At 62.0% G+C, this 57,671-nt stretch carries 47 protein-coding genes and 1 pseudogene (2 of these 48 running past the window's edge); 17 read left to right on the top strand and 31 right to left on the bottom strand.

Translation table 11 applies throughout. The annotated features are described in order from the left end of the window. The 15 genes from urtA to cbiE form a co-directional block, all read right to left on the bottom strand. A protein-coding gene (gene urtA / locus CKW25_RS05630) for an urea ABC transporter substrate-binding protein (protein ID WP_095078205.1) crosses the window boundary here: on the bottom strand, nt 1-872 show its 5' portion. Its footprint begins 394 nt before the window's first position; 872 of the gene's 1,266 nt are visible here — the first part of the coding sequence; its start codon is at nt 870-872; its stop codon lies beyond the left edge, outside the window. A gap of 231 nt (nt 873-1,103) precedes the next feature. After that, entirely contained in the window at nt 1,104-1,526 is a 423-nt protein-coding gene (locus CKW25_RS05635) for a hypothetical protein (RefSeq protein WP_095078206.1), read from the bottom strand. Nucleotides 1,527-1,859: 333 nt separating this feature from the next. Continuing rightward, nucleotides 1,860-2,870: an iron ABC transporter permease gene (locus CKW25_RS05640; RefSeq protein WP_095078207.1), complete on the bottom strand. Its 1,011-nt coding sequence runs from the start codon at nt 2,868-2,870 to the stop codon at nt 1,860-1,862. Next, nucleotides 2,867-3,826 (bottom strand): ABC transporter substrate-binding protein, encoded by a 960-nt coding sequence (locus CKW25_RS05645; protein ID WP_095078208.1) that lies wholly within the window; start codon nt 3,824-3,826, stop codon nt 2,867-2,869. The genes CKW25_RS05640 and CKW25_RS05645 overlap by 4 nt, the downstream gene beginning before the upstream one ends. After that, nucleotides 3,823-4,611: an ABC transporter ATP-binding protein gene (locus CKW25_RS05650; protein ID WP_095078209.1), complete on the bottom strand. Its 789-nt coding sequence runs from the start codon at nt 4,609-4,611 to the stop codon at nt 3,823-3,825. Before CKW25_RS05650 ends, CKW25_RS05645 begins: the two co-directional genes overlap by 4 nt. 210 nt (nt 4,612-4,821) lie before the next feature. Next, nucleotides 4,822-6,204 carry a PepSY domain-containing protein gene (locus CKW25_RS05655; RefSeq protein WP_095078210.1) on the bottom strand — a complete coding sequence of 461 codons (1,383 nt, stop codon included), beginning with the start codon at nt 6,202-6,204 and terminating at the stop codon, nt 4,822-4,824. A gap of 118 nt (nt 6,205-6,322) precedes the next feature. After that, a complete protein-coding gene (locus CKW25_RS05660) occupies nt 6,323-8,452 on the bottom strand; it encodes a TonB-dependent copper receptor (RefSeq protein WP_095078211.1) in 2,130 nt (709 codons plus the stop codon). A gap of 90 nt (nt 8,453-8,542) precedes the next feature. Continuing rightward, entirely contained in the window at nt 8,543-8,989 is a 447-nt protein-coding gene (locus tag CKW25_RS05665) for a DUF2946 domain-containing protein (RefSeq protein WP_371854720.1), read from the bottom strand. A gap of 12 nt (nt 8,990-9,001) precedes the next feature. After that, a complete protein-coding gene (locus tag CKW25_RS05670; RefSeq protein WP_172736423.1) occupies nt 9,002-9,481 on the bottom strand; it encodes a copper chaperone PCu(A)C in 480 nt (159 codons plus the stop codon). Nucleotides 9,482-9,543: 62 nt separating this feature from the next. Continuing rightward, nucleotides 9,544-9,945, bottom strand: coding sequence for a DUF2946 domain-containing protein (locus tag CKW25_RS05675; RefSeq protein WP_095078214.1), 402 nt, complete (start codon nt 9,943-9,945; stop codon nt 9,544-9,546). A 113-nt stretch (nt 9,946-10,058) separates the two neighbouring features. Then, nucleotides 10,059-10,382 (bottom strand): DNA-binding protein, encoded by a 324-nt coding sequence (locus CKW25_RS05680; protein ID WP_095078215.1) that lies wholly within the window; start codon nt 10,380-10,382, stop codon nt 10,059-10,061. Nucleotides 10,383-10,386: 4 nt separating this feature from the next. Next, complete coding sequence (locus CKW25_RS05685) at nt 10,387-10,722, bottom strand: type II toxin-antitoxin system RelE/ParE family toxin (RefSeq protein WP_095078216.1); 336 nt, start codon at nt 10,720-10,722, stop codon at nt 10,387-10,389. 56 nt (nt 10,723-10,778) lie between these two features. Continuing rightward, nucleotides 10,779-11,504, bottom strand: coding sequence for a cobalt-precorrin-6A reductase (locus CKW25_RS05690; protein ID WP_095078217.1), 726 nt, complete (start codon nt 11,502-11,504; stop codon nt 10,779-10,781). After that, the gene (locus tag CKW25_RS05695) at nt 11,501-12,598 is read right to left on the bottom strand and encodes a cobalt-precorrin-5B (C(1))-methyltransferase (protein ID WP_095078218.1); all 1,098 of its coding nucleotides are present in this window, start codon (nt 12,596-12,598) and stop codon (nt 11,501-11,503) included. Before CKW25_RS05695 ends, CKW25_RS05690 begins: the two co-directional genes overlap by 4 nt. Then, nucleotides 12,591-13,802, bottom strand: coding sequence for a precorrin-6y C5,15-methyltransferase (decarboxylating) subunit CbiE (gene cbiE, locus CKW25_RS05700; protein ID WP_095078219.1), 1,212 nt, complete (start codon nt 13,800-13,802; stop codon nt 12,591-12,593). The genes CKW25_RS05695 and cbiE overlap by 8 nt, the downstream gene beginning before the upstream one ends. A 133-nt stretch (nt 13,803-13,935) precedes the next feature. On the opposite strand from cbiE, the gene cobG reads away from it, so the two are divergent. Genes cobG through cobJ form a run of 4 tightly spaced genes read left to right on the top strand, consistent with a single transcriptional unit; the run spans nt 13,936 to nt 18,296 of the window. Beyond that, nucleotides 13,936-15,243 (top strand): precorrin-3B synthase, encoded by a 1,308-nt coding sequence (gene cobG, locus CKW25_RS05705; protein WP_256577933.1) that lies wholly within the window; start codon nt 13,936-13,938, stop codon nt 15,241-15,243. Further along, complete coding sequence (locus CKW25_RS05710) at nt 15,236-15,862, top strand: precorrin-8X methylmutase (RefSeq protein WP_095078221.1); 627 nt, start codon at nt 15,236-15,238, stop codon at nt 15,860-15,862. Before cobG ends, CKW25_RS05710 begins: the two co-directional genes overlap by 8 nt. Continuing rightward, nucleotides 15,862-16,593, top strand: a complete 732-nt coding sequence (locus tag CKW25_RS05715) for a precorrin-2 C(20)-methyltransferase (RefSeq protein ID WP_095078222.1) — start codon at nt 15,862-15,864, stop codon at nt 16,591-16,593. The genes CKW25_RS05710 and CKW25_RS05715 overlap by 1 nt, the downstream gene beginning before the upstream one ends. Then, nucleotides 16,593-18,296: a precorrin-3B C(17)-methyltransferase gene (gene cobJ / locus CKW25_RS05720; protein ID WP_095078223.1), complete on the top strand. Its 1,704-nt coding sequence runs from the start codon at nt 16,593-16,595 to the stop codon at nt 18,294-18,296. Before CKW25_RS05715 ends, cobJ begins: the two co-directional genes overlap by 1 nt. 205 nt (nt 18,297-18,501) lie before the next feature. Here cobJ and CKW25_RS05725 read toward each other — a convergent pair whose 3' ends face one another. Continuing rightward, a complete protein-coding gene (locus CKW25_RS05725; RefSeq protein ID WP_095078224.1) occupies nt 18,502-19,098 on the bottom strand; it encodes a MarC family protein in 597 nt (198 codons plus the stop codon). Nucleotides 19,099-19,348: 250 nt separating this feature from the next. On the opposite strand from CKW25_RS05725, the gene CKW25_RS05730 reads away from it, so the two are divergent. The 3 genes from CKW25_RS05730 (at nt 19,349) to CKW25_RS05740 (ending at nt 21,553) form a co-directional block, all read left to right on the top strand. Continuing rightward, entirely contained in the window at nt 19,349-20,140 is a 792-nt protein-coding gene (locus CKW25_RS05730) for a hypothetical protein (RefSeq protein WP_095078225.1), read from the top strand. 61 nt (nt 20,141-20,201) lie between these two features. Continuing rightward, nucleotides 20,202-20,918: a hypothetical protein gene (locus CKW25_RS05735; protein ID WP_095078226.1), complete on the top strand. Its 717-nt coding sequence runs from the start codon at nt 20,202-20,204 to the stop codon at nt 20,916-20,918. Continuing rightward, nucleotides 20,915-21,553: a hypothetical protein gene (locus CKW25_RS05740; protein WP_095078227.1), complete on the top strand. Its 639-nt coding sequence runs from the start codon at nt 20,915-20,917 to the stop codon at nt 21,551-21,553. Before CKW25_RS05735 ends, CKW25_RS05740 begins: the two co-directional genes overlap by 4 nt. Nucleotides 21,554-21,580: 27 nt before the next feature. Here CKW25_RS05740 and CKW25_RS05745 read toward each other — a convergent pair whose 3' ends face one another. The 13 genes from CKW25_RS05745 to CKW25_RS05805 all read right to left on the bottom strand — a co-directional run bounded on the left by CKW25_RS05745 (nt 21,581) and on the right by CKW25_RS05805 (nt 39,787). Further along, nucleotides 21,581-24,358 carry a hybrid sensor histidine kinase/response regulator gene (locus CKW25_RS05745; RefSeq protein ID WP_095078228.1) on the bottom strand — a complete coding sequence of 926 codons (2,778 nt, stop codon included), beginning with the start codon at nt 24,356-24,358 and terminating at the stop codon, nt 21,581-21,583. A gap of 99 nt (nt 24,359-24,457) precedes the next feature. Next, on the bottom strand, nt 24,458-25,753 hold the full coding sequence (gene purD, locus CKW25_RS05750; protein ID WP_095078229.1) for a phosphoribosylamine--glycine ligase: 1,296 nt from the start codon (nt 25,751-25,753) through the stop codon (nt 24,458-24,460). A 188-nt stretch (nt 25,754-25,941) separates the two neighbouring features. Continuing rightward, nucleotides 25,942-27,549: a bifunctional phosphoribosylaminoimidazolecarboxamide formyltransferase/IMP cyclohydrolase gene (gene purH, locus CKW25_RS05755; RefSeq protein ID WP_095078230.1), complete on the bottom strand. Its 1,608-nt coding sequence runs from the start codon at nt 27,547-27,549 to the stop codon at nt 25,942-25,944. Nucleotides 27,550-27,631: 82 nt separating this feature from the next. After that, nucleotides 27,632-27,952, bottom strand: coding sequence for a DNA-binding transcriptional regulator Fis (gene fis, locus CKW25_RS05760; protein ID WP_095078231.1), 321 nt, complete (start codon nt 27,950-27,952; stop codon nt 27,632-27,634). After that, complete coding sequence (gene dusB, locus CKW25_RS05765; protein ID WP_095078232.1) at nt 27,949-28,959, bottom strand: tRNA dihydrouridine synthase DusB; 1,011 nt, start codon at nt 28,957-28,959, stop codon at nt 27,949-27,951. Before dusB ends, fis begins: the two co-directional genes overlap by 4 nt. Before the next feature lie 186 nt (nt 28,960-29,145). Then, on the bottom strand, nt 29,146-30,402 hold the full coding sequence (locus tag CKW25_RS05770) for a DUF3426 domain-containing protein (protein WP_095078233.1): 1,257 nt from the start codon (nt 30,400-30,402) through the stop codon (nt 29,146-29,148). 30 nt (nt 30,403-30,432) lie between these two features. Then, nucleotides 30,433-31,311, bottom strand: coding sequence for a 50S ribosomal protein L11 methyltransferase (prmA, locus tag CKW25_RS05775; RefSeq protein WP_095078234.1), 879 nt, complete (start codon nt 31,309-31,311; stop codon nt 30,433-30,435). A gap of 328 nt (nt 31,312-31,639) precedes the next feature. After that, nucleotides 31,640-32,998, bottom strand: a complete 1,359-nt coding sequence (accC, locus tag CKW25_RS05780) for an acetyl-CoA carboxylase biotin carboxylase subunit (protein WP_095078235.1) — start codon at nt 32,996-32,998, stop codon at nt 31,640-31,642. 17 nt (nt 32,999-33,015) lie between these two features. Further along, on the bottom strand, nt 33,016-33,471 hold the full coding sequence (accB, locus tag CKW25_RS05785) for an acetyl-CoA carboxylase biotin carboxyl carrier protein (protein ID WP_095078236.1): 456 nt from the start codon (nt 33,469-33,471) through the stop codon (nt 33,016-33,018). A 48-nt stretch (nt 33,472-33,519) separates the two neighbouring features. Then, nucleotides 33,520-33,972 carry a type II 3-dehydroquinate dehydratase gene (gene aroQ / locus CKW25_RS05790; RefSeq protein ID WP_095078237.1) on the bottom strand — a complete coding sequence of 151 codons (453 nt, stop codon included), beginning with the start codon at nt 33,970-33,972 and terminating at the stop codon, nt 33,520-33,522. 131 nt (nt 33,973-34,103) lie between these two features. After that, a complete protein-coding gene (locus tag CKW25_RS05795; RefSeq protein WP_095078238.1) occupies nt 34,104-35,864 on the bottom strand; it encodes a protein-disulfide reductase DsbD in 1,761 nt (586 codons plus the stop codon). A 240-nt stretch (nt 35,865-36,104) separates the two neighbouring features. Then, on the bottom strand, nt 36,105-38,066 hold the full coding sequence (locus CKW25_RS05800) for a methyl-accepting chemotaxis protein (protein ID WP_095078239.1): 1,962 nt from the start codon (nt 38,064-38,066) through the stop codon (nt 36,105-36,107). A 50-nt stretch (nt 38,067-38,116) separates the two neighbouring features. Further along, on the bottom strand, nt 38,117-39,787 hold the full coding sequence (locus CKW25_RS05805) for a PleD family two-component system response regulator (RefSeq protein ID WP_095078240.1): 1,671 nt from the start codon (nt 39,785-39,787) through the stop codon (nt 38,117-38,119). Nucleotides 39,788-40,072: 285 nt separating this feature from the next. On the opposite strand from CKW25_RS05805, the gene CKW25_RS05810 reads away from it, so the two are divergent. The 6 genes and pseudogenes from CKW25_RS05810 to CKW25_RS05835 all read left to right on the top strand — a co-directional run bounded on the left by CKW25_RS05810 (nt 40,073) and on the right by CKW25_RS05835 (nt 47,109). Next, nucleotides 40,073-41,140 (top strand): DUF2333 family protein, encoded by a 1,068-nt coding sequence (locus CKW25_RS05810; protein ID WP_095078241.1) that lies wholly within the window; start codon nt 40,073-40,075, stop codon nt 41,138-41,140. A gap of 3 nt (nt 41,141-41,143) precedes the next feature. Continuing rightward, on the top strand, nt 41,144-41,701 hold the full coding sequence (locus CKW25_RS05815; RefSeq protein ID WP_095078242.1) for an NUDIX hydrolase: 558 nt from the start codon (nt 41,144-41,146) through the stop codon (nt 41,699-41,701). A gap of 289 nt (nt 41,702-41,990) precedes the next feature. Then, a complete protein-coding gene (locus tag CKW25_RS05820; protein ID WP_095078243.1) occupies nt 41,991-42,362 on the top strand; it encodes a translation initiation factor Sui1 in 372 nt (123 codons plus the stop codon). A 221-nt stretch (nt 42,363-42,583) separates the two neighbouring features. Continuing rightward, nucleotides 42,584-44,497: an arginine decarboxylase gene (gene speA, locus CKW25_RS05825; RefSeq protein WP_095078244.1), complete on the top strand. Its 1,914-nt coding sequence runs from the start codon at nt 42,584-42,586 to the stop codon at nt 44,495-44,497. Nucleotides 44,498-44,730: 233 nt separating this feature from the next. Continuing rightward, nucleotides 44,731-45,360: pseudogene (locus tag CKW25_RS27320) on the top strand (contractile injection system protein, VgrG/Pvc8 family); the annotation flags it as partial. 963 nt (nt 45,361-46,323) lie between these two features. Further along, on the top strand, nt 46,324-47,109 hold the full coding sequence (locus CKW25_RS05835; protein WP_095078286.1) for a DUF4123 domain-containing protein: 786 nt from the start codon (nt 46,324-46,326) through the stop codon (nt 47,107-47,109). A 259-nt stretch (nt 47,110-47,368) separates the two neighbouring features. Here CKW25_RS05835 and CKW25_RS05840 read toward each other — a convergent pair whose 3' ends face one another. Beyond that, complete coding sequence (locus CKW25_RS05840; protein WP_095078245.1) at nt 47,369-48,718, bottom strand: MATE family efflux transporter; 1,350 nt, start codon at nt 48,716-48,718, stop codon at nt 47,369-47,371. Nucleotides 48,719-48,902: 184 nt separating this feature from the next. On the opposite strand from CKW25_RS05840, the gene CKW25_RS05845 reads away from it, so the two are divergent. Further along, the gene (locus tag CKW25_RS05845; RefSeq protein WP_095078246.1) at nt 48,903-53,798 is read left to right on the top strand and encodes an alpha-2-macroglobulin; all 4,896 of its coding nucleotides are present in this window, start codon (nt 48,903-48,905) and stop codon (nt 53,796-53,798) included. 69 nt (nt 53,799-53,867) lie between these two features. Here CKW25_RS05845 and CKW25_RS05850 read toward each other — a convergent pair whose 3' ends face one another. Then, on the bottom strand, nt 53,868-54,161 hold the full coding sequence (locus tag CKW25_RS05850; RefSeq protein WP_095078247.1) for a hypothetical protein: 294 nt from the start codon (nt 54,159-54,161) through the stop codon (nt 53,868-53,870). 175 nt (nt 54,162-54,336) lie between these two features. Here CKW25_RS05850 and pbpC point away from each other — a divergent pair, with 175 nt between their 5' ends. The 3 genes from pbpC to CKW25_RS05865 form a co-directional block, all read left to right on the top strand. Next, entirely contained in the window at nt 54,337-56,694 is a 2,358-nt protein-coding gene (pbpC, locus tag CKW25_RS05855; protein WP_256577934.1) for a peptidoglycan glycosyltransferase PbpC, read from the top strand. A gap of 68 nt (nt 56,695-56,762) precedes the next feature. Then, on the top strand, nt 56,763-57,065 hold the full coding sequence (locus tag CKW25_RS05860; RefSeq protein WP_095078248.1) for a MazG-like family protein: 303 nt from the start codon (nt 56,763-56,765) through the stop codon (nt 57,063-57,065). Beyond that, nucleotides 57,065-57,671, top strand: partial view of a methyltransferase gene (locus CKW25_RS05865; RefSeq protein WP_095078249.1) — the 5' portion only. 143 nt of this gene lie beyond the right edge of the window; 607 of the gene's 750 nt are visible here — the first part of the coding sequence; its start codon is at nt 57,065-57,067; the stop codon falls past the right edge of the window. Before CKW25_RS05860 ends, CKW25_RS05865 begins: the two co-directional genes overlap by 1 nt.

The raw sequence follows: 57,671 nt of genomic DNA on the forward strand, positions 1-57,671 counted from the left end.
TTCTCCACCGACTCGAAGTAGTTCCACGCCGCGAGGTTGCCCACCAGCGGTTTGGTGTCGATGCCGCGCAGTTCTTCTTCGCCGACGGAGAAGGCCACGACCGGGACGTCGGTGGCTTTCAGGCCCTGGTTGGCCAGTTCTTTATAGAACGGCACGTTGGAGTCGCCGTTGACGGTGGAGATGACCGCCGTCTTGCCACCGGCCGAGAACTTCTTGATGTTGGCGACGATGGTCTGGTAGTCGCTGTGACCGAAGGGGGTGTAGACCTCTTCGATGTCCTTGTCGGCAACACCCTTGGCGTGCAGGAACGAGCGCAGGATCTTGTTGGTGGTACGCGGGTAGACGTAGTCGGTACCCAGCAGGAAGTAGCGCTTGGCACTGCCGCCTTCTTCGCTCATCAGGTATTCAACGGCCGGGATCGCTTGCTGGTTTGGCGCGGCGCCGGTGTAGAAGACATTCGGCGACATCTCTTCACCTTCGTACTGTACCGGGTAGAACAGCAGGCCATTGAGCTCTTCGAACACCGGCAACACGGACTTGCGCGACACCGAGGTCCAGCAGCCGAACACCACTGCGACCTTGTCCTGGGTCAGCAACTGGCGGCCCTTTTCGGCGAACAACGGCCAGTTCGATGCGGGGTCCACCACCACCGCTTCCAACATCTTGCCATTGACCCCGCCCTTGGCGTTGATCTCGTCGATGGTCATCAGCGCCATGTCCTTGAGCGACGTTTCGGAGATCGCCATGGTCCCTGACAGCGAGTGCAGGATCCCGACCTTGATGGTCTCGGCGGCCTGGAGGCTCCAGGTCATACCCATCGCGGCAATGCTTGCCGATAGTGTGAAAGCCTTGATCAAGCTACGACGCTTCATTGTGCGATCTCCATGAACTCATGAGTTTTCTTGGTGAGCAGATGCGGACGACTGAAGGGTCTATAGCAAGGGCTGTGCCCGGTCGGGCAAAGGCAGGTAAATGTCGGGTTAGAGCGGCTATGCGTTAAATGGGCGCACCATGAGAGGACGTGTCGGGTGTGCGGGTGCAGCGAGGTGCGCCAGATTGGTGCTGCTCATGGCACTCCATACTGGCGCGAGAGCTATAAGTGATTAACCTTTGACGCAGGTTTCCACGCCGTAACCGCCGCCTTGGTACTCGGGGGCGTAGTAGTGTTTGGTGAAAGAGACTTTTCCGTCAGGAGTTGTCGTGATTTTGGCGATACCCACGCCATAATCTTTTGGCTCTGGGTCGGTATACGCAAAGTACGCCGCCAGTGAGTTCATATCGGCGATAGCAAAGCCGTCGTATCTGGAGTTGTCGGCCAAGGTCAATGTAAAGTCATAGGCACCGTGCTCGCCGGTACTCTGTTTCGGATCGAGTGTCATCTTGACAATACCTTTATATTCGCCGATATGACTGTCCATGCCGGTGCATTCATATCGACCACTGTAATCAGTACCGGTGAAGGGCGGCTGTGCTGCCCAGGCAGGCACCGAAAGGAATGCGATGGATGCGATGATTTTCTTGAACATATTGGCCTCGCGTTATTTTTGTAGGGAATATGATGGTTAAGTTGTAGGAAGTTATTTTGTGTGTATACAGATGTAACTAAGTACTCGTTTGAAGTTGTCGGATTATGAGTTTTATCGTTTGAGTTGTTTAGTGTTGACTTAAAACAAGATTTTTCGTGGTTGCGAGGTGATTGTTTGTCTCATCGCTGAACTGCAGGTATTGAGCGCTGGAACCTGACCGTGTGACAGGGGAGCACGGGGGATGGCATGGCAGCAGGTACGCTTGGATCGATCACGGTTCAGCGGGATGAGGTGTAATCCGGTCGTGCGATCGGGCAGGGGTGATGCGCGGCGTTAGCGCCTGCGCATCAACCCGATAAAGAACAGTCCGCCAATCGCCGCCGTGGCCACGCCGATAGGCAAGTCCTCGGGGGCGATCAAGGTGCGCGCCGCTACGTCGACCCACACCAGAAATACACTGCCCAGTAACACGCATACCGGCAGCAAACGCCGGTGTTCGGCGCCGACCAGGCGCCGGGCGATGTGCGGCACCATCAGTCCGACAAAACCGATGGAGCCGCTGATGGACACCAGTACCCCGGTCATCAGCGAGGCAATCAAGAACACCTGCAAGCGCACCGTGCGAGCGTTCAGGCCCAGGGTCACGGCAGTCTGTTCGCCGGCCATCAAGGCGTTCAGTGGCCGGGCCATGCCCACCAGCAGCGTCAGCCCGAGCGCTACGCAGGCGGCGGGCAAGGCGAGCAGTTCCCAGCGTGCCAGGCCCAGGCCGCCGAGCATCCAGAACATCACGGCCGAGCTTGCGCGGTGATCGCCGAGAAACAGCAGCAGGTTGGCGACGGCCATCATCACGAACGACACCGCCACCCCGCACAGCAGCAAGCGGTCACTGTCGAGCCGGCCGTTGCGATTGGCGATGGCCAGAACCATCAGCATGCTCAGCAGTGCGCCGACGAATGCGGCGATGGGCAAGGTCAGCAGGCCGACGATCTCACCCACATGCAGGATCACGATCACGGCACCCAGAGTGGCGCCGGAGGTCACTCCCAGCAAGTGCGGGTCGGCCAGCGGATTGCGCGTGACCGCCTGCAGCACCGCGCCGATCAGCGCCAGGCCGCCGCCCACCAGGGCGCCGAGCAGCATGCGCGGTACGCGGATCAGCCAGACGATGTGTTCCTGACCGGCGCTCCAGTCCACCTCGCCGATACCGAACGCCTTGTGCAGCACAATCCCCCAGACCACGTCCACCGGCACCCGTGCCGAGCCAAAACCCAGCGACACCACGCACGAGACCAGCAACAGTGCGCCCAGCGCGGTGAGCAGCCCGGCATAACGATGGTTGATCATGTGCCCTGGAAACCCTTGGCCAGGGTTTCCACCGCCAGTACGTTGTCGATCCCCGGCGTGGCTTGCACATAAGGGATGACGATGAAGCGCTTGTGCTTGATCGCGTCCACCGATTGCAGGGCCTTATTGTTGAGCAGGAACTGCTGTTTTTGCTCGGCGGTGACTTCGCCATAGTCGACGATCACGATGACCTGGGGGTTGCGTTCCACCACGTTTTCCCAATTGACCCGGGTCCAGCTCGCGTCGACGTCGTCGAGAATGTTTTGCCCGCCGGCCGCGTCGATCAGCGCTTGCGGCATGCCCAGGCGACCCGAGGTCATGGCGCGGTCTTCACCGCTGTCGTAGAGGAACACCCGAGGCTTTTCGGCAGGCAGGTGGTTGCGCGCCGCAGCCACTTGCGCCTGCATGTCGGCGATCAACTGGTTGGCGCGATCCTGCACGTCGAAGATTTTGCCGAGGTTGCGCAGGTCGTTGTAGGTGTCGTCGAGGCTGGCCGCCGGGCGCTTCATCACAAAGGCACAGGACTCGGTCAGTTCATAGACGTTGATGCCCAGCGGGCCGAGGGTGTGTGGCGTCAGGTCGCCGCCGATGCGCATGCCGTAGTCCCAGCCGGCGAAGAGAAAATCGACATTGGCGTTGAGCAGGGTTTCCACGGACGGGTACTTGGCCGCCAACTCCGGCAGGCCGTCGAGGATGCTTTGCATCTGGGGCGTGACGGCTTTCCAGCCACTGATACCGCTGTAGCCGACCATGCGCGGCTTGAGACCCAGGGCGAGCATCATCTGGGTCATGTTGATGTCGTGGCTGAGGGCGTGCCTGGGGGCTTGCTCGAAGATCACTTCGCGGTTGCAGCTCTGAATCGTCAACGGATAGTGCGTCGCTTCGGCGAACGCCTGGGCGCAGCCCAGCAGCAGGGCGACGGACAGGCTGGAGCGGAGCAGGGTTCGCAGGGTCATGGTTGGGTTATCCAGGTAATTCGTGGGTAGCCGGACAGCGGATGTTCATCGATCAGCGCCTCGACCCCGAACACCTCGCGCAGCAGGGTGGCAGTCAGTACGTCCTTGGGCGTACCGCTGGCGACGATGCGTCCGTGGTTGATCACGTACAACCGATCGCAGAATGCGGCGGCCAGGTTCAGGTCATGGATGCTGGCCAGGACGCCGATGCGCAAGCGCTTGACCCGTTGCAGCAACTCCAGCTGATAGCGTGGATCAAGGTGGTTGGTCGGCTCATCGAGGATCAGCAGTTGCGGTTGCTGGGCCAGGGCGCGGGCGAGAATCACCCGCTGTTTTTCACCCCCGGACAGTGTGGCGAAGGCGTGGTCTTCAAAGCCCTTGAGGCCGACCGACGCCAATGCCTGTTCGGCGATGCGCCGGTCTTCCAGGGTATCGCCGTCGAACAGGCCCTTATGCGGGGTACGGCCCATGGCGACCACGTCATCGACCGTCAGGCCGAAGGTATCGGGAAACTCCTGCAGCACCACGGCGATGCGTTGCGCACACCAGCGTGACGACTGCTTCCACACGTTGTGATGGGCCAGCTCGACCTCGCCGGACTCCGGTTTCGTGAAACGGTAGGCGCAACGCAACAGGCTGGTCTTGCCGCTGCCGTTGGGGCCGATCAGGCCGACGAACTCCCCGGCGCCTACGTGCAGGCTGGCTTCTCGCAGCTGGAACTGGTGATGGCAGTGGCCATGGCCCAGGGGTGTCCAGGCCAGTCGGGTGAGGTTCAGCGAGGTCATGCCATTTCCTGTGAGCGTTCTTTGTGGCGAGGGAGCTTGCTCCCGCTCGATTGCAAAGCAATCGCTCTGTGTTGCATTGCCATCGTAGCGTTGGGCCAATGACTGATTTTTGGGGCCGCTGCGCGACCCAGCGGGAGCAAGCTCCCTCGCCACAACAGGGCGGCAGCCGCGCATTCTACAGCTCCGGCCGCCGCACGCATCTCGCGGTGTTCAGGATGAAGATGAAGCCGATTCAGCCTGGCGACCCGCACGCACCAGCAGCACGCGGTCCAGAAGCCACACCACCACCAGCGACGCCCCCACCAACGGGAACATCACGGCCAGGGCCAACATGATCAGCACCCCGGTTTTCCAGGTCGGCAGGTCATGGCGCAGCGGCGGCACCCCGAACTTGCCCTGGGGACGACGCTTCCACCAGATCACCACACCGCTGACGGCGCTGAGCAGGATCATCAGGCAGATCAGCAGGATGACGATCTGGTTGAACAGGCCGAACATCTTGCCCTCGTGCAGCACCACCCCCAGTTCGGTGGCACGGGCGACGTTGCCGTAGTGCTCCCAACGCACATCGGCGAGGACTTCGCCGCTGTACTGGTCGACATGCAGGGTGGCGTCGTTGCGCGGGTCGTCGGCAAACACCGCGATGGTAAACACGCCGCTGGCGGTGCTCGGAAAGGTGATGCTGTAACCGGGCTCGACCTGGCGTTGCCCGGCAATGTCCTGCACATCCTGCAGGCTGATGGTTGGCGCGGCCGGTGCAGTGCTGGCACCGCCGTGGGCCATGTGTTCGGCATGGTCGCCGGACATAGGCATCGGCGTGTTTTCCATGGCCCAGGGCACGGTCTGGCGGGTGGCGGTGTTGAGGCTGCGCGCCTGCTCGTCGGACTTGGGCACGTTGTCCCACATCGCGGCCGGGAAGCGATTCCAGACTTCAGCGTATTTCGCGCCCCAGAAACCGGTCCAGGTCATGCCGCTGAGCAGCATCACCAGCAACAGGGCGGCGCCCCAGAATCCGGTGACCGCGTGCAGGTCACGCCAAAGCACACGGCCTTTGCTGCTCAACCGTGGCCACAGAATCCCGGCGCCACCCTTGCCTCGTGGCCACCACAGGAAGACGCCGGACACGACCAGCACGATGCCCCAGCCCGCGGCCATCTCGATCAATCGATCGCCGACGGTGCCGATCATCAGCTCGCCATGAATGGCCCGGGCGATCGCCTGCAGGTTGTTCTTCGCGTCCTGCTCGCCCAGGACGTCGCCCTGATACGGGTCGACGAACACGTTCAGTTCGCTGCCCGCGTTCTTCACGACGAATTGCGCGCTGCGTTCGGCGTTGATCGGCGGCAGGTACTGGGTGACCTGGCCTTGTGGATAAGCCGATTGCACACGGTTGAGCAGCGTGTCGGCGCTGAGGCTGTGATGGCCGGCCGGCACATTCATCAGGCTGCCGTACATCAGCGGGTCGAGTTGCGGCTTGAACAGGTAAATGATGCCGGTCAGGGCCAGCATCACCATGAACGGCGCGACGAATAGCCCGGCATAAAAATGCCAGCGCCAGGCCAGGTTGTAGAAGTTCGGTGTGGGTTGCTTCATTACATGTGCTCCGCTGGGCTTGGATCTTTTCGTTGTTCTCGAACTGCACACCTGTGGCGAGGGAGCAGGCGCCCTCGCCACAAGGGCAGTGTTCATGTGCGGGCTTGCCCGCGATGCGTTAGAAGCTCATGTCCACCTTGGTCCAGAGCGTGCGCCCCGGTTCGTTGATCGCTTGCGGGTCATTGGCCGGATAGCCGAACCCGGCATTGCCGGCCAGGTTCAGGTGCTCGGCGTAGTTTTTGCCGAACAGGTTGTCGACGCCGCTGCTGACCTTCCAGTGCTGATTGATCCGGTAGCTGCCGTTGAGCGAGAACACCCCGAAGCCTGAGCTCTTGCCGTAGTCCTTGCCCACCACGTTGCCCTTGTTCAGGTCGATGCGATTCTGTGCCGCCACCACGCGCCACAAGGCCCCGGTGCTCCACTTGTCTTCGCTGTAGGTCAGGCCGAAGCGTGCATCCAGTGGTGGCATCTGCGGCAAAGCGGTGTCGTGGGTGGTGTCTTTGCCCCAGGCGTAGGCCAGGGTCGCATCGGCTTTCCAGTTGGACGTCAGGTTGTACGCCGCACCGAGTTCGCCGCCCATGATCCGGGCGTTGACGTTCTCGGCCCGTGAGGTCGTGCCCATCGGGGTCGGGGTGTAGTCGAACAGGATGTAGTCGTGTACTTCACCGATGTAGGCCGACGCCCAGGCTTCGAGGTCCTGGGTCTTGTATTGCAGGCCGACGTCGAGCTGAGTGGTTTTTTCCGGCTGGATCGAATCGAAGGCATTGAGCGAGCCGATCGGGCCGGACTTGGGCGAGAACAGCTCCCAGTAATCCGGGAAGCGCTCGACATGACCCAGCCCGGCGTACAGGGTGGTCGGGCTGTCTGCCAGGTCGTGTTCATAGCGCACGAAGCCGCTGGGCAGGGTATCGGCACGCGTGTCGTCAGCGGTCGGGTTGGGCCGGGTGGTCATTCCCGAGCCGAGGGTCTGGCGATAATCCTTGGCCGAAGCGCGGTCCAGTCGTGCGCCGGTGATCAGGCGATCTCGGTCGGCGGCGTACCAGGTCAGCTCGCCGAACGCGCCATAGTTGTGAAAGTCCGCATCCTTGTTGCGTGGCACGTCCTTGTAGGTGTCGATACCCATCGCCTTACGCTGGCGATGTTCGTTGGTCTGGGCGTCGATGCCGCTGATCAGTTGCAGGTCGGCCCAGCGCCAGGTGGCCTTGATACGCGCGCCGAGGGTACGACGGTCGACGTTCGAGGCCATGGGCCCCGCCATCATCCCGGTGCCGGACGGTGAGCGCAGTGTGTAGTTGTCCATCACGTGGTCGGCGTAGTTGTAGTAGACCTGTGCCTCGAGCTTTTCCAGCACGTCGCTGAGGTTCGACTGCTCGAAGCGCAGGCCGAGGCTTTCGCGCTTGAACTGCGAGCCATCCATGCCGCGTCCGGCGTAACGCGCCTCACCGTCACCCTTGCCGGCGGTCAGCTCCAGCAGTGTGTCGGCGCTCGGGGTCCAGCCCACGGCCACATCGCCGTTCCACTTGTCGTAGCGCGACGGCACGGTGTCGTTGTCGCCGTCGCGGTAATCGTCGGAATGGGCGGTGTTGCCGATCACTCGCACGTAGCCCTGCGGGCCACCGGCGGCGGCATCCACCACTTTGTCGAAGCGTCCGTTGGAGCCACCCAGCACGCTGGCGTTCACCCGGCTGCCGAGCTCGCCGAAGCTTTCCGGCTCGCGGTCAAACAGGATGGTGCCCGCCGAAGCACCGGGGCCCCAGAGCACGGTTTGCGGGCCCTTGATGACCGTCAGCTTGTCGTAGGTCTCTGGCGAGATGTACGAGGTCGGTGCGTCCATTCGACCTGGGCAGGCACCCAGCAGTGTGCTGCCGTTGGTGAGGATGTTCAGCCGCGAGCCGAACATGCCGCGCAATACCGGATCGCCATTGGTGCCGCCGTTGCGTACCAGGGCAAAGCCGGGAATGGTTTTCAGGTAGTCAGCGCCGTCACTGGCCGGCACCGGTTGGCGCGGGTCCTTGGGGTTGGTGACGATGGTCAGCGGCGAACTGGGGGCGATGGCGGTGATCACCGTCGGACTCAGCTCTTCGGTGTGCTGGCTGTGATCGGTCGGTGACTCGGCGGCACCGGCCATTGGCGCGAGGAGGGCACCGCAGAGCACGGTGACGGCCTGTTTGATACGAACCCGGCAAGGGTTCGGGGTGAAGGATGCCTGAGCAGCGCTCAAGCGTGTGTCAGCAGAAAACCTGGACATAAAGGTTCCATCAATCAGTCGTAAACACACGGCCAGCCGCCTTTGGCTGTCGGACTGGACAGTTGGCCGTGTCGGTTGTGGTGAAGGGGTTTACGTGACGATGGGCGGGGCGCGGGTACGGGCGCCGGGGAAGACGGTTTGCCGGGCATGGCCCAGGCGTGGGGAGGGGCTGATGAAGTGAGGGTCGGGCGGTGTGTCGAAGAGCGCCAGCGACAGGCTGCCGGGCAGGGCGGGGCAGTTGAAGAGCAGGCTGCAATAGCCGCACTTTTCCCAGATGGCGTGATGGTCGGATTGCGGCGGGCAGTGTTCGGCGGCCGGTTGTACGTCATGCCCGGCATGGGCGGTGGACGACATGTCCATGCTCATGTCCATCGACATGCTCATGGACATTGGCGCGCGTTGATCCATCGGCATCGACTGAGAGATCAGTGGACCGATAAAGATCATCAGCATGGCGAACAGGCTGATCCAGCTGCCGCGCGCGACCGTCAACGAGGCCTTGCGTGGCACGGATCGCCTGCGGTCGCGTGAGCGCAATGCGGGCGGCAACTACTGGGCGTGCTGGTGCACTTGGCTGCCGGCAGGCGGTTGCTTCTGCACCGCGACCTCAACGGTCACGTCGCCGGATTTTTCGAACTGCAGGGTCAGCGCGAAACGCTTGCCGTCGGTGAGCAGGCTACGGTCCTTTAGCTCCAGCAACATGACGTGGTACGCCATTGGCGCGAAGGTGACGGTGCCGCCAGCCGGGATTTCGACACTCGGGACCTGCTGCATTTTCATCAGGTCGTTTTGCATCACGTGCTCGTGCAGCTCGGCCTTGCCGGCAATCGGCGACGCGACGCTGAGCAGGCGATCGGCGGTTTTACCGTGGTTCTGAATCACGAAGTAGGCCGCCACGGTCGGTGCATTGGGCGGCAACTCTTGCGACCAGGGGTGGGCGATCTGCAGGTCGCCGACGGTGTATTCGTGGGCATTGGCAAAGCAGGCAGGCAACAGCAACGCGGCCAGCAGCAGCGACTGCTTGACCAGGGATAGTTTCAACATGGCAGTTCTCCGGAACGATTTAAAACGCAGGTCAATTGCGAATCGAATCAGGCCAGGGGGGAGGCGCGCGGGTTGAGACTGGGCCATTGCTGGCGAGGCGTGGGAGCGTCGAGGGTCGGCGGCGGCAGGCTTCGATTGCTCTCGAAGTGCGCGAAGTACAGGTGTGGCGCATGGCCTGGCAGCGCCATCAAGGGCGCCGAGCCGGAGCAACACCAGCAATGCTGCATGTTGGAGTGGTCGTCGTTTTGCGGGGCTTTTTGCTCGAGATCACCGAGGGATATCGCCACCAGCCTGGTGCCGCTGGACGAACAGAAACTGCCCCACAACAATTGCTCGGCTGGCGACTGGCCGGACGCTTTGCTCATCGCACCGGACATTGGCATGGCAAGCATGTTGAACAGCACTGCGAAGCAGGCGATCCAGGCAAATGCGAGCCGTTGTCGGGACATGGTCATATCCGGTCGAGTGGGAGATCAGGTGGCGTATTTAGCCTGATCGGGATTGATAAGTAAAAATCCGTTGTGCGGTGTGGTGTCGCAGACAAGCGTGGAGCCTTTCCTTTTCAGTGCACCGGTACCGCATGCACCTGCATATCTACGCCGAGCGTCGTGCGTATCACGGCAAATATGGCTGCCAGGTTATCCATGCTGGGATTCCCCTTGGCGGACAGCATTCTGTGCAGGCTCTTGCTGGGCTTCGACGTCTCTATTGCCAACGCTTCGAAACCGACTGTGGCGTTGACGAGATCGCGAAGAATGATACGAGCCATTTCCGGTTCGCCATTGAGGAATAGAGTAGCAGCCTCATCGAGTAATGCTTGGGCGAACTCAGGGTCACGCTGGGCGCGCTCGGCAATCGTATGTTTGTAACTTCGTGTGAGTGCCATTGAGTTACCTCATGTTCCTTTCAGTCTTTTTCCGGGTGCGAAATTCGGCCACGAGTGTTTTTGCCTGTTTGATATCCATCTTCTGGGTGGACTTGTCGCCGCCTCCAAACAGAATGATCAGGCGCTTGCCTTCCTGTACCAGATAGATTCTGTATCCCGGGCCCCAATTGATACGGTATTCACCGAGACCATCAAACCATTTGATGTTGGATGTATTACCCATTTCCAATCGCACTAGCGCGTTGGACACCTTGAGTGCTGCCTGTGCATTCAAGGTGCTGAACCATCGTCCGAACGGGCTAGCATCGTTGTCCTGAAGGTATTCTTCGAGTGTGATCACAGGCGGCCTTGAAGGTAACAAATAGGTTACTGTTCATGCAAGCGAGTGATCCTGCCTCAAGAAGTGAATGCTGCCAACGCCTCAAGTGTTTCGTTGAGCGTCAGGAACTCCCGCTCAACCTCCTGCAGCACCGGTCGCTTGAGAATCAACACCGGTACCCCACGCTCGCGCGCCACTTCAAGCTTGGGTTCGGTGGCACTGCTGCCGCTGTTCTTGCTGATCAGCACGTCGATCTGTCGGCGCTCGAACAGTGCGCGTTCGTCTTCAATGTGGAACGGCCCGCGCGCTCCGATCACTTCGCAGCGTTCATTGCCGGGGTAAACCTCCAGCGCGCGCAGGGTCCAGAACTGTTCGGGCGGGATTTCATCCAGGTGCTGCAGCGGCTCGCGACCCAGGGTGAACAACGGGCGCTTGAAGGGTTCCAGCGCCTTGACCAGTTCGGCCCAGTCGCTGACTTCCCGCCAATCGTCCCCGGCTTGCGCTTGCCACGCAGGACGGCGCAAGGCCCAGCACGGGATGCCACTGTGTTGCGCGGCAGTCGCGGCGTTCTGGCTGATTTGCGCGGCGTAGGGGTGAGTGGCGTCGAGCAGCAAGTCGATGCCTTGCTCCTGGATGAAACGCGCCAGGCCTTCAGCGCCGCCATAGCCACCCACCCGCACCTGACAGTTCAGGTCGGTGGGCACTCGACCGACACCGGCCAGGCTGTAGAGGTGGCTCGGGCCCAGGGTGCGGGCAATCGCCAGGGCTTCGGTGACGCCACCGAGCAACAGCAGGCGCTTCATTGCCATGCTCCCGCATGGCCGACGATGCCGCCCTGGCGGTCGATGGCAAACACCTCGACCTGTACCTGTCGGGGCACCACGCTGCGGGCGAAATCCAGCGCGTGCTGGCAGACCGCATCACCCAGGGCGATACCGGCGGCGCTGGCCATCGCCAGGGCCTGCTGGCTGGTATTGGCCTCGCGAATGTTCTGCTGCAACGCTTCGTCGGCCCCGATGGCAGCGGCCCATTCGGCCAGTTGTGGCAGGTCGATGCTCGAATGACGGCTGTGCAGGTCCATGTGCCCGGCGGCGAGCTTGCTGATTTTGCCAAAGCCACCGCACAGGCTGAGTTTATCCACAGGCACTTTGCGCAGGTGCTTGAGCACGGCACCGACGAAGTCACCCATTTCGATCAGGGCGATTTCCGGCAGGTCATAGACCCGGCGCATGGTGTCTTCGCTAGCATTGCCGGTGCATGCGGCGATGTGCAGGTAGCCATTGGTCCTGGCGACGTCGATGCCCTGATGGATCGAGGCGATGTACGCCGCGCAGGAAAAGGGGCGCACGATGCCGCTGGTGCCGAGTATGGACAGCCCACCCAGAATGCCCAGGCGCGGGTTCATGGTCTTGAGCGCCAGGGCTTCGCCATTTTCGACATTGACCGTCACCGCAAAACCGCCGCTGTAGCCGAACTCCAGTGCCAGCGAAGACAGGTGGTCGGTCATCATCTTGCGTGGCACCGGATTGATTGCCGGTTCCCCGACGCCCAGCACCAGCCCCGGACGGGTGACGGTGCCGACGCCTTGGCCAGCGCTAAAGAGAACGCCGGGCTCAGGGGTCAGGCGGACCTGGCTGTAGAGCAGCGCGCCGTGCGTCACGTCGGGGTCGTCGCCAGCGTCCTTGATAGTCCCGGCTTCGGCGCCATCGGCGGTCAGCCGGCAAAACTCCAGGCGCATCCGCACCTGCTTGCCTTTGGGCAGGACGATTTCCACCGCATCGCTGCTCACGCCGCCGAGCAGCAAGCGTGCCGCCGCGAGGCTGGTGGCCGTGGCGCAGCTGCCGGTGGTCAGGCCGCTGCGCAGGGGGGTAGGTTGTTCGGCGGTTTCGTCACGCATCGAAGGGCTTGACCACGTCCAGCAAGGTGATGGGCAGCGCCTGGCGCCAGGTGTCGAAGTCACCCAGCGGCTGCGCCTGGGCAATATGAATCCGCGTCAGTTCGCCGCCGTGTTTTTCGCGCCAGGCCATCAGGGTCATTTCGCTTTGCAGGGTGACCGCATTGGCAACCAGTCGTCCACCGGGTTTGAGCTGTTCCCAGCAGGTGTCCAGTACGCCGTCACGGGTGACCCCGCCACCGATGAAAATCGCGTCGGGTCGTTCCAGTCCGGCCAGCGCCTGCGGTGCACTGCCGCGGATCAATTGCAGGCCCGGTACGCCGAGTGCGTCGCGGTTGTGTTCGATCAGTTGCTGGCGGCCTGCATCGGCTTCAATGGCCAGCGTGCGGCAGCTTGGGTGGGCGCGCATCCATTCGATGCCGATCGAGCCAGAGCCCGCGCCAACGTCCCACAGCAGTTCGCCGGGCACCGGGGCCAGACGGGCCAGGGTGATGGCGCGCACGTCGCGCTTGGTCAACTGGCCGTCGTGCTTGAAGGCTGAGTCCGGCAGGCCGGCCAGGCGTGACCCGCGCGGGGTATCCCGCTGGGCGATGCATTCGATGGCCAGCACATTCAGGTCGGCCACCGACGGCTCGTTCCAGTCGCTGGCGAGACCCTCGAGGCGCCGCTCCGCCTCGCCCCCCAAGTGTTCCAGCACGCTGATCCGGCTCGGCCCGAAGCCGCGCTCGCGCAACAGGGCGGCAATCGCCGCCGGGCTGTGCCGGTCGTTGCTCAATACCAACAGGCGAACGCCACTGAACAGCTGGGCATTGAGGGCGGCGACCGGGCGCGCGACCACCGACAGCGTCACCACATCCTGCAACGGCCAGCCCATCCGCGCCGCCGCGAGTGAACAGGAAGAGGGCGCGGGCAGGACTCGCATCTCCTCACACGGCACTTGCCGCGCCAGGCTGGCGCCCACGCCGAACAGCATGGGGTCGCCGCTGGCCAGCACGCAGACGGGTTCGCCACGCCGTGCCAGCAAGGGCTCCAGGGAAAAAGGACTAGGCCACGGCTGACGTTCGCCGCGAATGCACGCCGGCAACAGATCGAGTTGCCGTTGCCCCCCGACAATTCGCGAGGCACCGAGCAACGCGTGCCGAGCGTGCTTGCCCAGACCCTTGAAGCCGTCTTCGCCGATGCCTACTACTGTCAGCCAGGGAGCCATCTATATTCCTCAAACATGTATGTTCCGACGGGCAGGCTTTTCATGCCGCCAGACAAAGCAGGCATAATACCGCGCCTTCGTCCGCGAAGCGCTTCTACCTCTTGAACCGGTCGCCCCCTTGAACGAACGTCAATTGCATACTGCCTTACGCCCCTCGGCCTGCCCGGGGTTGCTGCGTATCGTGCAGGCATCGGACGGCGGTATCTGTCGGATCAAGTTGAATGGCGGGTCGATCAGCACCGCCCAGGCCGTGGCGGTCGCCGAAGCTGCCGAGCGTTTCGCCGGCGGGGTGATCGAGGCGACCAATCGCGCCAACCTGCAGATACGCGGGATCGGCAACGATCACGGGGCACTGATCGACAGCCTGTTGGCGGCTGGATTGGGCCCACGCTCGGCGGCGGGTGACGATGTGCGCAACCTGATGCTCAGTCCGACGGCGGGGATTGATCGCCACATGCGCATCGACACTCGCCCACTGGCGGCGCAGATCCTCGCCACGCTGGAAAACAACGCCCGTTTTCACGACTTGTCGGCCAAGTTCGCGATACAACTGGACGGCGGCGAGGCCCTGGTCATGCTCGAACACCCCCATGACCTGTGGCTGAGTGTTGTCGAGGCTGAGGGTGAGCAGCGACTGGTGTTCGGTCTGGCGGGATGCCCGCTAGACCCGCCCGTCGGGGCCGTGCTGTTGAGCGATGGTCATGCCTTGGTGGTGGCGGTGCTGGAGCTGTTTCTAGAGCTCGCCCGCCCGGATCAAACCCGCATGCGTCATTTGCTGGGCGAGTACTCGCAGGAGTCGTTCCTGCAGGTCTTGGCCACGCGTGTGGCCCTGACTCCGCTCAGCGATGGGCAGCGTGCCTTGTCGTATTCCAGTTCGCCTATCGGCACTTATCCACAGCGCCAGGACGGTCGGGTCTATGTGGGGGCTGTCCCGCCTCTGGGGCGTCTTGATCCTGCCATGCTCAAAGGTGCGGCGCATCTGGCCGAAGCGTTCGGTGACGCCAGCCTGCGACTGACCCCTTGGCAAAGCCTGCTGCTGCCGAACATCCAGGCCGCGGATGCCCCCGTGCTCAGCCAGCGCCTGCAAGAGCTGGGGTTTCTGCTGAGTGTCGACCAGGCGTTGACCCAGATGGTTGCCTGCACCGGCTCTGCCGGGTGCGGCAAAGGCCTGGCCGATACCAAGGCGGATGCGCGGCTCCTGGCCAGGCGACGGCAAGGCAAGGGCGACCCACTGCAGGTTCACCTGTCCGGTTGCCCGCGGTCCTGCGCGGCGGCCCACATTGCCCCCGCCACCTTGCTGGCCGTTTCTCCCGGTCACTACGACCTCTATTTTCGCGATGCGGGGCAGCCGGGTTTCGGCGCCCTGCAAGCACGCAACCTCACTATTGAAGCGGTCGGCGCATTGCTTGATGCCCACCCACGGAGCCCCCTTGATGCTTGATTACATCCGCGACGGTCAGGAGATCTATCGCAACTCCTTCGCGATCATTCGCGCCGAGGCCAACCTTGAGCGGATTCCCGCCGATCTGGAAAAGCTCGCGGTGCGCGTGATCCATGCCTGCGGCATGGTCGAGGCCATCGATGGGCTGCAGTTTTCCGAAGGGGCGGGCAAGGCCGGGCGCGATGCACTGGCGGCCGGTGCGCCGATTCTGTGTGATGCACGCATGGTCTGCGAAGGTGTGACCCGCGCCCGTTTGCCGGCCAACAACGAGGTGATCTGCACCCTGCGTGACGACAGTGTCCCGGACCTCGCCCGTGAACTGGGCAACACCCGCTCGGCGGCGGCGCTGGAGCTGTGGCGCCCGCACCTGGAAGGCAGCGTGGTGGTGATTGGCAACGCCCCGACCGCGTTGTTCTACCTGCTGGAAATGCTGGATGCCGGTGCGCCCAAGCCGGCGCTGATCCTCGGCTTCCCGGTGGGGTTTGTCGGTGCCGCCGAATCCAAGGCCATGCTCGCGGCGGACAGCCGTGGCGTGCCATTTGTGATCATGCAAGGCCGGTTGGGCGGTAGCGCCATGGCCGCCGCAGCGATCAATGCCCTCGCCACGGAGATTGAATGATGCAGCAACCTGGACGTTTGATCGGTCTTGGCGTGGGCCCCGGTGATCCGGAGCTGATTACCGTCAAGGCCCTGCGCCTGCTGCGCGAGTCACCGGTGGTGGCGTACTTCGTGGCCAAAGGTAAAAAGGGCAATGCGTTCGGCATCATCGAGGCGCATTTGCAGGACGCACAGACCTTGCTGCCGCTGGTGTATCCGGTGACCACCGAAACCCTGGCGCCGCCGTTGTCCTACGAGCAAGTGATCAGCGATTTCTACGATGCCGCCGGCCAGGAACTCGCCGCGCATCTGGACGCCGGTCGCGATGTCGCGGTGATCTGTGAGGGCGACCCGTTCTTCTACGGCTCCTACATGTACCTGCATGATCGCCTGGCCGAGCGTTATGAGGCCGAAGTGGTGCCGGGTGTCTGCTCGATGCTCGGCGGTGCGTCGGTACTCGGTGCGCCGCTGGTGTATCGCAACCAGAGCCTGTCGGTGCTGTCCGGTGTGCTACCTCATGAAGAGCTCAAGCGACGCCTGGCCGATGCCGATGCGGCAGTGGTGATGAAGCTGGGGCGTAACTTCCCGAAGGTCCGGCAGGTGCTGGAAGAACTCGGTCTGGCGCAGCGGGCGTTGTACGTCGAGCGCGCGACCATGGCCAATCAGAAGATCGTGCCCCTGGATCAGGTCGAGCCGATGTCTTCGCCGTACTTCTCATTGATCATCGTTCCCGGTGAGAGGTGGCAAGGTTGATGACACGTCCCGTTCCGGCGATTGTCATTCTCGGTAATGGCAGCCTTGCAACCGCGCGCAAGATCCAGCAGCGCTATCCCGATGCACTGATCCACGGTCTGGCCGAGCGGGTCGAGGACGTGGATCGTAGTTACCATGAATTCGGTGCGACCCTGCGTCAGCTCTATCAGCAAGGCACGCCGATCATTGCCTTGTGCGCGGCCGGCATTGTCATCCGCACCCTGGCGCCGCTGCTGCTGGAAAAAGGCGCCGAACCACCGGTGCTGGCCGTGGCCGAAGACGGCAGCGCCGTGGTGCCATTGCTCGGCGGTCTCGGCGGGGTGAATGTCATGGCCCGGGAGATTGCCACGGCGCTTGAAGTCAGCGCGGCCATCACCACCAGCGGCGAACTGCGCTTCGGCACTTGCCTGCTCAACCCGCCCAGCGGCTATGCGCTGGGAGATCTGGAACAGGGCAAGCGTTTTGTCTCCGATCTGCTGGCCGGGCACAGCGTGCGCATTGACGGCGTCGCGCCGTGGCTGGATCAGGCGCAGTTGCCGGAAGATCCGCAGGCGCAGCGTTCGATCCATGTCGGCAGTGGCGAGCGTGAGGCAAGCGCCAACGAATTGCAGATCTATCCACGCAGCGTCGCGGTGGCGGTGAGTGCCGGGGTGGCGGATTTGCCGGACACCATCCGTGCGACGCTGCAGCAAGCGAAAGTGGCGGTGCAGGCGTTGGCCGTTCTGGTTGCGGCGGACACCGGGATGGCCTGTCCGGTCTTGCGTGAAGCCGCCCTTGAGTTGGGTGTGCCATTGCGCTTTGTCGCGGCGGCGAGCGACATCGGCGCTTTGGCGCGCAGCGCGGTGCCTGACGCGACGATCAGTGCGACGGCGCACGACATCGCTATCGCCATCGCCGACCGGCCGCTGGAGGTGACGCAGGTTGGCCGCCCTCGCGGGCGTCTGGCGGTGATCGGGCTTGGTCCTGGCGCTGCCGAATTGATGGTGCCGGCGGTGAAAGCCGAACTGGCACGGGCCACCGACGTACTCGGCTACGAAACCTACGTGCGCATGGCTGGCCCCTTCCGCCCCGATCAGGTGCTGCACTGCACTGACAACCGCGAAGAAATGCAGCGCGCCCGCCACGCCTTTGAATTGGCAGCCCAGGGACGTTCAGTGATTGTGGTGTCGTCCGGCGACCCAGGCGTGTTCGCCATGGCAGCGGCGGTGCTCGAAGCCTTGCACGAGTCCAGCGATCCGATGTGGCACAGCGTCGACCTGGAGATCTTGCCGGGGGTTTCGGCCTCGCTGGCGACCGCCGCTCAGGCCGGTGCACCGCTGGGGCATGACTTCTGCGTAATGTCGCTATCGGACAACCTCAAGCCTTGGTCGATCATCGAGAAACGTCTGGATCTGGCCGCCGAAGCAGATCTGGCGCTGGCGTTCTACAACCCGATCTCGCGCGCCCGGCCATGGCAACTCGGCCGTGCGCTGGAGATCGTCGCCCAGCACCGCACGCCGGACACGCCGGTCGTGCTGGGGCGTGATATCGGCCGTCCGGGCCAGACACTGCGTGTCACCACGCTCGGTGCGTTGACACCTGATCAAGTGGACATGCGCACCATGGTGTTGATCGGCTCGTCCACGACCTGCGTGTTCCCGCGCGCCGAAGGCGGTGACTGGGTCTATACACCGCGCTGGTACGACACCAAGCCGGCTTCCTGAATACCTGCGGCCTCCTTTGGAGGCCGCTTGATAAGGTCGCGCAATAGACGTTTTGCTACGCAGTTACACAATAAAATGCGTGCGTCGAAGTTGTCGTAACTGTTGGAGTGAACTTTGGTTTTTTGAATGATGGGGTTTGCAGTAAAACGGCAAGGCCTTGTAATTGACACGCAAGACCTTGTTTTTTGCGAGCAAGCGCCATGGATTACGGCACCAGATATCCTCTGACCCCGGTAAAGATAATCTGCGCCGCCAGCGCACACACGAACAACCCCATCAACCGGCTGACAATCTGCAGCCCCTGGTCGCCGAGAATCTGCTCGATGCGGTTGGACAGGTACAGCACCACGCCGACCGTGAAACTGGCCAGGGCGATACTGAGGATGGCGGTCAGTTTGTCATCCCAGTGCGGCTGGCCGATGCCCATGACCAACAGGGCGCCAATGGTGCCAGGGCCGACGGTCAGCGGGATGGTCAGCGGGACGATGGTCACGTCCTGCTGCACGTTATCGGTCTGCACCGCCGATTTACCCTGGGCCATGCCCAGCGCCGAGATGAACAGCACGCTGCCGGCGCCGATGCGAAAGGCGTCTACGGTGATGCCGAACACACTGAAAATCACTCGACCGAACAGGTACAGCAGGACACTGGAGATCAGCGTCGCGAAAGCGACCTTCCAGGCCAGTCGTCGGCGTTCCTTGTTGGAATAGCCACGGGTCAGGCTGATGAAGCAGGACAGCACGAAGAACGGGCTGTAGAGCACCAGCATCTTCAGGTAAACACTGAACAACACGTGGAGCATGATTTTGACTCGCCGCTGGAAATCGTTGAGTGAGAGTCTATCAGTCGGTCAATAATTTGTGGGTGCCTGATTGAAAATGTGTGCTTTCCATTCGAGTTATTTGGTTTTTTGAAGGGTTATTGTTTTTGTATAAGTGTGCTGTTCATTTGAAGTGTGGCGTTACAAGTTTGGCTTGTCGCTTTGTGGGAGGGAGGTCTAAAGTTGTTGTGTAAGTTTGTGGTTGGATTGGTTTATTAATAAGGAAGTTAATATGTTTGATGAAAATATTGATGAGGCCGCTGTGGCTGTAAGTGCCAAGCGTTTACGTGGTTATGAAATTGATGCGGTCCCGGTTGGCCGTTCTCGCAGTTTTTCGACGCCCGAAGATACTATCGATGCCCCCAGCATGGCTTCAATAGTCGGTGAGGGTGTACTGGCGTTTACTGCAAATCTGGATGCACAGAACCAGGAAGATGTTCTCCATGCTTTTCTTTTTTCGAGCCTTGTTGCGAATAAGGCATTCCCTCTAGAGTCTCAGGGGAAGGAGTGGTATTACCAATTCCTGGAAGTTATGCATAGTGCTGGCTGGGTCGCTAGCCAAAAATTCTATAACGATCTGAACGTGGGTGGAAGTTCCGTTCGAATGGATAAATTGGTGTTGGAGATCCTGGGTTCGGTTGTCGCGGGAATGGCTGTGCCAGGGCCGGCCAGCGTATTGATGCTGAAAGTTGCAGGTGACGCCATTAATGCGTTGAAGAAGCACGAAACGGCACTGATACTTTATGAGCGTAATATGCTGGAGCATGGTGTGGGTGGGATGTCGACGGGGACCTGTACTGAGGTCAACGGTGAAGTAACCATCGCGTTGGGGACTGTGCGTTTTATACGAAAGAATACTTCGACCAAAGTGCTGTTTGTGGATTGGGATTCTCGTGAGGTGAAACTCTATCGTGGCGAGTCCGTCTTCAGGAAGGTGCCTTCGCTGGTAGAGCAGAATCGCGAGTACATTCGGGAAAAACTTGGCGCCAACTCAAAGCGTAAAATCGAAAGCTACGAAATCTGATCTGGCATGTTTTAACGGGTGGCCGTGTGTCGGTCGCCCTTTTTATAAGTGAGGATTAAATATGCTCAAGAGGTGCTCCGTATTTGTTAATGGGGTGGCCATTGTTTTTGTGCCAAAGGACTATGGCGAGACTGAAACTAACGATCTAATGACTTTGGTGTTGTTGGCACAGTTGGTAGCGGATAAAAGAATTAAAAAAAACAGCGCGACAAGTTGGTCTGGGGCTTACATGGGTGTTCTGGACGATTTTTGGGTTCGCAACGTTAAATGCAAACAAGAGATTTTTCTTGAACAGAACAGTACAGCATCGCCGCTTGAGTGGGTCACTGCGACGATGGCAAACATGGTTCACGACGAGGCTCGAGTATTGGCCGCGTCACTGGAGTGGGCGGCACGATCGTCCTGCTGCCTGGAGGCGATGAGCGTGTTACGTCGTAACGCGCAGCAAGAGGTCGCTGCTGATAGGCCGCAGTTTCCTGCTCAGCCGAACGCGGTGCGCTTGCTTGCGATCCTGGCGCGACGCCCTGCCTCGATGATCAGTGTGTGTCTGGAGTTCAATACACGGCAAGCGCTAGAGCCCAACCCGTGGTCACAGCGATTTGATGTCAGGGATATCGACGGTTCCGTTTCGGTGCGCTACTCCCATGCGATCCTGTCCGAAACACTTTATGGGCGTTCCCGTGAAGCAATTGCCTTGAAGGTCAGGGACAAGTTCAGTGACAACGTTACCGGTATCGTCGCGGCCATCGATATCCCTTTTCAGGAGTCAAGATCATGATCGATTCTATTCCGCAGGCGGCGGTGGTGGGGGGCAGTATCGTTGCATTCGCAGGCGATCTGCCTGAGTCACATAGAGAAGATATCTACCTGAGTACGATGTACGCGCAAAGAGCTACCCGTAATGCTGTCAGGGATGGCTTGTCGGGCGACTGGTTTGATTTCTATCGCAATACACTCAAGTACATCGGTTGGGACGTTCCCGCTCCTGAGGCGCTGTCACCGGTGCGGGATGATGTGATGGGAGAGCTGGCATTGCAGCGTATTTCAGCACGTATGGGCGAGATGTTTTCTAGCCCGCTCAGGCGTGCCTTGGTCGCACTGGAAAAAAATGCACTGGCGCTCAGGTTGTTCGAGTCGACGAGCCTTTCACAGGATGCAGGTTGTTTTCAAATGATTCCCTGCAGCTTGAAGGGCCCGAACAAGGTGGAGATGGGCCTCTATCATCGGCAGTTCACGATTCGCCAAAGTGTATCGCGATTTCTGTTTGTTGATAGCGTCAAGCAGGTGCACGGCAGTACCGAACAGATGTCGGTGATTACGTTTAATACACTTTATTACGCCCAGTTCCGGGAGAAGGTGAAAAAAGCGGTATTGTCCCAATCAATGGAGTATTTGAGGCGCCTGGAGATCTGAAGTCTGATGACCTGAGTGCCCGATTGCTCAGGAGGTCGAGGCTGTCCGGTGCTGAAGGTCGCGCTGGGCGACCCAGTGCTCGATCAGTTCGCGCAACTGCGACAGTTCGACTGGCTTGGCCATGTGACCATCCATGCCGGCCTGGCGTGCGCGTTCCTTGTGTTCGGCAAGGATGTGCGCGGTCAGTGCGACCACCGGCGTGCGGGAGCGTTGATTGCCGACTTCCCAGGCCCGCAATTGTTGCGTGGCCGAAAAGCCGTCGAGGATCGGCATTTCGCAATCCATCAACACCAGGTCATAACGTTGGGCCTTCATCGCCTTCAAGGCTTCTTCGCCATTGCTCGCGGTATCGGGCGACAGGTTGAGCTTGCCGAGCATGCCCCGAATGACTTTGGTCGAGATGCTGTTGTCTTCGGCCACCAGAATGCGGAAGTCGCAGGGGACGTTGATCGCGGCGGGGACCGGGGAGGACATGTGCGTTGCGCTGGCTTGCCCTTTGTTGCGCTGGTTCAACTCATCCGCCAAGGTGGTCTTGAGGGTATAGCCGGCTACGGGTTTGGCCAGGATCCGTTTGATACCGGCGTTGCGCGCGATGATCTTGCTCGGCGCATTGCTGATGCCGGTGAGCATGATCAGCAGGATATCGTGGTTCAGGCTTGGATCTTCCTTGATCTTCGCCGCCAGTTGCATACCGGTCATGCCGGGCATGTTCTGGTCGAGCAGGACCACGTCGAAGTAATCCCGCAGGTGCGCCTTGGTGCGCAGCAACGCCAGGGCCTCCTTGCCGGACGGCACCGCGCTGACATTCAGGCCCCAGGCGCTGCATTGCTGGACCAGGACTTTGCGACAGGTATCGTTGTCGTCCACGACCAGCACCCGTGCACCTTGCAGCGGGCCGTCCAGGTCGCAGGTCGGATGTTCCAGGCGGTCAGGGTCCAGTGGCAAGGTCAGCCACAGGGTGCTGCCCTGGCTGCTGCCGCTCTTGATGCCGAACTCACCGTGCATCAACAGAATCAGCTGGCGTGCGATCACCAGCCCCAGGTTGCCGCCCAGGCGAGTGGCGGAGAGGACGTTCTTGCTGTTGAGCTCAGCGTGCAGCAACGCTTCTCGTTCTTCTGCTTCCATGGGTAGCCCGCTGTCTTGCACGGCAATGCGCAAGCGCGGTGTACTGCTCAGTTCGTCCAGGGCCACGACGATCAGGATCTCGCCTTCCTCGGTCTTCTTCATGGCGTTTTCCAGCAGGCTCAACAGCGTCTGGCGCAGGCGCGTCGGGTCGCCGCTGATCACCCGGGGAACCTGGGGCTGGATGAAGCTGATGAGCTCGACGTTCTGTTGTTCGGCCTTGGCGCGGAAGATGCTCAGGCAATCTTCGACCAGCGCGTTGAGGTCGAACTGCACGTCGTCCAGTTCGATCTGCCCGGACTCGAGCCTTGAGATGTCGAGGATTTCGTTGATCAGGGTGAGCAGTTCGTTGCCGGCGCTGTGGATGGTTTGCACGTAGTCGCGTTGCTTGACCGACAGCGGCGTGCCCAGCAACAGTTCGGTCATGCCCAGTACACCGTTCATGGGGGTGCGGATTTCATGGCTGATTTTTGCCAGGAACTCGGCCTTGGCGTTGATCTCGGCATTGCTTGCCGCCAGGTCACGGCTGATGCTGAAGCGGCTTTCGATAATGCTGCGCTGGCGTTCGCTCAAGGCGATGCCCATCAACAGGCCGCTCAGGCAGATGAACGCGAGCAAGGCCATGATCAGGCTTTGTGGCGCGACGAGGGTCAGCCCCAGCAGTGCGGGCAGGATAATCAGCGTACCGGCGTTGAACACCACCATGGACACGACGAACAGGCGTGCCGGGCGATAGCCTTTCAGCCAGTGATAGACGCCGACGAAGAGCATGCTCAATCCGGCCAGGGCAACCAGCCCATAGGTCATGATGTTCAGTGGCAGGGTGTCGACGAACAGTAGCAGCAGGCTGCAGACGACAATGAGCAGGATGTCGCCCATCAGCAGTTTGTCGAGTGGATGCGGCCCGAGCGGACTGAAGAAGCAGTAGGTGTACATCAGGCCGCAAGGCGCTGTCAGCAGCAGGGCCAGGTAGGCTTCAGGTGCTTGCACGGCATTCCAGTCGGGAAGCCATGGACCTGCCAGGTTCAGGAGCAACAGCATCCCGAGCAACAACAAGCCTTCACAGGCCGCCAGCCACAGGCAGCTTCGCGAGCGGGTATAGGCATAGCGCGTGAGGTTGTGCAGGATCAGCATCGCGATACAACCGAACAGCAGGCCATAGATCAGTGTCTGGGTCTGATTGGCGGCGGTCAGTACGGCTGATTGCAGGGTGATATAGGGGCGTAGCTGGTTTTCGGAAACCAGCCGCAGGTACACGTCGAGGGGCTCGCTACGCTGAGGCAGCGGCACCATGAAGTCGGTGCTGGGCAGCGGACGTTCGGTCAGCGGTTGATCATTGCCGCTGGTGGTCTGGTCGATCAGCGTGTCGCCGTCCAGAACGTAGAGATCCAGATGCAACAGGTCGGGGGCAAAGATACGCAGCAGTTGTTCGTGTTTGCCAGGGTTGAGCCGAAAGCGCAGCCACAAGGCGCCATCGGGATCGGCGGCGGTGATCTGGTCGGGTTCAATCGGGCTGAATTGGTTGGTGTAGCGCGCCGAGCGAATGTCGCCCAGTTGCAGGGTGCCCTGTTCGTCGAGCAATACCGCCCAGCCACTGCCTTGCGCGACGGCCTGGGCCGGGAGCATGCAGAGCAGGGTCAGCAATGTGACGGTGAGTCCTATGGCGATCCTGAGCCAGCGCAAGGCGAAATCCCTTCGTAGATTGATGCCAGATTATAACTATGCGCGGCGTTGGAATAATCAGGCAAGGGCCCTGGGCCCTTGCTTGGCCGAATGGCTGGCTTATTCCTGATTTTCGCCACGCTCGCGGGCAATGGCGCGGTAGCCAATGTCCTTGCGATAGAAGCAGCCTTGCCAGTCGATCTTCGCGGCCAGCTTGTAAGCCTGTTGCTGGGCCTCATCGACGCTCGCGCCCATGGCAGTGGCGCACAGCACTCGGCCACCGGCCGTCACCACCTTGCCGTCCTCAAGGGCGGTGCCTGCATGGAAGACTTTGCCTTCCAGTGCTGCGGCTGCATCCAGGCCTTCGATGGCGATACCCTTGGCGTAGTCGCCCGGATAACCGCCGGCGGCCAGTACGATGCCGACGCTTGGGCGCGGATCCCATTGTGCTTCGACCTTGTCCAGTGCCTGGGCGAGTGCCGCCTCGACCAGCAACACCAGGCTCGACTGCAGGCGCAGCATCACCGGTTGGGTCTCCGGATCACCAAAGCGGCAGTTGAACTCGATGACTTTCGGGTTGCCCGCTTTGTCGATCATCAGGCCGGCATAGAGGAAGCCGGTGTAGACGTTGCCTTCTTCGGCCATGCCACGCACGGTTGGCCAGATCACCAGGTCCATGACGCGCTGGTGAACGTCGCTGGTGACGACCGGGGCAGGGGAGTAAGCACCCATGCCGCCGGTGTTCGGGCCGGTGTCGGCGTCGCCAACACGTTTGTGGTCCTGGCTGGTGGCCATCGGCAATACGTTCTTGCCGTCGACCATGACAATGAAGCTGGCTTCTTCGCCGTCGAGGAACTCTTCGATCACCACGCGCGAACCGGCGTCACCAAAGGCGTTGCCGGCGAGCATGTCGCGTACGGCATCTTCGGCTTCAGCCAGGGTCATGGCAACGATCACGCCTTTGCCGGCGGCCAGGCCGTCGGCCTTGATCACGATCGGTGCACCTTTTTCACGCAGGTAAGCCAGGGCTGGCTCGATCTCGGTGAAGTTCTGGTAATCGGCGGTCGGGATCTTGTGGCGCGCCAGGAAGTCCTTGGTGAAGGCCTTGGAGCCTTCCAGTTGGGCCGCGCCGGCGGTTGGACCGAAGCAGTCCAGGCCACGGGCGCGGAACAGGTCGACCACGCCAGCCACCAGCGGGACTTCCGGCCCGACGATGGTCAGGGAGACATTCTTCTCGGCAAAGTCAGCCAGTTGCTCAAGCGCCAGGACGTCGATGGCGACGTTCTCGCACTTGGCCTCAATGGCCGTGCCGGCGTTGCCCGGGGCAACGAAAACTTTCTGCACGCGCGGATCCTGAGCCACTTTCCAGGCCAGGGCGTGTTCACGGCCACCGCTGCCAATGATCAAAACATTCATTTCAAAAACCTCGGATGACGCTAATTCTGTTTAGAGCCTAAAGCGCTTTACGCTGTAGGAGGGCGCACTGAAGTCGGTAGATGCAAGGCGGAGTCGGCCTCGATGAGCGGAGTTGCCTTCTGGCAATGAGCATCATCGAGGTCGGCTCCAACGCAGCAGATGCCGGCTTCAGTGCGGCCGTTGTCATATTAGTGACGGAAGTGGCGCATGCCGGTGAAGACCATGGCGATGCCGGCTTCATCGGCAGCCGCAATCACTTCATTGTCACGCATCGAGCCGCCTGGCTGGATCACCGCGGTGATGCCGACCTTGGCCGCGTTGTCGATGCCGTCGCGGAACGGGAAGAACGCATCGGAGGCCATGACGGCGCCCTGTACTTGCAGGCCGGCGTGTTCAGCTTTGATGGCCGCGATACGGGCCGAGTTTACGCGGCTCATCTGGCCGGCGCCGACACCGATGGTCTGACGGTTCTTGGCGTAGACGATGGCGTTGGATTTGACGTACTTGGCCACTTTCCAGGCGAAGATCAGGTCGTTGATCTCTTGCTCGGTCGGAGCGCGCTGGGTCACGACCTTCAGGTCTTCACTGCCGATCATGCCGATGTCACGGCTCTGTACCAGCAAGCCGCCGTTGACGCGCTTGTAGTCCCAGGCAGCGGCGCGGTCAGCCGACCACTCGCCGCACGCCAGCAGGCGCACGTTGGCTTTCGCCGCCACAATGGCGCGCGCTTCTTCGCTGACCGATGGGGCGATGATCACTTCGACGAACTGACGCTCGACGATGGCCTTGGCCGTTTCAGCATCCAGTTCGCGGTTGAACGCGATGATGCCGCCGAACGCCGATTCGGTGTCGGTGGCGTAGGCCAGTTCGTAGGCCTGGCGGATGCCGCCTTCGGCGTCCGGGCTGACCGCAACGCCGCACGGGTTGGCGTGCTTGACGATCACGCACGCCGGCTTGACGAAGCTCTTCACGCATTCCAGCGCCGCATCGGTGTCGGCTACGTTGTTGTACGACAGTTCCTTGCCTTGCAGTTGGGTCGCGGTGGCGATGCCCACTTCGGCAGGCTTGGCTTCCACGTAGAACGCCGCGCTCTGGTGCGGGTTCTCGCCGTAGCGCATTTCCTGGGCCTTGATGAACTGGCTGTTGAAGGTGCGCGGGAATTCGCTGCGACCTTCGGTGCTGAGGGTATCAGCGGCCTGGTTCACGGTGCCCATGTAGTTGGCGATCATGCCGTCGTAGGCGGCCGTGTGTTCGAACGCCTTGAGCATCAGGTCGAAGCGCTGGGCGTAGGTCAGGCCACCGGCCTTGAGGTTTTCCAGGACGTTGGCGTAGTCGCCGGCATTGACCACGATGGCCACGTCCTTGTGGTTCTTGGCTGCCGAGCGAACCATGGTCGGGCCGCCGATGTCGATGTTCTCGATGGCGGTCGGCAGGTCACAGCCCGGCTTGCTGATGGTGGCTTCGAACGGGTACAGGTTGACCGCGACCAGGTCGATCGGCTTGATGCCATGCTCGTTCATGATGGCGTCGTCGATACCGCGACGACCCAGGATCCCGCCGTGGATTTTCGGGTGCAGGGTTTTCACCCGGCCGTCCATCATCTCGGCGAAACCGGTGTAATCCGCGACTTCCACAGCGGCTACGCCATTGTCCTGCAACAGCTTGAACGTCCCGCCGGTGGAGAGGATCTCGACGCCGAGCGCTTCGAGCTCCCTGGCGAATTCGAGGATCCCGGTCTTGTCGGAAACGCTGATCAAGGCGCGGCGGATCGGCAGGCGGGTAGTCTGGTCGGTCATCTCAGTTTCCATCAAAAGCAAAGGAAGTCAGCAAAAAAGGCGACCGGTTTTACGCGGGCGCCTTTCTGGTTTGATTGAATGCTTACAGCAAATCGTACTGCTTGAGTTTCTTGCGCAAGGTGCCACGGTTCAGTCCGAGCATCTCGCTGGCCTTGGTCTGGTTGCCCTTGACGTAGCTCATCACGCTTTCGAGCAGGGGCGCCTCGACTTCGGAGAGCACCAGGTTGTACACATCCGTGACGGCGGCGCCTTCAAGGTGGGCGAAATAATTGTGCAGCGCCTTCTCGACACTCCCGCGAAGGGTCTGGCCTTCTTCGCTGGGCGTATTGAGGTGCTGTTTCAAATTCACGTTGTCGCTCACGGGTGTTGTTCCACTCACTAAAGTCTCGGTCATCATCGTCATGCGGCCACCCCTTCTCCGTCCCCTGTCAGGCTCTTGTAACGTTCGGCGAAGAACTCTCGAACGTTGGCGCATTGTGCTTCCGTACCATCCAAACGATTGAAGTGGGCGCGAAACTCCCTGGCGCCCGGCAGGGTTGCGAGATACCAGCCGACATGCTTGCGTGCAATGCGTACACCCATGACATCCCCATAGAAGGCATGCAGCGCGGCCAGATGCTCAAGCAGAATACGTTCCACCTCGATCAATTCCGGTGCCGGCAGTTTTTCACCGGTACGCAGGTAGTGCTCGATCTCACGAAAAATCCATGGCCGCCCCTGGGCGGCCCGGCCTATCAACAGGCCATCGGCCCCGGTCGCGTCAAGCACGTGCCGGGCCTTTTCAGGCGAGTCGATATCGCCATTGGCAAAGACCGGGATCGACACCGCCTGCTTGATCGCGGCAATGGTGTCGTACTCGGCTTCACCGGTATACAGGTCGGCGCGGGTGCGGCCGTGCACCGCCAACGCCGTGATGCCTGCCTGTTCGGCGATCTTTGCCACCGTCAGGCCGTTCTTGTTCGCCCGGTCCCAGCCGGTGCGAATCTTCAGGGTCACCGGCACATCAACCGCAGCCACCACGGCCTGCAGGATCTCGGTTACCAGGTCTTCATCTTTGAGCAAAGCAGAACCGGCGGCTTTGTTGCAGACTTTTTTCGCCGGACAACCCATGTTGATATCAATAATCTGTGCACCCAGCTCGACGTTGGCCCGGGCCGCATCCGCCAGCATCTGCGCATCACCGCCGGCGATCTGTACCGAGCGCGGCTCGGGATCACCTTCGTGGACCATGCGCAGACGTGATTTGCGGGTGTTCCACAAGCTCATGTCACTGGTGACCATTTCCGAGACTACAAGCCCTGCACCCAGTCGCTTGCACAGCTGACGAAAGGGCTGGTCGGTGACGCCCGCCATTGGGGCGAGAATCAAGCCGTTGTGCAATGTATATGGGCCGATGCGTACCGCCGACATAGGTCTTCCCTGTTGTGGGGTAGGATCATGAGAGTTCGAAAAAGGGTTGGCATGATACCCGCTCTCGATGACTGGATAAAGGCTGAACTGGATAAAATCTGAACAGTTAATCCGTTATTGCCAGCAGTTTGACTCGGCTCGCGGGTTGTCGGAGGGTCGCCATCCACCCGGCGCGACTGAACCGATTCACTCCGGGGAATGAAAGCTGAGGCTGTAATTCACCGCTTTCGGGCCGGGATCGAGGATGTCCAGGGCGATATGGATCGGGGTTTGCGGGGGCATTTCCGCAAGGTCGGCCAGGTCGCCGTTGAGGTATTCACCCGGTTTGAAGCGACGGCTGGCGATCAAGTGGCCGTTGAGGTCGGCAAAGCGCAGTTCCAGCAGGGGGAATGGCTGGGAGAAGGGCGCGCGGTTGTAGATGATGGCGTCTACTACCAGGGCACCACTGAAGTCCGGATGGCTGCGCACCACCAGGTTGCTGCTCTTGATTTTTGCGATGTCGACCTTGGACGGAACGTTGCAGCCAATCTGCGGGCACAGTTGCTGGAACCAGGGGCGGTACTGGTCATGGCGAGCCAGTTCGTCGAAGTGATGGGCGATGTACTGGCCGGCAAGGGCGGTAGCGGCCAGTAGTACCATCAGGCTCCAGAACAGCCGGCGTCCCCAGGGAGAGCGGCGTTGTTGCCAGTCCAGTTGCAGCGGATCGTCGACCAGGTCTCGCAGCACGTCGTCGTGCATGGCCGGCTCGCCTCGCGCGCGTCGCTTGCGTACGGGTTCGGCTGCCTGCGGGATCGGCTCGGGGTCGTCGTCGGTTGCGCTGAACCGTTCGTGCGAGGCGCTCGGCTCCTCGTCTTCCTCCTGGGGTTCCAGGCGCAGTGGCGGCGTCTCGGGTTCGTCGTCGAGGTCGACCAGTTCCAGGGACAGGGAAGGTTCAGTGCGTGAAGGCTTTGTCGGCTCATCTTCGTCCAGCATCCCGCTTGTTGCAGGTGTCGGGGACGTGTCGCTGGACAAGGCGCGTTCCGCTGCAGGCTCGCTGAACAGGCTGTCGGGCCACGGTGCTTCGCTTTCGTTGGCGTCACGGCGTGCGCTCAGCGAATCTTCCCGGGGCTTGTGCTCCTGGCCAAACTCCTTGGCGGGCTGGATTTCCCGTTGTTCGAGCTTGGCGAGTTCTTCGTCGAGGTCGAGGTGGTCCAGGTCAAGCTCGGAGGCGGTCCACTGCTTCTGGCTGATGGCCCGTTGCTCGGGTGCCGTTTCGACCGATGGCGACGAGCTGAGCGCGCTCGCCTGTTCGCCCATGCGTTGCTCGAGCAACTGCCGTGCAGCATTGAACACTTGCAGGCACGAGCCGCAGCGCACCACACCACGAGCCACGCTCAATTGAGAGTGGCTGACGCGGAAACTGGTCTTGCAATGCGGGCATTGGGTGACGAAGCTATCGGTCATGCGGCCATCCGGAGTCTGCAGAGGCTCATTTTAGCGCCGGCGACCGGTAATGCGCACCCAGCCATCGCGATTGGCGATCGGATCCAGGTCAAAGTCCTGGGCGTAAGCCGCTGCCACTTCTTCGCCTTGTTCGGCGAGGATGCCTGACAGCGCCAGGCGACCGCCGGCCTTGACCAGGCTGGACAGTTGCGGCGCCAGGGAAACCAGCGGGCCGGCGAGGATGTTGGCCACCAGTACATCGGCCTGAACCTGCGGCAGGTCTTCAGGCAGGTACAGCGGGAACAGCGCTTCGGCGATGTTGTTACGTCCGGCGTTGTCGCGGGAGGCTTCCAGCGCCTGCACATCGATGTCAGTGCCGACGGCCTGTTTGGCGCCCAGCAGCAACGCGGCGATCGCGAGGATCCCGGAACCGCAGCCGAAGTCCAGCACGTTGCAGTCTTTCAGGTCCTGGCCGTCGAGCCATTCCAGGCACAGGGCGGTGGTCGGGTGGGTGCCGGTGCCGAAGGCCAGGCCCGGGTCGAGCAGCAGGTTGACGGCATCAGGCTCCGGGGCGGCGTGCCAGCTCGGCACGATCCACAGGCGCTGGCCGAAACGCATCGGCTGGAAGCCGTCCATCCAGCTGCGTTCCCAGTCCTGGTCTTCGATGACTTCGCTGTGATGCTCGGGCAGCGGACTGCCGGTCAGCAGTTCCAGATGGGCCAGCACTGCAGCGGCTTCGGTGCCGCCTTCGAACAGGGCCAGCAAGTGGGTGTGCGACCACAGCGGGGTGGTGTTGAGTTCCGGCTCGAAGATCGGCTGATCTTCGGCGTCCATGAAGGTCACCGATACGGCGCCCACTTCAAGGAAAGCGTCTTCATAGGTTTCGGCTTGTTCTGGGCTGATGGCGAGACGGACTTGCAGCCAAGGCATGGCGGGCACCTTTGAAAAATATTGATTGCAGCCTAGTGGGCTGCGAGAAGCGAGCAAGTTTACGCGAGCGCGGGGCAGATGACGACCGGGTTGGTAGAGTTCAGGTGTGAACGAAAGACCTGTGGCGAGGGAGCTTGCTCCCGCTGGAGCGCGAAGCGGTCCCAAAACGGCAGGCACGGTTCTGTCTGGTCTGGCCCGGCTTGATGGTTTTGCGGTTGCTGTGCAACCGAGCGGGAGCAAGCTCCCTCGCCACAGAGATACGGTACGCAGTAATGTCCAGATACAACAAAGCCGCCCGAAGGCGGCCTTGTCGCATACCGACTAAAGCTTAGTGCTTTTCGCCAGCCAGCTTGTGCTCGAGGTAGTGAATGTTCACGCCCCCTTTGCAGAAGCCTTCGTCGCGGGTCAGGTCGCGGTGCAGCGGGATGTTGGTCTTGATGCCGTCGACCACGATTTCGTCCAGCGCATTGCGCATGCGCGCCATGGCTTCGTCACGGGTGGCCCCGTAAGTGATCAGCTTGCCGATCAACGAGTCGTAGTTCGGTGGCACGGCATAACCACTGTACAGGTGCGAATCGACGCGAACGCCGTTGCCGCCTGGCGCGTGGAAATGCTTGACCGTGCCCGGGCTCGGCATGAAGGTTTTCGGGTCTTCGGCGTTGATCCGGCATTCCAGTGCGTGACCGCGGATGACCACGTCATCCTGGGTGAACGACAGCTTGTTGCCGGCGGCGATGCTGAGCATCTCCTTGACGATGTCGATGCCGGTGACCATTTCCGATACCGGGTGCTCTACCTGGACACGAGTGTTCATCTCGATGAAGTAGAAGTGGCCGTTCTCGTACAGGAACTCGAACGTGCCGGCGCCACGGTAGCCAATGTCGATGCACGCCTTGACGCAGCGGGCGAAGACTTCCTGGCGAGCCTGCTCGTCGATGCCCGGTGCCGGCGCTTCTTCGAGGACTTTCTGGTGGCGACGTTGCAGCGAGCAATCGCGATCACCCAGGTGGATGGCATGGCCTTGGCCGTCGGAAAGTACCTGGACTTCCACGTGACGTGGGTTGGTCAGGAATTTCTCCAGGTAGACCATCGGGTTGCCGAACGCCGCGCCTGCTTCGGAGCGGGTCAGTTGTGCCGAGGAAATCAGGTCTTCTTCCTTGTGCACCACGCGCATGCCGCGACCACCGCCGCCGCCAGCGGCCTTGATGATCACCGGGTAGCCGACTTCACGGCCGATGCGCAGCGCCGTTTCTTCGTCTTCCGGCAGCGGGCCGTCGGAGCCTGGAACGGTTGGAACGCCAGCGGCGATCATCGCGTGCTTGGCCGACACCTTGTCGCCCATCAGGCGAATGGTCTCGGCTTTCGGGCCGATGAAGGCAAAGCCGGAGTTCTCGACCTGCTCGGCGAAGTCGGCGTTTTCCGCGAGGAAGCCGTAGCCAGGGTGAATGGCCGTGGCGCCCGTCACTTCGGCAGCTGCGATGATCGCCGGGATGTGCAGGTAGGAGTGGGCGGCCGATGCCGGACCGATGCAGACGGATTCGTCTGCCAGGCCCAGGTGCATCAGCTCTTTGTCGGCCTTGGAGTAAACGGCGACGGTCTTGATGCCCATCTCTTTGCAGGCACGCAGAATCCGCAGGGCGATCTCACCGCGGTTAGCGATCAGAACTTTTTCCAACTTCGCAGTCATCAAAGGCTCTCCGCGGTTCAAACGATGGTGAACAGCGGTTGGTCGTACTCAACCGGCTGGCCGTCTTCGACGAGGATGGACTCGATCACACCGCTGGTTTCAGCTTCGATGTGGTTCATCATCTTCATGGCTTCGACGATGCACAGGGTGTCGCCTTTTTTCACGCTTTGCCCCACTTCAACGAAGGACGGCGAAGTTGGCGAAGATTTGCGATAGAACGTACCCACCATCGGCGAACGGGCAACGGTGCCGTTCAGTACTGGTGCGGCCGGAGCGGCAGGCGCAGCGACTGGAGCCGCAGCGGCAGGGGCGGCGACAGGCGCTGCCATTGGAGCCGGTGCGTAGTACTGCTGGGCCGGGGTCTTGCTGTGGCGGCTGATGCGTACGGACTCTTCGCCTTCCTTGATCTCGAGCTCGTCGATGCCGGACTCTTCCAGCAGTTCGATCAGTTTCTTAACTTTACGGATATCCATGAATCATCAACTCCCAAGGGTCGGTCAGGGGCGTTTAACGCTTGTTGTTCAAGCCGTTGCCGGTCTTTCAAGCTGTTCCAGGGCGGCCTCCAGGGCCAGTCGATAACCGCTGGCGCCAAGGCCGCAGATCACTCCCACCGCTACGTCGGAGAAGTAAGAGTGATGGCGGAAAGGTTCGCGTTTGTGCACGTTAGACAAATGCACTTCGATGAATGGGATGCTCACCGCCAGCAGCGCGTCACGTAATGCGACACTTGTATGCGTAAAAGCTGCTGGATTGATCAGAATGAAGTCCACGCCTTCGTCGCGGGCGGCGTGGATGCGGTCGATCAATTCATACTCGGCGTTGCTTTGCAGGTAGAGCAAATGGTGGCCGGCATTACGGGCCCGTTGTTCCAGGTCCTGATTGATCTGGGCCAGGGTCACGGCGCCGTAGACACCCGGTTCACGGGTGCCGAGCAGGTTCAGGTTGGGTCCGTGCAGCACCAAAAGGGTCGCCATCTGCTGTTCCTTGTTATCTATGTGCAGGTATCAGAACCCGGCGACTATGCCGCAAAGCCTTTGTGACTGTCCAGTTCTCTGCAATAGCCAGCACAATGACCGATGATTGCGCGATTTATATGACCGACTGATTAAATCTGGTCATTCGCTCTGGCGACGCGTTCGGCGAACTCCCGCGCCGTGATCTCGCCGATTACCCGCACGTCGGTACGTTCATTGCCGTCCTTGCCAAAAAACATCAGGGCCGGTGGCCCGAACAGTTGGTAGCGGTCGAGCAGGGCGCGTTGTTCGGCGTTGCTGGCCGTTATGTCGAAGCGGATCAGCCGGTAGCCGTTGAGGCGTTCGACGACCATGGGATCGTTGAGCACCTCATGCTCGATGACTTTGCAGCTGATGCACCAGTCGGCGTACCAGTCGAGCAGCAGCGGGGTGTTGGCGGCTTTCGCCTCGGCGAGGGCCTGGTCGAGTTCCGCCGGGGTGCTGATGGTCTGCCACTGGCCGGCGTCTGGAGCTGGTGGGCTACCGGCGGCGTTGATGACCCGGGGCTGGCCAATCGGATTGAAGGGATCGGTCTGGCCGCTGAAGGCGCCGTACCAGCAGGCCAGGCCATAAAAGATCAGGAACATTCCGAGCAATTGGCCGAGGCGTTTGCGCGGTGGTTTGTAGACGAACTCCAGTGCCCCGAGGAACAACCCCACTCCTGCCGTCAGCAAGCCGATCAGCAGCAAGGTGACTTGTCCTGGCAGTACGCGGCTGAGCAAGCCGATCGCCAAGCCCAGCAACAATACGCCGATCGCGTTCTTCACATACACCAGCCAGGGCCCGCTCTTGGGCAACCAGGCCGCCCCGCCGGTGGCCACCAGCAATAAGGGGGCGCCCATGCCCAGGCCCAGCACGAATAGCTTCAATGCACCGCCCAGCGCGTCGCCGCTGGCGCTGATGTACAACAGAGCGCCGGCCAGGGGGGCCGACACGCAAGGCGAGACCAACAGGCTCGAGACCACGCCAAGCACCGCCGCGCCCCACAGCGAACCGCCTTCGGTACGCCCGGCAATGCGGTCCAGGCGGCTGCTGATGGCAGACGGTAGCTTCAGTTCGAACATCCCGAACATCGCCAGGGCAAAGGCGGCGAAGAACAGGGCGAACGGCACCAGCACCCAGGCCGATTGCAGGCGTGCCTGCAGGTTCAACTGGGCACCGAACAACCCCATCAAGGCACCGAGCAAGGCGAAGCAGGCGGCCATCGGCAGCACATAGGCCAGCGACAGGTTGAAACCACGCAGCCCGCCAATTTGCCCGCGCAGCACCACGCCGGAGAGAATCGGCAGCATTGGCAGCACGCAAGGGGTGAAGGTCAGGCTCAGGCCCGCGAGAAAGAACAGCGCCAGTTCACGCCAGCTCCAGGCAGCGCCGGGCTCGTTGCTGGCGGTTGCGCCATCGATCTGCAGGCGTTCGGTTTCCGGTGGGTAGCACAACCCCTTGTCGGCGCAGCCCTGATAAGTGACGACCAGGGTAAAGGCGCGTGGGTCGGCGCTGTTGCGGGGCAGTTCTACGTCGAGAATGCCGTGGTAGACCTCGACATCGCCGAAGTACTCGTCGTGCTTTTTCTCGCCCGCCGGCAGTTGAACGGCACCCAGGCCTGCGTCGGCCGGATCGCTGCGAAACTGGAAGCGATGGCGGTAGAGGTAGTACCCCTCGGTGGCGACGAAGCGCAGCTTGATCGACTGCGGCGTGGCTTCCACCAGGCTCAGCTGGAAGGCTTTGCGTACCGGCAGGAAATCGGCGCTGTTGTTGATCGCGCCCAGGGTCGAACTGGGACGACTGTCCAGCAGGCCGGTAGCGTGTACCGGTAGGGCCAGGATCAACAGCATCAGGCAGAGCAGGCGGCGCATGACAATCTCGCGTATCAAAGATGTGCGCATGATAGCGGACGGCGCCGATGACTGCCGAGCCAGAGGTTTCGATAATTCATCGTGGCGAGGGAGCTTGCTCCCGCTCGGCTGCGTAGCAGTCGCAAAGCCAGAGAGCAAGGTATGCCTGACACAACCGAGTTGCAGGTTTCAGGGTTGCTGCGCACCCCAGCGGGAGCAAGCTCCCTCGCCACAGAGCGGTTGCCTGGTTCAGGGGTTGTGTCAGACACGAAAGGCCTGCACGGCGGTATGCAACTGCCCGCCCAGCACCAGCAGGTTTTCGCCCTGACTGCGGCCCTCACCGATGCGCACCAGGTTCTCCCCGCCCAACTGGTGGATGCGCTCGCTGTGGTCGCGGATCTCGCTGACCGCGCCGCTTTGTTGAGCGGTGACATCGGCGATGCGTGCGGCGGTGTCGGCGATGGTCTGGATCGCACCGACAATTTTATCCAGCGCGCCGTCTGCCGCTTGTGCCTGGCTGGCAGTGGCCTCGGCGTGTTCGACCTGCGCGCGCATGCCCTCCACCGATTGCCTTGCCGCCAGTTGCAGGGCGCCAATCAAGGCCTGGATCTCGGCCGTGGCACCCGCGGTGCGTTGCGCCAGCGAGCGAACCTCTTCGGCGACCACTGCGAAGCCGCGGCCCATCTCTCCGGCGCGGGCCGCTTCGATAGCGGCGTTCAGGGCCAGGAGGTTGGTCTGGTCGGCAATCGAGCGAATCACCGTCAGCACGCCACCAATGGTTGCCGACTCCTCGGCCAGGTGCTCGATCATTTGGGCATTACCCTGGACTTCACCGACCAGGGCGTGAAGCCCGGTCAGGCTCAAGCCGATGACCTGCTGCCCATGCTCGACCGCAAGGCCGGCATGACGACTGGCATCGGCGGCCTGGCTGGCATCGCCGGCCACTTGCTGGATGGTCGCTTCCAGTTCGCCAAGGGAATCGCGGATCAGCGCGGTGTCGCCGGCCTGATGCTCGGCACCGTTGTGCAGGTCGCGGCTCAGTTCGGCCAGCACGCGACTGCTGCCCGCCACTTGTTCGGCGTTTTGCCGGATGGTCCCCACCAGGTCCACCAGATACACGCGCAGGCGATTGAGCGACTCTTGAATGTCGTGCAGTTCGCGGTTGGTCGAGCCCAACTGGATGTCCCGGCTGAAGTCACCTTCAGCCCAGGTCGAGAGCGCCGGAGCCAGGTTGGTCAGCACCCGGGCAAGGCGTCGTTGCAAGGTATCGATCAGCAGTGCAATCAACAGGATCAGGCCAATCATCACGCCCTGGATCAGCCGCACTTCACTCTGGATTTGCCCATGCTGGGCGCGGACGGCCGGCTCCAGTGCGGCAATGGCTTGCTGCACGGCGTCCATCTTCACATGGGTGGCGGCGCTGAGGTCGGCTCGTTTCTGGATCTGCTCGCGGGTGCGGGCCAGTTCAGCGGGGTAGCGGGCGAGCAGGCTGGACAGTTCACGCTTGAAGCCGGTGCCAGCATCTTCGACGACGGTTTTTTCGCTGCTTTCCAGGCCCATCATCGCGGCGAAGTCGTCGGCGTTGGAGGCTTGGTGGGCGGCGACGCCGAGCAACGGCAAAGCCTCGATCAGCACGGCTTGGGCGCGGATGCTGGCGAGCTCACGCTCCACGTCGCCGGCCAGTTCGCTACGACCGCTGCTGACCAGTTTGTCGCGGGCCAGCGACAGCTTGCCCAGGTGCTGCGCGGCGGCCAGCAGTGGCGCCAGGTAAGCCGCCGTCTCGGGTGTACTGGCGCCGGTGGCGTATTGGCTGAGTTGTTCGAGGCTCGCGCCCAGTTCGCGTTCGGCCTGTAGCAGCAAGGCTTGCGGGTCACCGGCCAGCTTGCCCGCGGCTAGCAGTTCGGTCCTGCTGAATTCGTCGAGGTCGGCAAGGCTGGGGCGCAGGCTTTGTGCCAGGTCCGCCGGCATCTCGTTGAGCTCTTTTTGCAGGGTGTCGAGGGCCTGGCTGGCGCCGCTCAAGCGCAGGGCATCGCCGCTGGCCAGGTAGTCTTCGACATTGCGCGCCACATGGTTATGGAACAACTGCGACAGGCCCAGGTACCGCTCCATCAACAGATAAGGGCGTTCCAGAGCCTTTTGCGACCACCACAATGTGGCACCGAGTGCGATGCACACCGCGACTAACAGCAGGGAGTTGAGATTGGTCAGCAACTTCAGGCGCATCGTGGGCAACCAACGACAGAAGGGAGGCGCCTGAAGTTATTGCGCTTGTGTTACAGCGGTATGACCGATTCAGTGGATTCGGATGAAAAGGTGGCACTTTGCTTTGGTCGGCGCGCCGCCTGAACCCGATTGCGTCCGGCGTCCTTGGCGCGGTACAGCGCAGCGTCGGCCAGGCTGGCCATCATCAGGCTGTCGGAGTCTTCCTGCAGGTCCACCACGCCGGCGCTGAAGGTGCACCACAGGTCGTGCGGCTGGGCCGGGTAGTGAATCTCGGCAAAGCGCTGGCGGATTTCATCGAGCACTTTGCAGGCCGACTCGATATCGGTGTCCGGCATGACGATGGCGAATTCTTCGCCGCCGTATCGGCCAATGAAATCGGTCTTGCGCAGGCGTTGCTTGAGAAACAGCGCCAGGCTCTTGATCACCCGGTCGCCCATGGGGTGACCGTGGCTGTCGTTGACCCGCTTGAAGTGATCGATATCGAGCATCGCGAAGCTCAGTGGCTTTTGTTCGCGGCGCGCGCGGAATGAGCAGTCTTCGAGCAGTTGCAGGATGTGGGTGTGGTTGTACAGGCCGGTCAGGCTGTCACGAACCATTCGCGCCTTGAGGTTGCGTGCCCGGGCGGCGCGGTTGCGCACGGTGGTGATCAGGTGGCGGGGCTTGATCGGCTTGGTCAGGAAGTCGTCACCGCCTTCGCTCATGGCATCGAGCTGCTTGTCCTGGTCGTCTTCGGCCGACAGGTAAATGATCGGTACGCTGACATAACGGTCGTTGTGGCGGATCACCTTGGCCAGTTCGGTACCGGTGCAGGCCGGCATGTACATGTCGAGGATAATCAGGTCGGGCTGGAAGTCGGCCAGTTCGGCCATCGCCTGGATCGGTTCGATCAGGGTGCGGGTGACGATCCCGGCGCTGTTGAGCAGGCGCTCGGTGTGCAGGGCCTGGGCGCGCGAGTCATCGATGATCAGCACTTTATAGGGTTCGTACTGGGCGACGCAGGTCAGGACCTCGATTTTTTCCAGCAGGCTCGAGGCTTCGAGGGTGCCGGTCAGGAACTCCTGGCCGCCGGCACGTACCGCCGCCAGGCGTGTCGGGGTGTCGGTTTCCAGCAGGCTGAAGAACAGCAGCGGCAGCTTATGCTCCAGCCCGGCCTGGGCTTCGGCCGCCAGTTGCAGGCCCAGGCCTGGGCCCGCGAAGTCGACATCCATGACAATTGCCGCTGGCAGTCGCTCCACCATGGACGAGCGAAAGGCCGCCACGCTGTCCAGGGACTGGGCGCTGAGGCCAAAGAATTCGAGTTGTTTGGCCAGGCGTTCGGCGCGGTCGTGGTCCTGCAGCAAGACATAGATCGGCTTGCGCAGTGGCGGCAGGAAGGTTTGTTCGAGCTGGTCGCCCTGGCGCAGGCCGGTGCGTGACAAGCGCTGCATCAACCGGTTCAGGTCAGTGATCAGCCCGCTGCTCAGGCGTCCGCGGTTGGCGTCGACGGCCTGCAGTGACTGGGTGATGCTGTGGGCCAGTTGGGTGTGCTCGGTCTGTTCGAAACGCTCGGCAAAGCGCAACAGGCGCAGGTTCGCCTCACTGAGTTCCGACAGATCGGCCGCCGACCATTCGCTGCGTTGCAGGCGCTGCCATATCTCAAGAATCTGACGTGCTTGATGAATTACCCGCTGGGCAAAGTGCTGCTTGAGGCGCTCACGGCTGGGGTCTTCTGGCTCGGTCATATCCTGACTACTAGTGAGGGTGCATGCTGAGGTCGACTGGTGGCTCTATGCTAGCATCTCTTTTCGATGGCATGAGTGCCGTAAGTCAATAATCTGCACAGCGACACGATTCAGTTTATGACCGGCTGGTCGCGTAGGCTCTGGGCCGTCCTTCCTTTATAGTGTCGGCTCGACTGTGATGCGTGCAGCGCCGTGCCGGGGCAGGATTAATCCGCTCACCATCAGGCACGATGGAGTAGGGTTGCGGTCGAACCGATGAACTCAAGTGATTGAAAGGATATCGCCATGCTGGACTGGAAGAACCGCGCAGGCAGTGCGCCTGAACGTGCCGCCGAACCCAAGTCGGCAACCCGCAGCTATTTTGGTGGTTTGCTGTTCAGCCGCGCATTGGCCACGTTGATCGGCCTTTACCTGGTGGTGACCATTGCCTTGGGTTGGTACTGGAGCAAGGAACCGGCCCTGTTTCCGGTTCAGCAGAACGCACAAATCGCCGCCGAGAAAGAAGGCAAGCAGATGGTTGTCGGGTACACCACGGTGGAAACCCTCAAGACCGTTGCCGGTACCTTGCTCGACAAGCCGGGTGGCTATATCTCCAACGACCGTTTCCCGCCGGGCCTGTGGATGGACAACACGCCGAGCTGGGAGTACGGCGTGCTGGTGCAGGTGCGCGACCTGACGCGCGCCATGCGTAAAGACTTCGCCCGCTCGCAGTCGCAATCGGCGGAAGACGCCGACCTGGCCAAGGCCGAACCGCGCTTCAACTTCGACAACAAGAGCTGGGTGCTGCCGTCCAGTGAGTCGGAGTACCAGGAGGGCATCAACTCCCTGAGCCGCTACCAGGCGCGCCTGTCGGACCCAACGCAAAAGAACGCGCTGTTCTACGCCCGTGCCGATAACCTGAACAACTGGCTGGGCGATGTGGGCACCCGTCTGGGTTCGCTGTCGCAACGCCTGTCGGCCAGTGTCGGCCGGGTCAAGCTCAACACCGCGTTGAAAACCGAAGTCGTGGCCCCGGGCCAGGTGCCACAACTGGATGAAGAGGTGGTGGAAACCCCTTGGATGCAGATCGACAACGTGTTCTACGAAGCGCGCGGCCAGGCCTGGGCGCTGTCGCATTTGCTGCGTGCCATTGAAGTCGACTTCGCCGATGTACTGGCGAAGAAGAACGCGACCGTCAGCGTGCGGCAGATCATTCGTGAGCTGGAAGCATCCCAGGAGACACTCTGGAGCCCGATGATCCTCAACGGCAGCGGCTTCGGCCCATTGGCCAACCACTCGCTGGTCATGGCCAACTACATTTCGCGGGCCAATGCGGCGGTGATCGACCTGCGCCAACTGCTCAACCAGGGCTGAATCATGGTCGATAACTCCCGGGAGGCCGCCCATCGCGCGGCCTCGGATGCCGAGCAGATTGCCTGGGTCGACGAGCAGGACAACCTGCTCGGCTCCCTGGTGCGCGCGGATTTACGCGCGCGTGGCCTGATCGGGCGCGGCACTTACATCATGCTGTTCAACTCCGCGGGCGACCTGTGCGTGCACCAGCGCACCTACAGCAAGGCCATCTACCCGGGGTTCTGGGATGTGGCGGCGGGCGGCATGGTGCTGGCGACGGAAACCTACGCCGAATCGGCGGCCAGGGAGCTGGCGGAGGAACTGGGTGTGAGTGGTGTGCCATTGACCGCCCACGACCACTTTTTCTTCGAAGACACCGGTAACCGGCTCTGGTGTTCGGCTTTTTCGGCGGTCTGGGACGGGCCTTTGCTCCTGCAGCCGGAGGAAGTGCTCCAGGCGCGCTTTATCCCGATCGAACAGGTCATGCGGGAAATCCACCAAAAGTCTTACTGCCCGGACTCTTTGGCGGCCTTGAAACGCTATCTGCGCTCGATCGGGGCCGACATCGCAAAAGATGTATAAATTGGCGCCGATTGGCTCTTAGCAAGTACGCTTTTTGTCGTTACACTGCGCGACCTTTTCAAGCTGGACCGGGTTGCTTTTTGTAGGAGCGAGCTTGCTCGCGAAGAACGCAGGGATGATGGGTGCTGTCTGAGTGCACGCGTTATCGTTGATGTCCATCGCGAGCAAGCTCGCTCCTGCAGGGTTGTACCGGTCCAGTAGCGCTGCCCCTGCCTGAGTGGGGCTTCGCGGTCGATAGCACGTGCCTACGTTGCTGCGACCAGTCTTTGTCCTCCCAAGAGGATTGCCGGTGGCCAAAAAAGCCGCATCCTTCGCCGCCCTTGGTGGCTTGGTATTTTCCACCGACGCAGGTCGACATTGCCCGGACTGTAGCCAGCCGGTGGCAACCTGCATCTGCAAACAAACCGTTATCCCGGCCGGCGACGGTATCGCGCGCGTGCGTCGCGAAAGCAAGGGCCGTGGCGGCAAGACGGTGACCACCATCAGCGGTGTGCCGCTGGCTGAAGACGCGCTCAAGGAGCTGGCCACCACGTTGAAAAAACGCTGTGGTACCGGTGGCGCGTTGAAAGACGGGATCATCGAAATCCAGGGCGATCATGTCGAGCTACTCTTGGCCGAACTGATCAAACACGGTTTCAAAGCGAAGAAATCCGGCGGCTAGCAGCCTCTGTGAAGACCACTCCGACTTGATGCAGGCCTGATCCGATTCAGGTGTGGTGTCGTCTCCAGGGTTTTCACAGAGCCTGTTCTGACCGGTTTCTAAACTCAGCGCTGCATCCGGGGTCTATCCCTTCGTGCAGGCTAATCGTCATTTACATTCTTTAAGCTGCGCCAGCCCTCAACCCGGGAGGCGCTCTCTGACTTCATTTATAGGGGACTTCGATGTCCGTACGACGCACACGCAAAGACGATGGCAGCCAATGGACAGTTGCGGACAGCCGCAGTGTTTACGGGATTCGCCATTGGGGGGCCGGGTATTTCGCGATCAATGACGCCGGTCGCGTCGAAGTTCGTCCGAACGGTCCGACCAGTTCGCCCATCGATCTGTTCGAGCAAGTCGACCAGCTGCGTAAAAGCGGCCTGTCCTTGCCATTGCTGGTCCGTTTCCCGGACATCCTGCAAGATCGCGTCCGTCAGCTGACCGGTGCCTTCGATGCCAACATCGAACGCCTGGAATACCAGAGCAAGTACACCGCGCTGTACCCGATCAAGGTCAACCAGCAGGAAGCGGTGATCGAAAACATCATCGCTACCCAGGACGTGTCCATCGGCCTGGAAGCCGGCTCCAAGCCGGAGCTGCTGGCCGTGCTGGCCCTGGCGCCGAAGGGCGGTACCATCGTCTGCAACGGTTACAAGGACCGTGAGTTCATCCGTCTGGCGCTGATGGGCCAGAAGCTGGGCCACAACGTGTTCATCGTGATCGAGAAAGAATCCGAGGTCGGCCTGGTGATCGAGGAAGCCGCCTCGCTGAAGGTCAAGCCTCAGGTCGGCCTGCGGGTTCGCCTGTCGTCCCTGGCGTCGAGCAAATGGGCCGATACCGGTGGCGAGAAATCCAAGTTCGGCCTGTCGGCGGCGCAGTTGCTGTCGGTGGTCGAGCGCTTCCGCGCGGCGGGCCTGGACCAGGGCATTCGCCTGCTGCACTTCCACATGGGCTCGCAGATCGCCAACCTGGCGGACTACCAGCATGGGTTCAAGGAAGCGATCCGTTACTACGGTGAGTTGCGCAACCTGGGCCTGCCGGTCGATCACATCGACGTCGGTGGCGGGTTGGGTGTCGACTACGACGGCACGCATTCGCGCAATGCCAGTTCGATCAACTACGACATGGACGATTACGCCGGTGTCGTGGTCGGTATGCTCAAGGAATTCTGCGATGCGCAGAGCCTGCCGCACCCGAACATCTTCTCCGAGAGCGGCCGCTCCCTGACGGCTCACCACGCCATGCTGGTGGTGCAAGTGACGGACGTCGAGAAGCACAACGACGACATGCCGAAGATCGCCAACAAGGAAGAACTGCCGGAAACCGTACAGTGGCTGGTGGACCTGCTGGGTCCGACCGACATCGAGATGGTCACCGAAACCTACTGGCGCGCGACTCACTACATGAGCGACGTGGCGACCCAGTATGCCGATGGCAAGCTGACCCTGGCCGAAAAAGCCCTGGCCGAGCAATGCTACTTCGCCGTGTGCCGTCGCCTGCATAACTCGTTGAAGGCGCGTCAGCGTTCGCACCGCCAGGTGCTCGACGAACTCAATGACAAGCTGGCCGACAAGTACATCTGCAACTTCTCGGTGTTCCAGAGCCTGCCCGACACCTGGGCCATCGGCCAGGTCCTGCCGATCCTGCCGCTGCACCGTCTCGACGAAGAGCCGCTGCGCCGCGCCGTGCTGCAAGACCTGACCTGCGACTCCGACGGCAAGATCAAGCAGTACGTCGATGAGCAGAGCATTGAAACCAGCTTGCCGGTGCATGCGCTGAACGACGGTGAAGACTACCTGCTGGGGATTTTCCTGGTAGGCGCCTACCAGGAAATCCTGGGCGACATGCATAACCTGTTCGGTGACACCGACTCGGTGAACATCTACCAGAATGCCGATGGCAGTGTTTACCACGCCGGTATCGAGACCCACGACACCATCGAGGACATGCTGCGTTATGTGCACTTGTCGCCAGAAGAACTGATGACGCACTACCGCGACAAGGTTGCCAGCGCCCGAATCAGTGCTTCCGAGCGCACTCAGTTCCTCGACGCGCTGCGTCTGGGCCTGACTCGTTCGTCTTACCTGTCTTCCTGAGGTCAGTCACCGCTGTGACCAGGCTGTCTGAAAGTTTTCCGTACGCTGCGGAAATTTCAGATAGTCCGGTGCGGCGGTTCTTCATTTTTATAAAGATGTTTAGTCGCGTCGCACTATCAACGTTGGCGTTTCTTCATTTCGCGTAGGCTTTTTCCCAAGTTGTATTTCGGCACTCTACTCGGCCATGTCTCTCAGCGAGAATCCCCGGCCGCCCCTCCTGTAGAGAAACGTCGATGTCCGATCCAGTCAACGAACCGTCATTTCGCCTGGAGATAGCGGGCCAGTCCCAACCCTTTACGGTTGCCGCCTTTACCGGCCATGAATCCATCAGTGCGCCCTATGTTTTCTGGCTGGAGTTGCAGCTCGATGAAAGACAACTGGACCTCGCCAGCCTGATGTATTGCCCGGCCTATCTGTGCTTCGGGGAGGCGCGCGCCGGTATCCATGGACAGATTCATGACCTGGCGCCGCTTCACGGTGGCGCGAAGCCGGGGCTCTGGCAGGTGTCGTTTGGACCGAGACTGGCCTGTCTGGCGCAACGCTTCAGTCAGCGGATCTTCAGCCGGCAGTCGGTCCCGCAGATCCTTGCCCAGGTCCTGAGGGAGCACGGCATCGCTGAGAAGGCCTGTCGGTTTGCGCTTCGGGGCGATTACCCGGCGCTGGATGTGTGCACCCAATACCGCGAGTCCGACCTGGCATTTGTTCAGCGCCTGTGCGAGCTGGCGCGGATTCATTACTTCTTTCGACACCGCCGGGGCAGTCACTGCCTGATCTTTACCGACACCCTGGGCTGCGAATCCGTTGGTACGAGCGAGTCCTACGACGTCGAGGGCGCCACACCTGCAATCAGGCACTTCAAGGTGCATGCGCAAAGCCGGGAGGGCGACCCGCAGCGCCCCACGTCGATCCGCGCAGAAGCCGAAACAGACCTGCCGACCCTGCGCAGCGGTTGGGTTCTGACATTGTCGGGGCACGCCTGTACGGCGTGGAACGGTCAGTGGTTACTGTCCCGGGTCGAGCACGCGGGCAACTCCATGCCAGTGCCGCACTACCGCAACCGCTTGTGGGCGATGCCGGCTGACAGGCCGTTCGAGCCTGATGAGCCGCACCCGAAACATCGAATGAGGAGCGTACAGCGTGGCTGGATAGTCCATGTCGAGGGAACGCATCTCGATTCGACGGGGCGGGTCGCCGTGCAGTTCGACTGGTTGTATCAGGGCGAAGGCGCCAGCCCGAGCCATTGCTGGCTACCGGTTGCTACCCGGTTGTCGGGCGAGGCGATTGCAGGCCTCGCCGCTGGGGTGGAGGTCTGTGTGAGCTTCATCGATGGCGATCCTGACCAACCGTTGATCACGGGGATCTTTCAGCCGGCGATGCTCCCCGGGGACGCCGTGCGGCATCCTGAGACGCCTTCGGCCTCAGGTCGCGAGGCCTTGCTGCACCTGCAGATCAATGCGGCGATGTTTGTGGGCGCCGAGCAACAGCTTCAGCTCTCCAGTGGTCAGGCGCTGACCGTTGATGCCTACACACAACGACACTTCAAGGTGGGTTGCAGTGAGGTGCGTTTTGACGGTACCGACCTGTGCTTGTCCAGCCCGAGCATTCATCTCAAGGCGGCGGACCCCGCACCGGTCACGGCGACCACGGCGGAGTGGGAGGCGCTATCCCCGGCGGCGCACCGTGATTGGCTGGCACAGGTCCGGAGCAGTCAGCCGCTGGTGCTGCTGTGCCTGTTGCCGGGAGGTGGGAGGTGGGAGTTTGCGCCATTGCCGGCAAACGGTTTGCGTCTGTCGCATGGCCGCCGGGTTTGGTCAAAGTGGTGTGGCATGAGTGTGACCCAGGCGGCTCAATGGTTTTTGCTGGATGTCCCGGGTGCGCCGGACACCGGGTGGAAGCTGCAGCAATGTTATGCCGATGCACCGCGCCATGGATTGTTCGAGAATACCGATCTGCATGCCTTGCGTGACCAGGGGCCGCAGTTGGTGGAACTGTCGACCCAACCGGCGCTGGCGCAATGCGTTCACGAAGCGCCGCTGGACTGGCCGGGCCTGTTGCTGGAGACATCGGCCTCGGTGCAACCGTTGCTCGGACACCTGCGGCGAATGCTCACAGTCACGTTCGGGCTGCATTACAAAGGCCTGCTCAGTTACTACAACCCCTACACCGCCAGCTATTTCTTTGATGGCTGCGATGCCCGCGACTTGAGCCGCTGGCTGGGGCCGATCGACAAGCTGTACTGGTACGGCGGCACCTGGGCGGATCGGGCGATGGGCAGCCTGGGCTGGCAGCAATTGAGCCGTCCGCCCTTGTTGGTCGGCGCGCTGGCGATCGAAGACAACCTCAGCTTGCGCCAGCAGGGCCAATTGCAGGCGTGCATGCTGGAACGCCACGCCTGGTGCTGGAACCAGACGACAGGGCATGACTATGGCTTGATCTGGTCCTGTGTGCAGGAAGGGCTCGAGCTGGGCTTCAGCGACAGCCCTGTGCTGGATGGCTGGCTGCGACTGCGCTTGCAGTACCCGTCAGCGGCACTGGAGGCGCCGTTGCCGGGACGCACTCAGCAGGAGCGGCTCGACAGTTTGCGCAACCGTTGGCAGAACGGCCCATCCTGAATCCCGGGCCCAGGCCTATTGCTAGTCAGTTAAGGCTAGGGTTGCTCAATACATCCCCCGTGGCGAGGGAGCTTGCTCCCGCTGGGGTGCGAAGCGCCCCCCTAACAAAGCTATTGCGGTCTTTCAGAATGAACTCGGCGATAGTTTTTTGGGGCTGCTATGCAGCCCAGCGGGAGCAAGCTCCCTCGCCGCGGGCCCCTAACTCGCTTAAAACGTTTCTTAATTGAACAGCATTAGGCCCAGGCCGGTATTTGCCGGCTCAGCGAGCGTGACCGGCAAACCACCCGTCGTGCTTGCGCAAGTGCCAGGCAAACGCAGCCAGGGTGAGGCTGCGCAGTACCATGAACAGCAAGAAGGTCAGCCAGAGTCCATGGTTGCCCAACCCATGCAGCGCCCAGGCAAATGGCAGTAGCAGGATGACCGTCAAGAGCATGCCGTTGCGCATTTCCCGCGCGCGGGTAGCGCCGATGAACAGGCCATCGAGCAAGTAGCTCCAGACCGCGATCAACGGCAATACCGCGAGGTACGGCAAGTAGATGAAGGCCGTGTCGCGCACACTCGGTATGTCCGTCTGCAGGGCAATGAACAGATGGCCGGCGCACAGGAACAGCAGGGCAAAGCCCAGGCTGGCGATCAATGACCAGCCACAGGCCACGACCAGTGAGCGGCGCAAGGCCTCACGGTCACGGGCGCCGATGGCGTGGCCACAGAGCGCTTCCACGGCATGGGCCAGGCCATCCAGGGCATGCGCGGTCAGGAGCAAGCCGTTGAGCAGCAGGGCATTGGCGGCAACCGTCGCATCGCCCAGGCGCGCACCTTGAACCGTGACCATGAAGAACACCGATTGCAGCAGCAGGCTGCGGATGAAGATGTCGCGGTTGACCGCCAACAGGGGGCGCCAGCTCTGCCAGAGCGCCAGTGCAGCCCAGGCGATATGCCCGGGGTAGGCACGCAGGGCGCCGCGGGTCATGGCCAGGCCCAGCAGGGCGCCGGTCCATTCGGCGATCACCGAGGCCCGGGCCGAGCCGACGACGCCCCACTCAAGGCCAATGACGAACCACAGGTTCAGGGCGATGTTCACCAGATTGGTGGTCAACAGTATCGCCAGCGGCGCACGGGCGTTCTGGGTCCCGAGGAACCAGCCGACCAACGCATAGCTGGCGAGGGCGGCGGGCAAGCCAAACAGACGGGTATGGAAAAAGTCCCGGGTCAGTTGGTCAAGCTCGGCGGACGGTTGCATGAAGTGCAGCGCCACGCCACTGAGCGGCACGCCCAGCGCACCGAGTAGCAAGGACAGGCCCAGCGCCAGCAACAAGCCCTGTAGCAGGATCTGCCGCAACGCCGCGCCGTCGCCCCGTCCGGCGGCCTGCGCGGCGAAGCCGGTGGAGCCCATACGCAGAAAGCCCATGGCCCAGGCCAGGAAGGTGTACAGGCTGGCACCCACCGCGACCGCCCCCAACTGATGGGCATGGGGCAGGTGGCCGATCACGGTGCTGTCGACCAGCGCCACCAGCGGCACGGAAATGTTCGAAAGAATCATCGGCGCGGCCAGCGCCCAGACACGACGATGGGTGGCACGATCGCGCCAGTCGGTGATCAGGGTAGACATTCAGGCTCCTTGCGAGAGCGGGCATTGTAGCGGTAGATCCTGAAAGAAGGTGGTCCGGGGGAAAACCGCAAGGGGAGCAGGTCGTGCTTGAGAACCCCTCTCCCCGTCGTCGATCAATCTGATCAGCCTGGCAAGCGCTTGGGCTATAGTTACCCCCTTCGAGACTCCTGCCCGCGAGTGCCCCATGCTTAACAAAGGACTGTTCCTGGCTTGTGTACTGACATTGCTCAGCGCCTGCGATTCATCGACCCCCGACAAGACAGCGGCCCCCGCCGCGCCGACTGCAACGGCCACGGCACCCAAGGTCGTGCAGGACATGGCCGTGCTGAAACAGCGTTATGCCGGGCGTGAGCTGAGCGTGGTGGATGTCTCGGAAATCCAGCTCGACGGTGCCAGCACCTTGTCGGTGAGTTTCTCGGTGCCGCTGGACCCGCAGCAGAAATTCGCGGAAAAGTTGCACCTGGTGGACAGCAAGAGCGGCAAGGTCGATGGCGCGTGGGAGCTTGCCGACAACCTGATGGAACTGCGCCTGCGTCACCTTGAGCCGCAGCGCAAACTGGTCCTCACCGTCGATGCCGGGCTGGTGGGGGTCAACGACGCGAAGCTGGCCGCCGAATTCGTCAGCCGCCTGGAAACCCGTGACCTGCAACCGACCGTGGGCTTTGCCAGTCGTGGCACCTTGTTGCCGACACGCCTGGCGGAAGGGTTGCCAGTGATTGCCTTGAACGTCGACAAGGTCGATGTCGAGTTCTTCCGTATCAAATCCGAATCGCTGCCGACGTTCCTCGCCCAGTGGGGCCGCAACAACAGCCTGCAAAGCTATGAATCCCGCGAGCTGCTGCCCATGGCCGAGCTGGTGTATGGCGGTCGTTTCGACCTGAACCCGGCGCGCAACACCCGTGAAACCCTGCTCTTGCCGATTTCCGGCCTCAAGCCGTTGCAGCAGCCAGGCGTCTATCTGGCGGTGATGCGCGCCTCCGGTACGTACAACTACTCGCAACCGGCCACCCTGTTCACCCTCAGTGACATTGGCTTGTCGGTGCACCGTTACCAGAATCGCCTGGACGTGTTCACCCAGGCACTGGATGGCGGCAAGGCCCTCGACGGCATCAGCCTGGAGCTGCTCGACGCCGATGGCCGGATGGTTGCCCAAGGCAAGACCGGGCAGGGCGGCCATGCCGAGTTGCCGCTGCCGAAAAAGGCCGAGGTGCTGCTGGCCCATCAGGGCGAACAGACCAGCCTGCTGCGACTCAACAGTGCGGCGCTGGACCTGGCCGAATTCAACATTGCCGGACCGCAGGCCCACCCGTTGCAGTTTTTCGTGTTTGGCCCGCGTGACCTCTACCGTCCCGGCGAAACCGTACTGCTCAATGCCTTGTTGCGAGACAAGGACGGCAACGCGGTCAAGCCGCAGCCGGTCAGCGTCGAGGTGCGGCGCCCGGATGAGCAGGTCAGCCGCAAGTTTGTCTGGGACGCCGATGCGTCCGGCCTCTACCAGTATCAACTGCAACTGGCCGCTGAAGCGCCGACCGGGCGCTGGCAATTGGTGTTCGACCTGGGTGACGGCAAACCGCAGCTCTACGAGTTCCTGGTGGAAGACTTCCTGCCCGAGCGCCTGGCCCTGGACCTCAAGGGCAGCGACGTACCGATCAAGCCCGCCGACACCGCCGAAGTCGCGGTCAATGGTCGTTACCTGTACGGCGCCCCTGCCGCAGGCAATCGCTTGAGCGGCCAGGTGTATGTGCGGCCGCTGCGTGAAGCGGTCAAGAGCTTGCCTGGCTATCAGTTCGGCTCGGTCACCGAAGAGGAGTTGAGCCAGGACCTGGAGCTGGAAGAGACCGCCCTGGATGAAGACGGTGAAGTCCTGATCTCCCTGGACAGCAAGTGGGCCGAGGTCAAGTCGCCGCTGCAACTGATCGTCCAGGCCAGCCTGCAAGAGTCCGGTGGCCGGCCGATTACCCGGCGCGTGGTGCAACCGGTATGGCCGGCGGACCACATGCCGGGGCTGCGTGCCTTGTTCGATGGCGCGGAAACCGATGGTGACGTCCCGGTTGAGTTCGAGCTGTTGGTGGCCAACCCTGAAGGCCAGAAACTGGCGGCCGACAACCTCAAGGTGCGCCTGATCCAGGAGCGCCGCGACTACTACTGGAACTACTCGGACAACGATGGCTGGAGCTATCACTTCAACGAGAAGTTCCTCAACCTGGCCGAAGAGTCCGTCAGCATCAAGGCCGGTGGTACGGCCAAGGTCAGTTTCCCGGTGGAATGGGGACCTTACCGCGTCGAAGTCGAAGACCCGCAGACCGGCGTCGTCAGCAGCCTGCGCTTCTGGGCCGGCTACCGCGCCCAGGACAACGCCGAAGGCGGCGCGGTACGTCCGGACCAGGTGAAGCTGGCGCTGGACAAGCCCGCCTATGGTGATGGCGACACGGCCAACGTCACGGTCACGCCGCCAGCGGCCGGCAAAGGGTATCTGTTGGTGGAATCGGCGGATGGCCCGTTGTGGTGGCAGGCTATCGATGTGCCGGCCGAAGGTAAAAGCTATGCGGTGAAACTCGATCCGAAGTGGTCGCGCCACGACCTGTATGTCAGCGCACTGGTGATTCGTCCCGGCGAGCGCAAGGCTAACGTCACCCCCAAGCGCGCGGTTGGCGTGTTGCATCTGCCGCTGGACCGGACTCAACGCAAGCTCGGCCTGAGCCTGGCAGTGCCGGAGAAAATGCGCCCGAAACAACCGCTGAGCGTGAAGATTCAAGCGAAGAACGCCGATGGCAGTGTGCCGAAACAGGTGCATGTGCTGCTGGCTGCCGTTGATGTCGGCATCCTCAATATCACTGAGTATCCGACCCCGGATCCTTACTCCAGCCTGTTCGGCCGCAAGGCCTATGGTGCCGACCAACTGGATGTCTACGGGCAACTGATCGAAGCCGGGCAGGGTCGGTTGGCCAGCCTGGCGTTCGGGGGCGACGCGGCACTCGCCAAGGGGGGCAAGCGCCCGGACACCAGCGTGACCATCGTTGCCCTGCAAAGCGCACCGGTGACCCTGAACGAGCAGGGCGAAGGCGAGGTCAGCGTCGACATCCCGGACTTCAACGGTGAGCTGCGGGTGATGGCCCAGGCCTGGACCGATGAACGCTACGGCATGGCCGAAGGCAAAACCGTGATCGCCGCACCCTTGATCGCCGAACTGTCGGCACCGCGTTTCCTCGCCGGTGGCGACCAGACCACCCTGGCGCTGGACCTGTCGAACCTCTCGGGCAAGGCACAGAAGCTGGAGGTGCAACTGAGCACCGAAGGTCAACTGGACTTGGAGGGCGAGACCGCGCACAGCGTGGCGTTGACCCAGGGCCAGCGCACCACGCTGCACATCCCGGTGCGCGCGCTGGGTGGTTTCGGTCAGGGCAAGGTCAAGGTCCTGGTCAACGGTCTCGACTTGCCGGGCGAGAGCCTGCCGCCGTTCACCCGCGAGTGGACCCTGGGGGTGCGTCCGGCGTATCCGGCGCTGCTCAAGCACTATCGCGCGGTGCTCAAGGACCAGCCGTGGACCTTGCCTGAAGGGCAGTTGTCGCAGTTCGAAGTGGCCGGGCGCGAAGCCTTGCTCAGCCTGTCGAGTCGGCCGCCGCTGAACCTTGGCGAACAGATTCGCGCGCTCAAGGCTTACCCTTACGGTTGCCTGGAACAAACCACCAGCGGGCTCTACCCGTCACTGTATGCCGATGCCGCCAGCCTGAAACGCCTGGGGCTGGAAGGTGATCCGGACGCCGAGCGCAAGCGCAAGATCGAATTGGGTATCGAGCGCTTGCTGGGCATGCAGCGCTACAACGGCAGCTTTGGCCTATGGGGCGCCGATGGCGAAGAGGAGTACTGGTTGACGGCTTATGTCACGGACTTCCTGCTGCGTGCGCGTGACCAGGGTTTTGCCGTACCGCCCGAAGCCCTGAAAAAGGCCAGTGAACGGCTGTTGCGCTACCTGCAGGAGCGCAACCTGATCGAAGTGAACTACAGCGAAAACGACGAACACACCCGCTTTGCCGTACAGGCGTATGCAGGCCTGGTGCTGGCTCGCAGCCAACAGGCCCCTTTGGGGGCGCTGCGCAGTCTGTTCGAGCGCCGTAGCGATGCCCGCTCCGGCCTGCCATTGGTGCAACTGTCGATTGCCTTGCAGAAAATGGGCGATCAACCCCGTGCCAAGCAAGCGTTGCTGGCTGGACTGGCGGCGTCACGTCAACCGAACGACTGGCTGGCCGACTACGGTAGCCCGCTGCGGGATCAGGCGTTGATCCTGGCGTTGCTGGAGGAGAACGACCTGGGCCAGGGTGCACGCGAAGAGCGTTTGTTCGAGCTGTCCGATCAACTGGCGGCCAGCCCGTACCTGTCGACGCAGGAGCGTAATGCGTTGTTCCTCGCCGGTCGTGGATTGCTGGGCCAGCCGGAAGCCAACTGGACCGCGCAATTGAGCAGCGGCAACGAAACCCGTGAGCTGAGCAACGACCAGCCGGGGCTCAAACTGGAGGGGCCGTTGCTGGCTTCGCCGCTGTCCCTGCGCAACGAAGGCAGCGAGCCGGTCTATCAGCAGCTGACGATCTCCGGTTATCCACAACACGCGCCGGTACCGGGTGGCGAGAACCTGAGGATTCGCCGCGAGTACCTGGGCATGAACGGCCAGCCGCTGGACCTCAGCGACCTGGCCAGCGGCGATCTGGTGCTGGTGCACATTGCCGTCAGCGCCAAACAGCGCGTGCCGGACGCACTGGTGGTGGACTTGTTGCCGGCGGGCCTGGAGCTGGAAAACCAGAACCTGGCACAAAGCGCCGCGAGCCTGGAAAACGCCAGCAGCCAGGTCAAGGAGTGGCGCGAGTCAATGCAGAACGCCAGCCTCAAGCACCAGGAGTTCCGCGATGACCGTTACGTGGCGGCAATGAATCTGGAGGGTCGCGAGACCTCGCACTTGCTGTACCTGGCACGGGCTGTCACCCCGGGTATCTACCGTGTACCGCCACCGCAAGTGGAGTCGATGTACCGGCCGAACTGGCAGGCCGTGGGTGAAACCGTACCGCAGATGGTGATCAAGGGGCGCTGAATACCCTCGGGGAATTGATCGTTCCTGCGCGCGAGCGTGGGAACGATCAAGTTGGGGCGCTGATCCGAATCAGTGAATCACCCAGCTCAGCACCCACAGCCCCAGCATCAGCCAGATAACCCCGGCGATAATCGATGCACGCATGAAGGCGCGAATAGCCGAGTACAGCAGCATCAAACCGATGAGCAATGCGATGATGCTGATGACCGAGGTGTCCATGCCCAGTGCCTGCGACAGGCCTTCGACAAAATTGCCACCGGCGGAAGTCAAGGTATTGAACAACCCACTGAGCACCTCGACGATGAACCGGATGACCGACCCCAGCGCCTGGCCGAGCCACTCGAAAAAGCTTTCTACCTGCATGTGTGCGTCCTGATGAAAGTCTGTAGGGGCATTGCCAGCGCTGAACCTTTGGCCGTTGCGTGCAGGCTGGAGTTCCCTTGAGGCATAGAGGTTTGCGGTGTTGAGAGTGCGGATGATAGCGCAGCACATGCGTTCCCTGTGGGCGCGGGCTTGCCCGCGAAGGGCGCGACGGGGTGTGCCAGGCAGGGCGCGTTCGCCGGCCCGCAGGCTTCTGCGGGTTGGCCGTTGGGTTGTGGGCGGGTTGTTGCTGGTGGTTGCGCTGCTCTGGCTGGCCGATCGGATCTGGCCACTGCCCTTGCCCGGGGACGATCTGGCGCGGGTGGTGCTGGCCGAAGACGGCACGCCGTTATGGCGCTTCGCCGATGCCAATGGCGTATGGCGTTATCCGGTCGACACGTCGCAGGTGTCACCCGACTACCTCGACGCGCTGCTGACCTATGAAGATCGCTGGTTCTACCAGCACCCGGGGGTCAATCCCCTGGCCCTGGGCCGAGCCGCGTGGCAGAACCTGTTCGGCGGGCGAGTGTTGTCCGGTGGCAGCACCTTGTCGATGCAGGTGGCACGTCTGCTGGATCCGCATTCGCGAACGCTGGCGGGCAAGTTGCGTCAACTGTGGCGGACCGGGCAGTTGGAGTGGCACTTGACCAAGGATCAGATTCTCACCCTGTACCTTAACCGCGCACCGTTCGGCGGTACCCTGCAAGGGGTGGCGGCGGCGAGTTGGGCGTATCTGGGCAAGTCGCCGCTGCACCTGACCCAGGCCGAAGCCGCGCTACTGGCAGTGTTGCCACAGGCGCCGAGTCGCTTGCGTCCGGACCGTCATCCGGCGCGTGCGCAAGCCGCGCGCGACAAGGTGTTACGCAGGCTCGCGGCGTACCGGGTGTGGCCGCAGGCCGTGGTCGATGAAGCCCTGGAAGAACCCTTGTTACTGGCGCCACGCCTGGAGCCGAGCCTGGCACCGCTGTTGGCGCGGCGGTTGAACCGCCCGGACAGCCCACCGCTGATTCGCACCACCCTCGACGCCAACCTGCAGCGGCGGCTTGAAGACTTGTTGCTGGGCTGGCGCGCGCGTTTTCCGGAGCACACCTCGGCGGCGATTCTGGTGGTCGAGGCAGAAACCATGGCCGTGCGTGCCTACCTGGGATCGGTGGACATCAACGACACCCGACGCTTTGGTCATGTCGACATGATCAGTGCCATGCGCTCTCCCGGCTCGACCCTCAAGCCTTTCCTCTACGGCATGGCATTGGACGCCGGGCTGATCCATTCCGAGACCTTGTTGCAGGACGTGCCACGACGTTATGGCGACTATCGACCGGGCAATTTCTCCATGGGCTTCAGTGGTCCGGTAGCGGCCAGCAGCGCGCTGTCGACGTCACTGAACCTGCCCGCGGTGCAGTTGCTGGAAGCCTATGGGCCGAAACGCTTTGCCGCCGAAATGCGCATGGGCGGCATGCCCTTGGCCCTGCCACCGCTGGCCGAGCCGAACCTGTCGTTGATCCTTGGCGGTGCCGGCAGTCGCCTGGAGGACCTGGTCAGTGGCTACAGCGCATTCGCCCGTGGTGGCAAGAGCGCCACCGTCCGTTTGCAGCCTGACGATCAACTGCGCGAACGACCGCTGCTGTCGCCGGGCTCGGCGTGGATTGTGCGGCGGATTCTCAGTGGCCAGGCCCGTCCCGACCGTGACCCGCGTGCCGAGTTGGTGCAGCGTCCGCTGCTGGCCTGGAAAACCGGTACCAGCTACGGCTTTCGCGATGCCTGGGCCATCGGCGTCGGCCCGAGTTACCTGATTGGCATCTGGATCGGACGTCCGGACGGCACGCCGGTGCCGGGGCAGTTTGGCCTGGCCTCGGCGGCGCCGTTGATGCTGCAAGTGCATGACCTACTGATCAACCGCGACAGCCAGCGCGGCATCAGCGCACCGGTACAGGCGGTGCCCGCGAATGTCGGGGTCGCGGCGATCTGTTGGCCGCTGGGCCAGCCGATGAGCCGCAGCGACCCGAACTGCCGCCGCCAGCGCTTCGCCTGGACGCTGGACGGCACCACGCCGCCGACCTTGCAGGCCCTGGACCAGCCCTTGGGCGTGGGCCTGGTGGAAAAGATCTGGGTCAATGGCAAAGGGCTGCGGGTCGACAGCAAATGCCCGGGCGCCGTGGCGCGGGATATCGCCTTGTGGCCGGCACCGCTGGAGCCCTGGTTGCCACGCATCGAACGCCGTGAAGCACGCGTGCCGGCCAATGATCCGGATTGCCCGGGACCGGTGCTGGCGGCGTCTTCACCGCTGTCGATTGTCGGCGTGCGCGACGGTGATCAGGTGCGCCGGCCCGCGGCCAGTCGGGAACGGCTGCGGCTGAAGTTATCGGCGCTGGGTGGCACTGGACGGCGTTGGTGGTTTGTCAACGGTACCCCCTTGGGCGACAGCGCCAATCAGGACAGCATCAATGCCACCTTTGAACAGCTGGGACGCGTCGAGTTGAGCGTGCTGGACGAAGGTGGGCAGACCGCGCGGGTCGAGTTCAGCGTGGTCGATTGACCCACCGATTGACCGAGCTTGCCTTCATCGGCCATCCGCCCGAAGCTATACGCCTTCAGGAGAGCCCGATGAACCTTGTTGAACTGACCGAACGCCTGCACAGCATCCGCGACCGCAATGACTGGCGGCAATTTCACAGCCCGAAAAACCTGGCCATGGCCGCCAGTGTGGAAATGGCCGAACTGGTGGAAATCTTCCAGTGGCTGAGCGAGGACCAGTCGCGGCAACTGCCGCCGGAAAAGCTCGCCCATGCCGGTCAGGAAGTCGGTGATATCGTGCTTTATCTACTGCTGTTGTGCAGCGAACTGGGGTTGGACATGGAACAGGTCGTGCGCAGCAAACTGGCGGATAGCGAACGGAGGTTCAGCTGATGAGCGACCGTCATTTCGATCAGTTGGCGACTCGTTTCGCCGAAAAAATCTACGGCGGGGCCAAAGGCGCGATCCGCCTGGCAGTGCTACAGGCTGACCTGGCCGAGACCCTGCCGGATCGTCCATTGCGGGTGCTGGATATCGGCGCGGGCCTGGGCCACATGTCGCTGTGGCTGGCCGAGCGCGGCCATCAGGTCACCCTGGCCGAACCCGCCGAACCTATGCTGAACGGCGCTCGCCAGCGATTCGCCGACGCCGGGCAAACCGCAACCTTCATCCAGGCACCCTGGCAGGAACTGCTGGGACAACTGACAGAGCCCTATGACCTGGTGCTGTGTCATGCGGTGCTGGAGTGGCTGGCAGAGCCCCACGCGATTCTGCCCGTGCTGCATCAGCTGACCACTCAGGACGGCTGGCTGTCGCTGGCGTTCTATAACCGTGATGCCTTGATTTACCGCAACTTGCTCAAGGGCCATTTCCGTAAGATGCGCAAGAACGACATGGCGGGGGAGAAACAGAGCCTGACTCCGCAAATGCCCCTGGATCCACGGGAGTTGGCAGCACAACTGCAAAGCTTGTGGACGGTCGAAACCCAGAGCGGTGTGC

This window comes from Pseudomonas sp. Irchel s3h17 (assembly GCF_900187505.1).
GTDB lineage: Bacteria > Pseudomonadota > Gammaproteobacteria > Pseudomonadales > Pseudomonadaceae > Aquipseudomonas.

Coding starts and splice junctions, on each gene's coding strand:
- CKW25_RS05635 (WP_095078206.1), bottom strand. CDS start 1,526: ATGTTCAAGAAAATCATCGCATCCATCGCATTCCTTTCGGTGCCTGCC.
- CKW25_RS05640 (WP_095078207.1), bottom strand. CDS start 2,870: ATGATCAACCATCGTTATGCCGGGCTGCTCACCGCGCTGGGCGCACTG.
- CKW25_RS05645 (WP_095078208.1), bottom strand. CDS start 3,826: ATGACCCTGCGAACCCTGCTCCGCTCCAGCCTGTCCGTCGCCCTGCTG.
- CKW25_RS05650 (WP_095078209.1), bottom strand. CDS start 4,611: ATGACCTCGCTGAACCTCACCCGACTGGCCTGGACACCCCTGGGCCAT.
- CKW25_RS05655 (WP_095078210.1), bottom strand. CDS start 6,204: ATGAAGCAACCCACACCGAACTTCTACAACCTGGCCTGGCGCTGGCAT.
- CKW25_RS05660 (WP_095078211.1), bottom strand. CDS start 8,452: ATGTCCAGGTTTTCTGCTGACACACGCTTGAGCGCTGCTCAGGCATCC.
- CKW25_RS05675 (WP_095078214.1), bottom strand. CDS start 9,945: ATGTCCCGACAACGGCTCGCATTTGCCTGGATCGCCTGCTTCGCAGTG.
- CKW25_RS05680 (WP_095078215.1), bottom strand. CDS start 10,382: ATGGCACTCACACGAAGTTACAAACATACGATTGCCGAGCGCGCCCAG.
- CKW25_RS05690 (WP_095078217.1), bottom strand. CDS start 11,504: ATGAAGCGCCTGCTGTTGCTCGGTGGCGTCACCGAAGCCCTGGCGATT.
- CKW25_RS05695 (WP_095078218.1), bottom strand. CDS start 12,598: ATGCGTGACGAAACCGCCGAACAACCTACCCCCCTGCGCAGCGGCCTG.
- cbiE (WP_095078219.1), bottom strand. CDS start 13,802: ATGGCTCCCTGGCTGACAGTAGTAGGCATCGGCGAAGACGGCTTCAAG.
- CKW25_RS05710 (WP_095078221.1), top strand. CDS start 15,236: ATGCTTGATTACATCCGCGACGGTCAGGAGATCTATCGCAACTCCTTC.
- CKW25_RS05715 (WP_095078222.1), top strand. CDS start 15,862: ATGCAGCAACCTGGACGTTTGATCGGTCTTGGCGTGGGCCCCGGTGAT.
- cobJ (WP_095078223.1), top strand. CDS start 16,593: ATGACACGTCCCGTTCCGGCGATTGTCATTCTCGGTAATGGCAGCCTT.
- CKW25_RS05725 (WP_095078224.1), bottom strand. CDS start 19,098: ATGCTCCACGTGTTGTTCAGTGTTTACCTGAAGATGCTGGTGCTCTAC.
- CKW25_RS05730 (WP_095078225.1), top strand. CDS start 19,349: ATGTTTGATGAAAATATTGATGAGGCCGCTGTGGCTGTAAGTGCCAAG.
- CKW25_RS05735 (WP_095078226.1), top strand. CDS start 20,202: ATGCTCAAGAGGTGCTCCGTATTTGTTAATGGGGTGGCCATTGTTTTT.
- CKW25_RS05740 (WP_095078227.1), top strand. CDS start 20,915: ATGATCGATTCTATTCCGCAGGCGGCGGTGGTGGGGGGCAGTATCGTT.
- purD (WP_095078229.1), bottom strand. CDS start 25,753: ATGAATGTTTTGATCATTGGCAGCGGTGGCCGTGAACACGCCCTGGCC.
- purH (WP_095078230.1), bottom strand. CDS start 27,549: ATGACCGACCAGACTACCCGCCTGCCGATCCGCCGCGCCTTGATCAGC.
- fis (WP_095078231.1), bottom strand. CDS start 27,952: ATGACGATGATGACCGAGACTTTAGTGAGTGGAACAACACCCGTGAGC.
- dusB (WP_095078232.1), bottom strand. CDS start 28,959: ATGTCGGCGGTACGCATCGGCCCATATACATTGCACAACGGCTTGATT.
- CKW25_RS05770 (WP_095078233.1), bottom strand. CDS start 30,402: ATGACCGATAGCTTCGTCACCCAATGCCCGCATTGCAAGACCAGTTTC.
- prmA (WP_095078234.1), bottom strand. CDS start 31,311: ATGCCTTGGCTGCAAGTCCGTCTCGCCATCAGCCCAGAACAAGCCGAA.
- accC (WP_095078235.1), bottom strand. CDS start 32,998: ATGACTGCGAAGTTGGAAAAAGTTCTGATCGCTAACCGCGGTGAGATC.
- accB (WP_095078236.1), bottom strand. CDS start 33,471: ATGGATATCCGTAAAGTTAAGAAACTGATCGAACTGCTGGAAGAGTCC.
- aroQ (WP_095078237.1), bottom strand. CDS start 33,972: ATGGCGACCCTTTTGGTGCTGCACGGACCCAACCTGAACCTGCTCGGC.
- CKW25_RS05795 (WP_095078238.1), bottom strand. CDS start 35,864: ATGCGCCGCCTGCTCTGCCTGATGCTGTTGATCCTGGCCCTACCGGTA.
- CKW25_RS05800 (WP_095078239.1), bottom strand. CDS start 38,066: ATGCGCCTGAAGTTGCTGACCAATCTCAACTCCCTGCTGTTAGTCGCG.
- CKW25_RS05805 (WP_095078240.1), bottom strand. CDS start 39,787: ATGACCGAGCCAGAAGACCCCAGCCGTGAGCGCCTCAAGCAGCACTTT.
- CKW25_RS05810 (WP_095078241.1), top strand. CDS start 40,073: ATGCTGGACTGGAAGAACCGCGCAGGCAGTGCGCCTGAACGTGCCGCC.
- CKW25_RS05815 (WP_095078242.1), top strand. CDS start 41,144: ATGGTCGATAACTCCCGGGAGGCCGCCCATCGCGCGGCCTCGGATGCC.
- speA (WP_095078244.1), top strand. CDS start 42,584: ATGTCCGTACGACGCACACGCAAAGACGATGGCAGCCAATGGACAGTT.
- CKW25_RS05835 (WP_095078286.1), top strand. CDS start 46,324: ATGAGTGTGACCCAGGCGGCTCAATGGTTTTTGCTGGATGTCCCGGGT.
- CKW25_RS05840 (WP_095078245.1), bottom strand. CDS start 48,718: ATGTCTACCCTGATCACCGACTGGCGCGATCGTGCCACCCATCGTCGT.
- CKW25_RS05845 (WP_095078246.1), top strand. CDS start 48,903: ATGCTTAACAAAGGACTGTTCCTGGCTTGTGTACTGACATTGCTCAGC.
- CKW25_RS05850 (WP_095078247.1), bottom strand. CDS start 54,161: ATGCAGGTAGAAAGCTTTTTCGAGTGGCTCGGCCAGGCGCTGGGGTCG.
- CKW25_RS05860 (WP_095078248.1), top strand. CDS start 56,763: ATGAACCTTGTTGAACTGACCGAACGCCTGCACAGCATCCGCGACCGC.